Origin of the sequence: Chromobacterium sphagni (assembly GCF_001855575.1) — a bacterium.
Classification (GTDB): domain Bacteria; phylum Pseudomonadota; class Gammaproteobacteria; order Burkholderiales; family Chromobacteriaceae; genus Chromobacterium; species Chromobacterium sphagni.
Genome location: NZ_MKCS01000001.1, coordinates 2,920,810 through 2,978,480 on the forward strand (window position 1 = coordinate 2,920,810; position 57,671 = coordinate 2,978,480).

A 57,671-nucleotide genomic window follows, 5' to 3' on the forward strand; every position below is an offset into this window, starting at 1 on the left:
TTGTCGCTGGCGCAATGCCGCTTGCTGGGCGTGCTGGCGGCGCATGAGGGGGAGAAGCCGTTGTCGCAGGCGGAGCTGGCCGATCTGCTGGACCTCACACCTATGGGCGTGGCGACATTGTGCGACCGGATGCAGGCGGCCGGCTGGTTGCGCCGCGTGCCCAGTACCACCGACCGCCGCGTCAATGAAATCGAGTTGCTGGAGCCTGCCGTGGAGGCCTTGAAAGCGGCGATGGCGCTGGGCGACGAACTGCAAAAACAGGCGCAGCAAGGCTTGAGCCCGGAAGAGGACGTGCAGTTGCGCGCGCTGCTGGGCAAGGTGCATGGCAATCTGGTGGGTTTGCTGTCCAAATGAGCGCTGCTGCAGTCAATGCGCCGCACCGCGGCATGGTCACCATTTCCATCATGTTGGCCACCATCATGCAGGCGCTGGACACCACCATCGCCAATGTGGCCTTGACGCACATGCAAGGCAGCTTGCAAAGCTCGCAGGACCAGATCAGCTGGGTGTTCGTCCTATATCGTCGCCGCGGCCATCGCCACCCTGCTGACCGGCTGGCTGTGCGCGCAATGGGGGCGGCGCTGGGGGCCTATATCGACAACTTCAAAATGATGATGTGGCTGTCGCTGGCGGTGCTGCCTCTGTTGCTGCTCATCACGCGGCCGGCGGCCAGCGCGCATTGACAGGCGGCAGGCCCGGTTGCAGGCCTGGCACGCTACGTAATTACCCTTATTTTTATGTCGGAGTGCCCGGCTGCCGATCATGGCGGCTTGTAGCCGGAGTGGCTGGAGGCTATTCCTAATCATAGCCTCGGAGCATAAGGACCAGACCTGTCACCGGCGATGCGCATGCTTGGCTGGCGCTGAGTCGTATGCCGTTCCGGGCGCCCATCGTTTTATTCCGCATCGGTGCAACCGTAAAAGGAAGCCGGATGTTCAACGATCCGCCGCACGAGCAGGCCCGCATTCTCATCGTCGATGACATGGCGAGCAATATCCATGTGATCCGCGAGGCTGTCCGCGACCTGGGCGAGGTGCGCTTCGCCACCAGCGGCCAGGCGGCGCTGGAGATGGCGTTGCGGGTCGTTCCCGACCTGATCCTGCTGGATATCGAAATGCCAGGCATGGATGGCTACGCGGTGTGCCAGGCGATCAAGGCCACGCCGCAGCTGAGCGATGTACCGGTGATCTTCGTTACCTCTCACGATCAGGATGTCCACGAGCTGCATGCGCTCAATATCGGCGGAGTGGATTTCCTGCACAAGCCGTTGAACGTGCCGGTGGCGCGCGCGAGGATACAGACGCAGTTGGCCTTGCAGTCCAAAACCCGGCAACTGGCGGCCGCGCAGCGGGATCTGGCCGACGTGCTGCAGCGCCTGCCCGCCTTCGTCGCTTACTGGAACGCCGACCTATGCAACGAGTTCGCCAACGATGAGGCCGGACACTGGTTCGGCATCGACGCCGACGCCATGCGCGGCATGTCTGCGCGCGCGGTGCTGGGCGAGGCCAATTTTGCCGCGCTGGAGCCTCTGCTGCTCGATGCGCTGGGCGGCGACAGTCCATCGTTCGACCTGAGTCTGACCCGGCGCGACGGCTGCGTGCTGCACGGCCAGGTGGCGCTGGTGCATCGGCCGCAGCCCGGTGGGCGGCCCGGCTGCCTGATGCTGATCACCGACGTCACCGAGCGCAAGCGCGCCGAGCAGGCGCTGCGCGATGAGAAGGAACGCATCCGCATTACGCTCAATTCGATAGGCGACGCGGTCATCGCCACCGATCCGGCCGGTTGCGTCACTTTTCTGAACCCCATCGCCGAGGAAATGACCGGCTGGCTGGCGAAAGAGGCGATAGGCGAGCCTATCGAGAGGATCATGCCGCTGCAAGCCAGCGATTCCGGCCGGACGGTAGGCAATCCGGTGCGGCTGGTGTTGGCCGAGCGGCGCACCGTCGGCATGACGCTGGACCGCGCGCTGCTGCGCCGCGACGGCCGAGTGCTGGAGGTGGAGGATTCCGCCGCGCCTATCCTGGATCACGCCGGCCAGCTGACCGGCGCCATCATCGTGTTCCACGATGTCCGCGAAGCGCGCGCGCTGGCGGTCAAGATGATGCACCTGGCGCACCATGACGCACTGACCAATCTGCCCAACCGCACGCTGCTGCAGGACCGGACGCAGCAGGCGCTGCAGCAGGCCGAGAACAGCGGCGAGCGGCTGGGCCTGTTCATCCTGGACCTGGATTATTTCAAGGTGATCAATGATTCGGTCGGGCACTCCATCGGCGACCACCTGCTGCAGGAGGTGGCCAGGCGGCTGCAGCGGGCGGTGCGCTCCGGCGACACCATCAGCCGGCAGGGGGGCGACGAGTTCATCATCCTGATGCCGGACCCGGCCAGCATCGAACAACTGGGCGCTTTCGCCAACCGGCTGTTGAAGGCGGTTTCCGAACCGTACCAGCTGGCGGAAGGGCGCTTCGACCTGTCGGTCAGCATAGGCGTCAGCCTGTATCCGGACGACAGCAAGGATCAGGAGGAGCTGTACCGGCACGCCGATGCCGCGATGTACCAGGCCAAGGAGGATGGGCGCAACCGCTATCGCTTCTTCTCGGCCGAGATCGAGGAGGCGCTGCTGACGCGCCAAGCGCTGGAAAGGCACATCCGCATGGGTGCGGAGCAGGGCGGATTCCAGGCCTACTACCAGCCCAAGGTGGATGTGACGGGCGCGGCCGTGGTCGGGGTGGAGGCGCTGATGCGCTGGCGCGACGACAATGGCGATATCATCTCGCCCGGCCATTTCATTCCGCTGGCCGAGGAGACCGGGCTGATCGTGCCGCTGGGACGCTTCATCCTGCGCCAGGCCTGCCTCGACGGCAAGCGGTGGTATGACGCCGGCCGCCCTTTGCGCATCGCGGTCAATGTCTCGGCGGTGCAGATCGCCGACGGCGGCTTCAGCGATACGGTGCGCAGCGTGCTTGCCGAAACCGGCATCGCCCCGGAATTGCTGGAGCTGGAGATCACCGAGGGCGTGCTGGCGGCCAATGTCGCGCAGACCATGGAGGTCCTGACCGGGCTGCGCGGCCTGGGCGTTTCCATCGCCGTCGACGATTTCGGCACTGGCTATTCCAATCTGGCCTACCTCAAGCAATTTCCGATCGACGTGCTCAAGATAGACCAGAGCTTCGTCCGCGACATGATAGGCGACAAGAGCAACACCGCCATCATCTCCGCCATCATCAGCATGGCGAACGGACTGGGATTGCGGTTGGTGGCGGAGGGGGTGGAGACCGCGGAGCAGGAGCGGGAGCTGCTCAAGATGGGCTGCAGCGTAATGCAGGGCTTCCTGTATGGCAGGCCGATGCCGGTGGCGGAGATGGAGGGCTGGCTGCGGAACGACGTCCAGCATCTGGCGGGCGGGTCGCTCTGAGGGCTCCGGGCATGCCCGGGCGGCAGCTGTTTCTACGAGGGGGTCGTGCGGTGGATGGATATTCGGGTCTTCAGGCAAATCATCGCGGCCGGTTCTCGTCCGCGCTGGGCTGGTCCTTGCTGGTTCTGCTGGCTGGGGCGGCGTTGAGCGCTCTGGTGTGCTGGCGGCTTGCGCGCCATAACGCCGAGGATGTCCAAAATGGCGTGCGGGATGCGACCCAGCGCATGGCCAGGATGGTGGAGTCCCGCATCCAGCGCTACCAGTTCGGCCTGAAGGCGGTGCGCGGCGTGGTGATGACCGCAGGCGAAAATGGCCTCAGCCGCGAACTGTTCCGCAAATACAGCCAGGGCGGGGATATCGCCACCGAATTTCCCGGCGCGCAGGGCTTCGGTTTCGTCCGCCGGGTGCCGCCGCAGCAGATCGCCGAGTTCGAGCGGCAGGCCCGGCGCGACGGCATGCCCGATTTTCGCATCCGGCAACTGCAGCCGCACCAGGGCGAGCGCAATGTCATCCTATATATCGAACCGGAGCCGCGCAACCGGCGCGCGATCGGGCTGGACATTGCCTCCGAGGCCAACCGCCGCGAGGCTGCCGAGCTGGCATTGCGCAGCGGCCAGATCGTGATGAGCGCGCCTATCAGCCTGACGCAGCGGCCTGCCGCGAACGATCCGCTGTTCGTCATCCTGCTGGCGGTCTATCGCGACGGCGTCGTGCCGCCTACCGAGGCCGCCAGGCTGGTGCAGGGATTCGGCTGGGTGAACGCGCCACTGCACATGAAGGACGTGATGCAGGGACTGGAGCGGGAGCAGGGCGGCGTTAGGGTGGAGTTGAAGGATGTCACCAATCCGGCCGCCCCCGTCGCGGTGTACGACAGCGCGGCGCCGGCCGGCGGCGAGATCGCCGCCTATTCCGAATACCGGTCGGTGCTGGGGCGCCGCTGGCAGCTGACGCTGCGGGCCTATCCCGGCTTCGCCGCCCGGATGCAGCTGCCGCGGCCGGAGACTGCGGCCCTGGCTGGGATGTTCCTGAGCCTGGTCGGCGCCCTGCTGGCGTTTGTCTGGCTGCGCAGCTATCAGCGCCGCGGGCAACTGGCGGCGACGCAGGCGCGGCTGGCCACCATCGTGGAGGGGTCGGTCGACGCCATCATCAGCAAGACGCTGGATGGCGTGGTGACCAGCTGGAACCGCAGCGCGGAGCGGATGCTCGGCCATGCCGCGCTTGAGGCCGTCGGCCGGCCGCTGGAGCAACTGGTGGTGCCGGAGGATGAGCGGCCCAGGGTGCCGGATGTTCTGGGCAGTGTCGGGCGGGGCGAGTTGGTCGAGCATTTCGAGACGCGCTGGCGGCGCAAGGACGGCAGCCTGCTTGACGTATCGGTTTCCGTGTCCCCGATCTTCAACGCCGCCGGCAAGGTGATTGGCGCCTCGACGGTGGCGCGCGACATCAGCCGGCAGAAGCAGGTGGAGGCCCAACTGCATGGCTTGAACAGCCGCCTGGAGGAACTGGCGGCCGAGCGCGCCGCCGAGCTGGACCAGACCAAGCATACGCTGCGGGTGGTGCTGGACGCGGTGCCGTCGCTGATCGGCTACTGGGATTGCGAGCAGATCAACCGGGTGGCCAACCGCGCCTACCGGGACTGGTTCGGCGCCGCCGCCGACAAGCTGCCCGGCTGTTCATTGCTGGAGCTGCTCGGCGCCGAGCTGTATCAGACCAGTTTGCCTTTTGCCGAGGCGGCGCTGCGCGGAGAGCCGCAAACCTTCGAACGGCGGATTCGCGGGCCGGACGGCAGGATGCGCGATACCCTTACGCATTATCTGCCGGATATCGTCGACGACAAGGTGCGGGGCTTCTATTCTGTGGTGCACGATGTGTCCGAACTGGTGGAGAGCCGCAACCGCCAGGCGCGCGCGCGCCAGGAGATGGAGCTGTTGCTGAGCACCATCAACCGCCAGCTGCTGTATTCGGTGACCGATGCCGACGGCCGGCTGCTGGAGGTCAACGACCTGTTCTGCCGCAGCCACGGCTATCCGCGCGAGATGCTGTTGGGCCGGGAGCTGCAATGGCTGGACGGCGGCGCCGAGCCGCCCTCTTTCTGGCAGGAGCTGTGGCGGACGGTGCGCGGCGGCGAGGTCTGGCGCGGAGAGATATGCGCCCGCTCCCGCGCTGGCGGCCTGCGCTGGCTCGATACGGTGATCGCTCCGCAGATCGACGGCGATGGCCGGGTAGGGCGCTGCGTGGCGCTGAGCATAGATGCCACCGAGCGCCGGCGGGCCGACGCCGAGCTGGGCCGCGTCAATCTGCTGTTGCGCAATGTGCTGAGCGCCGCGTCGGAGGTTTCGATCATCGCCACCGATGTCAATGGCCTGATCACTCTGTTCAATAGCGGCGCCGAGCGCATGCTGGGTTACACGGCGGACGAAATGGTGGGCATCGGCACGCCGGAGCGTTTTCATCTGGCCGATGAGATCGCCGCCCACGGCCGGGTGCTGAGCGAACAGTACGGCCAACTGATAGAAGGCTTCCACATTTTCATCCACGAACCGGAAGTCGCCGGGATGGATCGCCGCGAGTGGACCTATGTGCGCAAGGACGGTTCGCACCTGAAGGTGTCGCTGGTGGTGACCGCCATGCGCGACGATGGGGGGCGGATCAACGGCTATCTGGGCATCGCCGTCGACATCACCGCCCAGCATCGGCAGCAGAGGGAGCTGATGGTGGCCCGCGACCAACTGCAAATGGCGGTGGAGGCGGCGCAGCTCGGTGTATGGAGCTGGTCGCCGGACGACGATCAGGTCAGCTGGAACCGCAAGATGTTCGAGATCTACGGGCAGCCGCAGGAACTGGAGCAACTGGGCTTGCGCTATCAGCACTGGCGCGACCGGGTCCATCCCGAGGATGTGCGGGACGTGGAGGCGAGCTTGAGAGCGGCGCTGGCCGGCGGCGGCGCATACGACGCCGTTTTCCGCGTGGTGCGCCCGAATGGCCAGATTCGCCAGGTGCAGGCGGATGCGCAGATAGAGCGCGACGACGAAGGGCGCGCGCTGAGGGTGACCGGCATCTGCCTGGATATCACCGAGCGCCAGGCGTACGAGACCAAGCTGCTGGAGACCAAGCGGCAGGCGGAGCAGGCCAGCATCGCCAAAAGCCAATTCCTGGCCAATATGAGCCATGAGATACGCACGCCGATGAACGCGGTGCTGGGCCTGCTGCAACTGATGCAGCGCACGCGGCTGGACATGCGCCAGCGCGACTACGTGGAGAAGACCCAGGCGGCGGCCAAATCCCTGTTGGGCCTGCTCAACGATATCCTGGACTTTTCCAAGATCGATGCCGGCAGGCTGCAACTGGATCCGCATCCCTTCGACCTGGAAAGCCTGATGCGCGACCTGGCGGTGGTGCTGTCTGGCAACCATGGCGAGAAGGACGTCGAAGTGTTGTTCCAGATCGACCCTAGCCTGCCTTCCATGCTGTATGGCGACCGGCTGCGGCTGCAGCAGATCCTGATCAATCTGGCCGGCAACGCGCTGAAGTTCACCGCGTCGGGCCAAGTGGTGGTCAGTTTGAGCGAGCTGCGGCGCGGCGCTGGGGATGTCACCCTCTGTTTCGAGGTCCGCGACACCGGCATCGGCATCAGCCGGGAACAGCTGGACCGCATCTTCGAAGGGTTCTCCCAGGCGGAGGCGTCCACCACCCGCCGCTTCGGCGGCACCGGCCTGGGGCTGGTGATCAGCAAACGGCTGATCGAACTGATGGGCGGCAGCCTGCGGGTGGAGAGCCGGCCGGGACGCGGCAGCCGTTTCTGGTTCGAGTTGACGTTCGGCCTGACCGGCGAGGCGCCGCTGGCGTCGGTCTCGCCGCATGCCGACATGCGGGTGCTGGTGGTGGACGACAATCCGCTGGCGGGGGAAATCCTGGTGGATTCCATTGTTATGGTGGGGTGGCGGGCCGACTACGTCAGCGGCGGCGAAGAGGCGATCGCCCGCGTGCGCGACGCCATCGACCGCGGCCAGCGCTACGATGTGGTGCTGATGGATTGGCGCATGCCCGGACTGGATGGCGTGGCGGTGGCGCGGCGGGTGCGGCAGGAAACCGCGCCGAGACATGCGCCGGTCATCGTGATGGTCACCGCGTTCGGCCGCGAGGTGCTGGCGGGCATCGCCCAGCAGCCGCAGGCGCCGTTCTGCGATGTGCTGACCAAGCCGGTCACGCCGCAGCAACTGGTGGATTCGATCTGCCGGGCGGTGGCCGGCGCGGACAACGACTGCTGCGAGGCGGCGCCGCGCTCGCAAGCCCAGCGGCTGAAGGGGATGCGGGTGCTGCTGGTGGAGGATAACGCGCTGAACCGGCAAGTGGCCGTCGAGCTGTTGCGCGAGGAGGGGGCGGAGGTGGCGCTGGCGGAGGGCGGTCTGCAGGGAGTGGCGCTGGCCAGCGCGGCCGAACCGGCCTACGACGTGGTGATCATGGATGTGCAGATGCCGGATATCGACGGACTGGAGGCGACGCGCCGCCTGCGCGCCGACCCGCGCTGCCAGGCGCAGCCCATCCTGGCGATGACGGCCAACGCGTCCAGGGCGGACCGCGAGGAATGCCTGGCCGCCGGTATGGACGATCATGTCGGCAAGCCGATAGACATCGACGAGCTGGTGGCCAAGCTGTTGGCTCTTGGCCGCCGGCCGGGTCCGGACGCGCAGGCGCCCGGGGCAAGCGAGGAGACCGAGGCGGAGGCGATGATCGAAGCGCTGCCTTCCCGGCTCAGGCGCTTTGGCAACAAGCCCAAGGTCTACCGCGCGGCGCTGGCGACGTTCCGTCCGGAGTGCGAACGGCTGCTGGCCGACATGGCCCGGCAGACCGAGGATGGCGCCTGGCAGGCGCTGCTGGCCAGCCTGCATGCGCTCAAGGGCATGGCGGCCACCATGGGGGCGGCGGCGCTGGGACGGCAGGTGGCGGAGATGTCGCAGCTGGTGCGCGCGGGCGGTCCCGAGCGGCTGTCGGACGGATGGCTGCGCGACCAGTTGCGGGGTTTGGCCCAGTTGGCCGACAGTAGCGCCAGCCAATTGGCGGGGTCGTTGCCGGAAGACTTTCCGACCGCGCCGGCGGCTGGCTCGGGCCGGATGGAGCGGGAGCGGTTGACGGACGTGCTGGCCTTGCTGGAGGACAACAACCTGGCGGTGATCGATCTGGTCGACGAATTGCTTGCCCTGGATCTGGGCGAGAGCGAGGCGCGGATGCGCCAGGTGGCCATCTGCGTGCAGCGCCTGCAGTTCGGCGACGCGATCGAGATTGTCCGGGGGCTGGTGGCGGCCGGCTGAGCGCCGGCCGCTTATCGGCGTCAGACGGCGGCGGCGCGCCGCAGCAGCACCGGCACCGATTTGGAGGTGGGGGTGTTGGAGATGTCGGCCACGCTGTCCAGCGGGATCAGCGGGTTGGTTTCCGGGAAGTAGGCGCCCAGGCAGCCGCGCGGGATGTCGTACTCCACCAGCAAGAAGCCGTCGGCGCGCCGCTCGATGCCGTCGTTCCACACCGTGAAGATGTCCACCCAGTCGCCGGCGGCGAAGCCTTGCAGCGCGAGGTCTTCGCGGTGGATGAACAGCACCCGGCGCTGGCCGTAGACGCCGCGGTAGCGGTCGTCCATCGCGTAGATGGTGGTGTTGTACTGGTCGTGCGAGCGGGCGGTCATCAGCACCATCAGCCGGTCGCCGTGCAGCGCGCGGGCGCGGCGGATGGGCGTGTCCTTCTCCAGCGGGTGGACGATGAACTGCGCCTTGCCGCTTGGCGTCAGCCAGCGGCGCTCGCGCGAGGCTGGGGTCAGGTGGAAGCCGCCGGGCTTGGCTACGCGGGCGTTGAAGTCGTGAAAGGCGTCCAGCACCTTGGCGATCTCGTCGCGGATACGCGCGTAGTCGTCGACATAAGCCAGCCAGTCCGTCCTCTCGCTGCCCAGCACGGCCTGTGCGATGCCGGCGACGATGGCGGTTTCCGACAGGAGCGCGCGGGAGGCCGGCGGATTGATACCGTAAGACAAGTGCACCATGCACATCGAGTCCTCCACCGTCACGCCTTGCGGACCGCTCTTCTGCATGTCTATCTCGGTGCGGCCCAGCGTCGGCAGGATCAGCGCTTCTTTGCCGTGTATCAGATGGCTGCGGTTGAGCTTGGTGGAAATCTGCACCGTCAGCGCGCAGTTTCGCAGCGCCTCGAAGGTCAGCGGGGTGTCCGGCGTGGCCATGGCGAAGTTGCCGCCCAGGCCGACGAACACCTTGACCCGGCCGTCGCGCATCGCGGCGATGGTGTCCACCGCGTCCAGGCCGTGCTTGCGAGGCGGCTCGAAGCCGTAGACGTCGCGCAGCCGGTCGAGGAAGGTCTGGCTGGGCTTGTCCTCGATGCCGACGGTGCGGTCGCCTTGCACATTGGAGTGGCCGCGGACCGGGCACAGGCCGGCGCCGCGCTTGCCGATGTTGCCGCGCATCATCATCAGGTTGGACAGCATCTGTATCGCCGCCACCGAATTCTTGTGCTGGGTCAGGCCCATGCCCCAGGTGGCGATCACCGCCTTGCCGCGCGCGTACGTCTGCGCCAGCGCGTCGATGTCGCTCCAGGGCACGCCGGAGTCCGCCGCCAGCGCCTGCCAGCTCTCGCCGCGCAGGTCGGCGGCGAAGGCGTCGAAGCCGCTGCAGTGCTCGGCCAGGAAGGCTGTGTCCAGCACCCGCTCCGCGCCGGCGGCGACGGCCGCGTCGTCCAGTTCCAGCACCCGCTTGGCTACGCCCTTGATCAGCGCGAAGTCGCCGCCCAGCGTCGGGCGGATGAACATCGAGCTGATGGCGACGCCGCCGCCCACCAGGTCCAGCGGGTGCTGCGGGCTGGCGAAGCGCTCCAGGCCGCGCTCCTTCAGCGGATTGATGGAGACGATGGCCGCGCCGCGCTTGGCGCATTCGCGCAGCTCGTTCAACATGCGCGGATGGTTGGTGGCCGGATTCTGGCCGAACACCAATACGGTGTCGGCGTGCTCGAAGTCGTCGAGGATCACCGTGGCCTTGCCCACGCCCACTGTCGCCGGCAAAGCGCGGCTGGTGGATTCGTGGCACAGGTTGGAGCAGTCCGGGAAGTTGTTGGTGCCGTACATGCGCACGAACAGCTGGAACAGGAAGGCGGTCTCGTTGCTGGTGCGGCCGGAAGTGTAGAACGAGGCTTGGTCCGGGTGCGGCAGCGCCCGCAGGTGGCGCGCGGTCAGCGCGAAGGCGTCGCTCCAGGAAATGGGCAGATAGCGGTCGCTGGCCCGATCGTATGCCAGTGGTTCGGTCAGCCGGCCGTGCTGCTCCAGTTCGTAGTCGGACTGCGCCAACAGCTCTGTCACCGTGTGGCGGGCGAAGAATTCGGCGCCTATCTTCTTGCCGGTGGCCTCCGCCGCCACCGCCTTGACGCCGTTTTCGCAGAATTCGAAGGTGGAGGTGTGCTCGCGGTCGGGCCAGGCGCAGCCGGGGCAGTCGAAGCCGTCCGGCTGGTTCTGGCGGAACAGCGTCTTGTAGCGGCTGCCCGGGACTTTTTCCTTGACCAGGCTGACGGTGGTGCTTTTCAGCGAGCCCAGGCCGCCAGCCGGCGGCGTGTAGGGTTCGATGCGTCCCTTGGTCTTGAAATGGTCCATGCTGAAACAGGCTCCTGGCGATTGGATGGGGAAGGCTGGGCAAGGCAGCGCCCGGCGTCGAGAAGAGCAAGGATAAAGCATGCGGCCGCTTGGCGGGAGTGTCCTGTAGGATGGTGGCTGGCGCCGCCGGCCGGCTGGGGGCGATAATGTCAGCCTTCGGCGCCGGCGTCCGGCGCGAACAACTGGCGGCACAAGACTAGGCCGTCGGCGCTGAGCCAGGCGCGGCCGCGACCGTCGCCATCCAGCTCCACGGCGGCCAACTCCAGCTCGATCAGCAGCGTCAAGCAGCGCCGCAGCGTGCTCATGCGCAGACCGGACTGCTTGCTCAAGCGCGGCAGCGACCAGGCTTGCGCGCCGGATTGGGCGGCGCGCCACAATTGCGCCAACAGGGCGGCGATGGCGGGATCGATCTGGTCGGGCTGGGGTGGGTTCATGGCGGTTTTCCGGTCCGGCAGTGGGGCGGGGCCGTGTAGTGTAGGCGGATTGCGGCGCGGCGTGAACGCCGGGAGCGTGGGGAGGACGGGATGCGGGAACAGGAAACGGATGGCCGGGCCGGCTTTATCCAGTGCGAGGTGACGCGCCACCGGGACGGCGCGCGCCGCGTCGACGCCGACCAGGTGGCGGAGGAGGTGCCGGTGGCGCTGGTGTTCAACGGCATCTCCCATGCGGTGATGATGGCCAGCCCTTGCGACCTGATGGCGCTGGCGGCGGGCTTCGCGCTGACTGAGGGCATCGTCGCGCGGCGCGGCGAGATTTTCGACATCGAGGCCGAATTCCACGGCAACGGCGCGGAGGTGCGGCTGGAAATCGCCCAGCCGGCGTTTCTGCGGCTGAAGGACAGGCGGCGCTCGCTGGAGGGACGCACCGGCTGCGGCGTTTGCGGCATTGAAAGCCTGGCGTTGCTGGACCTGGCGCCGGAACCCGTCGCGCCGGCGCGGCGGATGGCCGCCAGCGCCGACATCATCGCCCGCGCGGCGCGCGAGCTGGCGGACCATCAACGCCTGATGCAGGCCACCGGCGGCGTGCACGCGGCGGCGTGGTGTGGGCCGGACGGCGCAGTGCTGCAGGCATTTGAGGACGTGGGCCGCCATAATGCGATGGACAAGCTGATCGGCCATCTGGCCTTGCAAGGCGCGGCGATGGACGACGGCTTCGTCTTCATGTCCAGCCGCGCCAGCTACGAGCTGGTGCGCAAGGCGGCCAGGATGGGCATTCCGCTGCTGGCTACCATTTCGGCGCCCACCTCGCTGGCTATAGATATCGCGCGCCAGGCCGGTATGTCTCTGGCCAGCTTCTGCCGCGAGAACGGCTTTGTCGAATACACCGCCGGCTGAGGCCAGGCGACACTTTCAGGAGGGCCATCAAAATGAACGACGTACAGGCGGTTTCCTTGCGTTGCGCGGTGCTGACGGTAAGCGACCGCCGCACGCCCGACAACGACGGCACCGGCGACCTGCTGGCGGAAAAACTGCGGCAGGACGGCCATGTCTGCGCCCGGCGCGGCATCGTCGCCGACAATATCTATCAGATCCGCCGCGTGCTCAGCGAGTGGATCGCCGAGGACGAGGTGCAGGTGGTCCTCATCAACGGCGGCACCGGCTTTTCGCCGCGCAACTCGGTGCCGGAGGCGGTGATGCCGCTGCTGGACAAACAGATAGACGGCTTCGGCGAGCTGTACCGCCATGTGTCGCTGGCGCAGGTGGGCAGCTCGGCGCTGCAGTCGCGCGCGCTGGCCGGCATGGCCAACCGCACGCTGATCTTCTGCCTGCCCGGCGCCGAGCAGGCCTGCGAGCTGGCCTGGGACAAGATACTGCGCGAGCAGTTGGATAGCCGCTACCGCCCCTGCAACTTCGCCAGCGCCTTCCGCCGCAAGGAGGAGGGCTGATGCTGGATTTCGAAGACGCGCAGCGCTATCTGGCCGATTACGCGCAGCCCTTGGCGCATAGCGGGATGGTTCCGCTGGGCGAGGCGCCGGGACGGGTGTTGGCGCGGACGCTGACGGCGGAACTGGAAATGCCGCCGGCCGACAACAGCGCGATGGACGGCTATGCTCTGCGCTGCGCGGATGTCGCTCCGGGCGTCGCGCTGCCGGTGCAGCAGCGCTGCTATGCCGGTGAAGCGCCGCAGGCTTTGCTGCCGGGGCAGGCCATCCGCCTGTTCACCGGCAGCCTGCTGCCGGCCGGAGCGGATGCGGTGGCGATGCAGGAAGATGCCGATGAGGCTGGCGGTCGGGTGAGAATCAACCGCCAGCCGCTGCCTGGCCAGCATATCCGCCGCCGCGGCGAGGATGTGGCCGCAGGCTCGGTTCTGCTGGAGGCCGGCTGCGTGCTCGGCCCCGGTCATATCGCCCTGCTGGCTTCGCAAGGCCTGGCCGAAGCGCAGGTGTTCCAGCGCGTGAAGGTGGGAATCTTGACCACTGGCGACGAGTTGGCCGCGCCGGGCGGCGCGCGCGCGCCGCAGCAGATCTACAACAGCAACGGCGCGATGCTGGCGGCGCTGGCGGCCGGCATGGGCGCGCAGGTGGCGGCGTGCCGCCATGCGCGCGACGACGCGGACGATTTGCGCCGGGCTTTCGCCGAGCTGGGCCGCGACTGCGACCTGGTGCTGAGCGTGGGCGGGGTGTCGGTGGGCGAGCGCGATCTGGTCAAGCCGGCGCTGGCGTCGCTGGGCGCCGAGCTGGACCTGTGGAAGGTGAGGATGAAGCCGGGCAAGCCGGTGGCGCTGACCCGGCTGGGACGCACCCCGGTGGTGTGTTTGCCGGGCAATCCGGTGTCGGCCTATGTGGTGTTCGCCTTGCTGGTGACGCCGTTGATCCGCCGCCTGCAGGGGCGGAGCGAGTGCTTTCCGCCGGTGAGCCGGCTGCGGCTGGCAAGCGGCGCGCAGCGCAAGGACTGCGGCCGCGAGGATTTCCTGCGGGTGAGCCTGCAACTTGATGCGGACGGCGAAGCGCAGTTGACGCCGCACGGCCGCCAGGCTGCCGGCATCATCAGCGCGCTGCCGGGGTCGTCCGGGCTGGCCAGGCTGCCTGCGGAGCGCCAGGTGGCCGATGGCGAGCGGGTGGCCTATTACGACTGGCGCCACTGGCTGGCGTAAGCGACCGCGGCGGCCAGCTCGTCCGGGGTGTTGAGGTTGTGGAAGGCTTCCGGCGCATCGTGGAAACCCACTTCCAGCGCGCCGACGCCAGCTTGCCATTCCCTTACCTTGCGACCGCCGGCGCGCAGATAGGCGCGCAAATCGGCCAGCAATTCCACCGATAGCGCCATGCACGCCGGGTGCTGCCGTCCGGCGCAGCCGGCCGCGCTCAATTTCGCCTCTCCCCGCAACAGCGGCGCCAGCAGCCTTGCCGCCAGATCGTCCGGCAGGAAGGGCAGGTCGCACGGCGCCACCACCAGCCAGTCTGTGGCGCAGACCGACAGGCCGGCTTCAAGCCCCGCCAGCGGTCCGCAACCGGCAAACTCCGCCGCATCCGGCACGGTCCGGCCGAAAGCCGCGTAGCGCGGCAGGTTGCGGTTGGCGCTGATCAGCAACTCTCCCACCTGTGGCTGCAGCCGCGCACGCACCCGCACGATCAGCGGCAGGCCGGCCAACTCCAGCCAGCCCTTGTCCTGCCCGGCCATCCGCGAACCTTGGCCGCCGGCCAGGATCAGGCCGCTGATTTGGCTGGTATCGATGCATTGCTTCATCTGCTCAATTGCTTTCCGTTAAGTTGTGAGCCGGCGCGGGATGGGATGCCGGTTGGCCGCGCATTGCATGGACGGGTTTGGCTATAGGTGAATATCCATTTGGCAATGCTTCTCGGCGGATGGCCAGTCATATGAAATGGGTGCCGCGGCGACGATGTGATAATGACATGTTAGCCATCTTACTTTGGTTTCTCGCATTGATTTCAGGTTCTTGATCTGCCTGCTCCACGCGCCGGTCATGGGTTGAGATTGTGAATGAGCATTCAGGCTGCCGGCGCTTCGGTGGACGATGCGGCCTGCGGCGCCGCTCGCTCACTAGTCTTGGTGCATGGCACCAGCATCGATGCGCAGGGCAATTTAAGCCACGCGCGCAGCGTTTTGCCAATCGATGCACGGTGGTGATGTCCAATTATGGCGGTTGCGGCCATTCCACCATCCCGGATGGCGAACTGACGCTGGATATTCTGCTGGAGCAGATTGCCGCGGCCATCCGCCACGCGTTGGAAGCCTGACGAGCTGGTATCCCTGGTGCGGACGTTCTGCCTGGAGTCAGCGCGGCGGCAGCCGCGCGGGGCGGCGCAACTGAAAAACGGGCAGCCCGAATCGGGCTGCCCGTTGTTTTTGACCAAAAGCCGCTCAGTGGGTGTGCGGGCTTTCCAGCTTGGCCTCGCCGGCTTCTTCCGCGTGCGCGCGCTTGGAAGCCAGGAACATGTACATCGCCGGCACCACGAACAGGGTGAATAGCGTGCCGATGGACAGACCGGTGAAGATCACCAGGCCCATCGCGTAGCGGCCCGCGGCGCCGGCGCCGGAGGCGATCACCAACGGGATCACGCCGAACACCATCGCCGCGGTAGTCATCAGGATCGGACGCAGCCGGATGGACGCCGCTTGCTCGATGGCTTCGCGCTTGGACAGGCCGGTCTTGCGCAACTCGTTGGCTACTTCCACGATCAGGATGCCGTGCTTGCTGATCAGGCCCATCAGCGTCACCAGCCCCACTTCGGTGTAGATGTTGAGCGAAGAGAAGCCGAGGAAGATGAAGATCATCGCGCCGAACAGCGCCAGCGGCACCGACACCAGGATCACCACCGGGTCGCGGAAGCTTTCGAACAGCGCCGCCAGCGCCAGGAATACGATGATCACCGCGAACATCATGGTCAGCAGGAAGCCGCCGGACTCCTGCATGAACTGGCGCGACTGGCCGGAGTAGTCGACGGTGTAGCCGCTGGGCGCCACCTGTTGCACGGCTTCGCGCATGAACTGCAGCACTTCGCCCTGCGACACGCCGGCCACGCCGGAGATGGTCACCGAATTGAGCTGCTGGAAGCGATTGATCGATTCCGGCACCACGTCGTATTTCAGCTTGGCCACCGTGCTGACCGGGATCACGCCGTTGTTGGGCGTCTTGATGTAGTAGTCGAGCAGTTGCGACGGATTGAGGCGGTCAGTCTGCAGCACCTGCGGGATCACCTTGTAGGAGCGGCCCTCAATGGAGAAGTAGTTGACGTAGCCGCCGCCCAGCGCAGCGGACAGCGCGTTGCCGACGTCCTGCTGGGTCAGCCCCAGCGCGGTGATCTTATCGCGGTCCACGTCCACCGTCGCCTGCGGCTTATCGATCTTGAGGTCGGCGTCGATGAAGTAGAACTTGCCGGAGGCGCGCGCCTTGTCCATCACCTGTGCCGCCACCTGGTTGAGGTTTTCGAACGGCTCGGTGGTGGTGATCACGAACTGCACCGGCAGGCCGGAGGCGCCCGGCAGCGACGGAAACTGGAAGGCCGCCACCCGCGCGCCGGCGATCTTGTTCCAGCGCGCCTGCAGGTCCAGCTGGATTTCGTGCGCGTTGCGCTTGCGCTGGTCCCATTCCTTGAACAGCACGCCGCCTATGCCAGCATTGGTGGTGGGCACGCCGGTGATCTGGAACATCTGCTTGTATTCCGGCATGCTCTTGCCCACCTGGAACACCTGGTCGGCGTAGGTCTGCATCTGGTCGGCGGTGGCGGTGGGCGCGCCCACCACCTGCGACAGCACGATGCCCTGGTCTTCTTCCGGCGCCAATTCGGATTTGGACATCTTGAACATCAGCGCCAGCACCGCGATCAGGATCACGCCCATCACGATCAGAACCGGCCAGGTGTCGAGCAGGCCGTGCAGCATGCGCTGGTAGCGGTGGCGCACGCGTTCGAAGGTGTGGTCGATGGCCTGCACGAAGCGTCCGCTGTCCTGGTCGGGACGGAAGAAGCGCGAGCACATCATCGGCGACAGCGTCAGCGCCACCACGCCGGACACCGTGACCGCGGCCGCCAGCGTAAAGGCGAATTCGGTGAACAGCGCGCCGGTGAGGCCGCCCTGGAAGCCGATCGGCACGTACACCGCGACCAGCACCACCGTCATCGCCAGGATGGGGCCGCCCAGCTCGCGCGCGGCGGTGATGGCGGCCTGGAGTGGCGACATGCCTTCCCGCATGTGGCGGTCGACGTTCTCCACCACGATGATGGCGTCGTCCACCACCAGGCCGATGGCCAGCACCAGCGCCAGCAGGGTCAGGAGGTTGATGGAGTAGCCCAGCATCAGCATGATGAAGAAGGTGCCGATCAGCGACAGCGGCATCGCGATCACCGGCACCACCACCGCGCGGAAGCTGCCCAGGAACAGGAAGATCACCACGGTCACGATCACCAGCGCCTCCAGCAGCGTCTTCACCACCTCGTGGATGGAGGTGTTGATGAAGTCGGTGGAGTCATAGACGATCTGCCCGGTCAGGCCGGTGGGCAACTGCTGCTGGACGGACGGGAACACCGTGCGCACGCGGTCGGCCACATCGAGGATGTTGGCTTCCGGCGCCACCTTGATGCCGATGAACACCGAGCGCACGCCGCTGAAGGCAACGTTGAAGTCGTAGTTTTCCGAACCCAGCGTCACCGTGGCCACGTCCTCAAGCCGCACGATGGCGTCGCCGTTGTGCTTGACCGCCAGTTTCTTGAATTCGTCCACCGAATGCAGGTCGGTGCCGGCGGTGAGCGGGATGGTCACCATCTGTCCCTTGCTGGCGCCCAGCGCGGTCAGGGTGTTGTTGTTGGCCAGCGCGGCGCTGACGTCGGCCGCGGTGACGCCGTGCGCCGCCATCTTTGCCGAGTCCAGCCAGGCGCGCAGCGCGAACTGGCGCGCGCCGAGGATTTCGGCGGTCTGCACCCCCGGCACCGAATCCAGCTTGGGTTTGACCACCCGCACCAGATAGTCGGTGACGTTGTTGGTCGGCAGCGTGTCGCTGTAGAAACCCATATACATCGCGTCGGTGGTCTGGCCGGTCTGCACTGTCAGCACCGGCTGCTGCGCCTGCGCCGGCAACTGGTTCTTCACCGAGTTGACCTGAGTGTTGATCTCGGTCAGCGCGCGGTTGGCGTCGTAGTTCAGCCGCAGCGTGGCGGTGATGGTGGACACGCCGCTGGAACTGGTTGACGACAGGTAGTCGATTCCCTGCGCCTGGGCGATGGCGGATTCCAGCGGCTGGGTGATGAAGCCGGCCATGGTCTTGGCGTCGGCGCCGTAGTAGGCGGTGGAGATGGTCACCACCGCGTTCTGCGTGCGCGGATACTGGTTGACCGGCAGGCCGAACAGCGAGCGCAGGCCCAGCACCACGATGAGCAGGCTCACCGTGGTGGCCAGCACCGGCCGCCTGATGAAGATGTCGGTAAAGTTCATGTCTCGGCCTCAGTGTTCTTGCGGCGTCGGATTCGGGTCGTTGGCTGGCTGCACCGAGTTGTTGACGGTGACCGGGGTGCCGCTCTTCAGTTTCAGCTGGCCGCTGGTTACCACTTCCTGGCCTTCCTTCAGACCGGTGAGGATGGCTACCTGGTCGCCGCGGGTGTCGCCGGTGGTGACGAAGGCCTGCTGCGCCTCGGGTCCTTTCTTGCCCTGCTTGACGATGAAAACGGTCGAACCGTACGGGTTGTAGGTGATGGCGGTTTGCGGCAGCGTCAGGTGGCGTTGCTTGCTGCCTACGTCGATGGTGGTGTTGGCGAACATGCCCGGCAGCAGCTTGCGCTTGGGGTTGGCGATGGTGGCTTCCACCTGCACATTGCGGGTGGCCGGATCGATCTTGGGGCTGACGGCGTTGATCTTGCCGTGGAATACCTCGCTGCCGAAGGCGTCGCTGCGCAGGAACACGCTTTGACCGATCCGCACCTGGCCGATCTGGCGTTGCGGCAGGTTGAAGTCGACATAGACCGGATCAATCGTCTGCAAGGTGACGATCTTGTCGCCGGGGTTGAGGAACTGGCCCGGATTGACGGTGGTGATGCCCAGCCGCCCGGCGAACGGCGCGCGTATGGTCTTCTTGGCCACCAGCGCCGCCTGTTGCGCCACCAGGGCTTTCTTGCTCTTCAGGTCGGCCTCGTCGCCATCGACTTGGGCCTGGCTCACGCCTTGCACCGCCAGTTGCGCGCGGTCGCGCTTGAGGGTGACGGCCGCCAGGTCGGCAGCCGCCTGCAGCGAGTGCTGCTGGGCGATGTCGGAATCGGCGTTCAATTGCACCAGCACTTCGCCCGCCCTGACGTCCTGGCCGGATTTGAACGCTATGGTGCGCACCTGGCCGGCGACTTCGCTGCTGATGTCCACGCCGTGAACCGCGGTCAGGGTGCCGACCGAACTGAGCTGCGGCTGCCACTCCTGCGTCTTGGCGATGGTGGTGGACACGGTTTGCGGGCCCGGCTTGGGCGAGCTGGCGATCAGTTTCTGGATGTGGAGGAAAAAGCCCACGCCCAGCGCCGCAATCAGCAGCACTACGCAGCCCAGCATGATCAACATTCGCTTGGTCATGATTCGTCTTCTCTATGATGGCAATTCGGATTCTGTTGTCCTGAAGCCGCCGCGGCTTGCGGCGGCTTGCGCGATGTGTGTCTGTTGCGGCCGGTCAGCCTTCGGGCGTCTTGTCCTCGACGGCCGGATGGCGCCACCAGCCCCCTCCCAGCGCCAGGAACAGCGCCGCGGTATCGCTGTAGCGGGTGGCCTGGGCCTGGATCAGCCCGATGCGCGCCTGCTGATAGCTGCGCTGGGCGTCCAGCAGCGACAGGTAGCTGATGCCGCCGAGCCTGTACTGGCGGGTATGAACCTCCAGCGACTCGCGCGCCTGGGCTTCGGCGTCGGCCTGGGCTTTCAGCGCCGTCGCGTCCGCGTCTATCGCCCGCAAGCTGTCCGCCACGTTCTGGAAGGCCTTCAGCACCGTGGAGCGGTATTGTGCCTCCGCCTGTTGGTAGGCGGCTTCCGCCGCGCGGCGCTTGGCGCTGAGCGCGCCGCCGTTGAACAGCGGCTGGGTCAGGCCGGCGCTCAGGCCCCACAGCGTATTGCCTATGTCCATGCCCGGCAGCACGGTGTGCTGAGTGCCGTAGTTGCCGCTGAGGGTGATCTGCGGATACTGGTTGGCGGTGGCCACGCCCACGTTGGCGCTGGCCTGGTGCAGCAATGCCTCGCTGGCGCGGATGTCGGGCCGCTGGCGCGCCAGCGCCGACGGCAGGGAGATCGGCAGTTCGGCCGGCAGTTGCAGAGAGTCGAGCTGGAATTCCGGCAGGCCGGTTTCCCCTGGGAAGCGACCGACGAATACCGCCAGTTGGTGGCGGGTCTGCGCCAGCGCCTTGTCCAGCGGCGGCAGCTGGGCGCGGGTCTGCGCCACCAGCGTGCCCTGGGTCAGCGCCGCGGAGCGCGGCTGGGCGCCCAGCGTCACCTGCTTGTCCACGATGCGCAGCTGTTCCTCCTGCGCCTTGAGCAATTCCTGGGTGGCCTGCAGCTGGCCGCGCAGCGAGGCCTCCTGCACCGCGCTGGTCACCACGTTGGCGATCAGGGTCTGATAGGCGGCCTCGGTCTGGAAGCGCTGGTATTCCGCCGCAGCCATCAGGCTTTCCAGTTGGCGGCGCTCGCCGCCGAACAGGTCCAGTGTGTACGACACGTTGACGGTGGCGTTGTAGACATTGAATTCGTTGGGCGTGGTGCCGGTGAGGATGGCGCGCTGGCGACCGCCGCCCAGTTGGGCGTTAACGGCCGGATAATAGGTGGAGCCGGCGGCGGCGTTGTAGTTTTCCCGCGCCTGGGTCAACGCCGCCTGGGCGGCGTCCAGCGTGGGATTGTGCTGCAGCGCGGCGCGGATCAACCGGTCCAGCTGGTCGGAACGAAATAGTGTCCACCATTGCTCCGGCAACGGCTGGCCGCTTGCCAGGCGCTGGCTGGTCCCGGCCGGGCCGACATGCTCGCCGCGGGCCGATGCGGTGGCCGCCGGCAGCGGGGATTCGGTGTAGGGACCGTTGGCGGCTTGCGGCAGCGCCGGCGACTTGAAGTCGGGACCGACGGCGCAGCCGGCCAGCGCCAGCGTGATGGCGATTGTGGCCGCTCCGCGCCGTAAGGGAGCCTGCGATTTGCGATGCGGAACGGGACTATCCCCGCTGCTGGGACTCGATTTGCAATACACGGCGTGCTCCTGGATGTGCGGAACGTCGCCGGCCAGGAGGCGGGGTCGGCGGCTTTCCTGATTTCTTCCCCTGCGGCGGTGTCAATGAGCCGGCGCATGGGGCTGAACCCCGTATGCTCTATGGATTTGGGCTGTATGTCTACTGGGTTGATGGATGGGGCGGAATAATGTCGCTTTGTTGAATATTGTCGCGAGGGGAAAAGGCTGCGCCTTGCCGGCGAACATCAGGATGGCGGCTGCAGCCATTGCCGGGCGGCGTGGCGCGGCGCCAGGCCCCGGCGCGATACCAGATGGTCCAGCCAGGTTAGGGTCCGGTTGCCCAGCCGCAGGGCGTGCAGCTCGGCGGCGGCCGAGGCGGGCAGGCGTTCCTGCGCGGCTTTGCGGATCAACAGCGTCGCCTCGTCCTTGCCGCGCAACAGGCCGGCGGGATCGGCCAGCTCGCGGATATCGTGCTGCCAGTGCAGGAACTGGGGTTGCCACAGCGGCACCACTAGCCAGTCGCGTTGTGCCGCCGCGTTTTTCGAAGGCGCGCGCGCAGTCTTCCTGGCTGCCGTTTTCGAAGTGGTAGCCGGCTTGTTCCAGGCCGTAATGGGCGATGATTTCGCGCGAAAAGCGGCTGATGCCGGCGCCTGGGTTGATGCCCTGTATCTTCTTCAGCATGCGCGCGGCGACCTCCGGTTTTTTCAGGTCGGCGATTTCCGCCACCGACTCCGCCGGCACGTAGCCGGGCACGGCCCATAGTGCGTACGGGGTGTAGAGGACGGCCAGTTTTTCCACTTCATCCGCCATCGGCGCCAGGTAGCGGCCATGGCTGCCCGGCAGCCAGGCGCAGCACAGCAGGTCGCCTTCGCCGCTGGCCAGCAGCTCGAACGCCCGCTCGTGCGGCACGCGCCATTCGCTGACGGCCACGCCGTGTTTTTCCAGCATGGCCGCCACTGCGGCGGCGCTGGCGTGATGGAAGGACAGGTCTATCGTGATCAGGGTCAGGTGAGGGGAGGTCATCCGGTTTCCATTCGGGACAGAAAAAACCGCAGCCGACTGCGGTTTGCGGCGTAGCTTGCGGTTTGCCTCGGCTCAGAAACCGCTGAGCACGATCTTGCCCTTGGCGGCGTTACTTTCCAGCAGCGCGTGGGCGCGCTTGAGATTGGCGGCGTTGATGGCGCCGAAGCGTTCCGCCGCGGTGCTGCGGACGATGCCGGCGTCCACCAGGCGCGCCAGCTCGGTCAGCAACTTGTGCTGTTCGATCTGGTCGTCGGTGGCGAACATCGAGCGGGTGTACATGAATTCCCAGTGCAGCGAGATGCTCTTGCGCTTGAGCTGGGAGACGTCCAGCGCGGCCGGGTCGTCGATCAGCGCCAGCTTGCCCTGCGGCGCGAGGGCGGCGACGATCTCGGCGAAGTGGGCGTCGGTCTGATTCAGGCTGGCGACGTAGTCCACCTCGGCCATGCCGATGCGCTTCAGCTCCTGGCTCAGCGGCTGGCGATGGTCTATCACCTGGTGCGCGCCCAGATCCTTCACCCAGGCCTGGGTTTCCGGCCGCGAGGCGGTGGCTATCACCGTGAGGCCGGTCAGTTGGCGCGCCAGTTGCAGCATGATGGAGCCGACGCCGCCGGCGGCGCCGACGATCAGCAGCTTCTTGCCGCTGGGCGCGCCGTTGGCCAGCACCTGCAAGCGGTCGAACAATAGTTCCCAGGCGGTGATGGTGGTCAGCGGCAAGGCGGCGGCGCTTTCGAAGTCCAGGCTGTCCGGCATGCGGCCGACTATGCGCTCGTCCACCGCGTGCAGCTCGCTGTTGGCTCCGGGGCGGTGCAGGGCGCCGGCGTACCAGACGCGGTCGCCCACCTGGAACAGGCTGGCCTTGGCGCCCACAGCCTTCACCACGCCGGCCGCGTCCCAGCCCAGCACCTTGGCCTGGCCGGCCTCCGGCGCCATGTTGGCGCGCACTTTGACATCCACTGGATTGACAGAGACGGCTTTGACTTCCACCAGCAGGTCGCGCTCGCCGATGACGGGTTCCGGCAAATGCACGTCTTGCAGCGCTTCCGGATGGCTGATCGGCAGGCTTTGGTAGTAGGCGATGGCTTTCATGGCGTTTCCTTCATCTAGGATCTATCTGGACCGGGCTGCCGGGATGGCGGCCTCGGTATGGACTACATGCTATTCCAATTTTCATTTATGAAAATCCAGCTAAAATTCGAATCAGTTTCAAAAAAATATTGATAAAAATGGTCAGAATCGACGATTTGCAGGTATTCATCCGCGCGGCGGACAACGGCAGCCTGTCGGCTGCGGCGCGCCAGCTGGACTTGAGCCCGGCGGTGGCCAGCGCGGCGTTGAAGCGGCTGGAGGCGGCGGTGGGCGCGCAACTGCTGGCGCGCTCCACCCGCAGCCTGCGCTTGACGGTGGCGGGGGAGCGTTATCTGGAACACGCCCGCGCCGCGCTGGACGCGCTGCAGTCTGGCAGCGTGGCCTTGGCGCAGGACCGCCAGGCGCTGTCAGGCAGCCTGTCGCTGTCGATGCCGTCCGATCTGGGGCGCAATCTGCTGCGGCCGTGGCTGGATGCCTTTCTGCAACAGCATCCCGGCCTGAGCCTGCAATTGCAGATCAGCGACCGGGTGGCCGACCTCTATCGCCAGCCGGTGGATGTGGCCTTGCGCTATGGCGTGCCGGAGGATTCGGCGCTGGTGGCCTTGCCGCTGGCGCCCGACAACCGCCGGGTATTGTGCGCGTCGCCGGATTATCTGGCGCGGCACGGCGCGCCCGCCGCGCCGCAGGACCTGCGCCGCCATTCATGCCTGCGTTTTATCCTGGGTGCGGCGGTACATGAGCGCTGGAGCTTTCTCCGCAACGGCGAGAGGCAGGTGGTGACGGTGGATGGGCGCTGGCACAGCGACGACGGCGAGATCGTCCGCAACTGGGCGCTGACAGGCTTGGGCATCGCCTACAAGTCCAGGCTGGACGTGCTGGCCGATTTGCGCGCCGGACGCTTGCAGCCGCTGCTGGAAGGCTATGATACGGAGCAGACCCCGCTCTATCTGGTGACGCCGCACCGCTTGATGCTGTCGCCGGCGGCGGTGGCGTTGCGCGCGCATCTGCAGCAATGTCTGGATGCTTATTTGGCAGGGCCGCGCGCAGGCGAAGGGCGGAATGACAGTTGCGATTAAAACAAGTTGCGGCGCAGGAGGGCGGGGATGTGTATTTTCCGTAAAGAATCGGGCTATAATCGCGGCCTTGAATCCCTAATCTTGCGAATCCAGCATTCCAAGTCACAATCTTCCACATGATCCGCAAGCTAATCCGAAAAGTACTGGACCTGCCGGCCGGCATGAGCAAACGCCGTAACAAGCCGCGCGTCTTTCCGCTGCCCCAGCACGGCGTCCGCCGCGACCAGTTGAGCCAGGCGGCGCTGCGCGTCACCTCCCGGCTGCAGGAGGCCGGCTTCGCCGCCTATGTGGTGGGCGGCGCGGTGCGCGACCTGATGCTGGGCGTTTCACCCAAGGATTTCGACGTGGCCACCAACGCCACGCCCGAGCAGGTGCACCACTTGTTCCGCCGTTCCCGCATCATCGGCCGCCGTTTCCGCATCGTCCACGTGATGATGGGCCCGGAAACCATCGAGGTGACCACCTTCCGCGGCGGCAATGTCGACGACACCAATGAAACCGGCCGCATCATGGCCGACAACAGCTTCGGCAGCCAGGAGGAGGACGCGCACCGCCGCGACTTCACCGTCAACGCGCTGTTTTATGATCCGTCCGATGAAACCGTCATCGACTACCACAATGGCGTCAAGGACCTGCACGCCAAACGACTGGTGATGATAGGTCAGCCGGCGCGGCGCTATCAGGAAGACCCGGTGCGGATGCTGCGCGCGGTGCGCCTGGCGGCCAAGCTGGGCTTCGAGATCGACGAAGACACCAGGAAGCCGATCCGCGCCCACGCGCATTTGCTGAAGAAGGAGCCGGCGGCGCGTCTGTTCGACGAGATGCTCAAGCTGTTGATGTCCGGCCAGGCCTACGCCTGCCTGAAGAAGCTGCGTGACGAGGGTCTGGCGCGCGGCGTGTTCCCGCTGCTGGACGCGGTGATGGACGACAAGGGCAACGACGACGCCTTCCTGCGCCTCAGCCTGGAGAGCACCGACGCCCGCTTGCGCGCCGACAAGCCGATTTCGGTCGGCTTCCTGCTGGCTACGTTGCTGTGGCGCCAGGTGAACCAGTGCTGGCAGCAACGCATCGCCGCTGGCGAGAAGAGCCTGCCGGCATTGCTGTCTGCCATTGCCGATGTCGAAGCCGAACAGGACAACGATTTCGCCATCCCGCGCCGCTTCGGCGTGACCATGCGCGAGATCTGGACGCTGCAGGCGCGTTTCGACAGCCGCAGCGGCGCCCGTCCCTACCGCTTCCTGGAGCAGCCGCGCTTCCGCGCCGCCTACGACTTCCTGGCGCTGCGCAGCGAGGCTGGCGAAGTCACGCCGCAGCTGGTGAGCTGGTGGGAGCGCTTCCAGCGCGCCGATGCCGCCGAGTGCGAGCGGCTGATCGCCGAGGCCAAGGAGCAGGGTGGGGACGCCGAGCCGGCCAAGAAGCGCCGCCGCCGGCGCAGCAGCAGTCGCAAGGGGGACGCTGGCGGCGGGGAGAGCGCCCAGTGACGCTGGCCTACGTGGCTCTGGGCAGCAATCTGGAGCAACCGGCGGAACAGGTCAGGGCCGCGCTCGCGGCCCTTGGCCATTTGGCCGGCACCTCCTTGTTGCGCCATTCCTCGCTGTATCGCACGGCGCCGGTCGGCTATGCCGATCAGCCCGACTTCATCAACGCGGTGGCGTTGCTGGACACCCGGTTGCCGCCGCTGGACTTGTTGGACCAGCTGTTCGCCATAGAACAGCGCTTTGGCCGCGAACGCAGCTTCCGCAACGCGCCAAGGGTGCTGGATCTTGATCTTTTGTATTATGATGATGTCATCATGGGAGGGCCGCAGCTGACGCTGCCTCATCCGCGCATGCGCGAACGCGCTTTCGTGATGGTGCCGCTGGCCGAAATCGCGCCCGGTATGCTGCCCGGCGTCGGCGACGTGGCCGCGCTGGCGGTCGGCCTGGACTGCGCCGGCGTGGAGCGGCTGGATGACGGCGGCGAACCCCAAGAAAAACAGGAATAACATGAGTCAATTGCGATACGTGGTGGTGGAGGGGCCGATAGGCTCGGGGAAATCCTCGCTGGCCGCCCGGCTGGCGCAGTACTGGGGGGTGCAGCTGAAAGCGGAAGACCCGGCGGCCAATCCTTTCCTGCCGCGCTTCTATCGCAATATGCCGGCCCACGCGCTGTCCACCCAACTGAGCTTCCTGATGCAGCGCGCCGACATGGCGCGCAACATGCTGCAGGGCGAGCGGATGGCCGCGCCGCTGGTGTCGGACTTCTTGTTCGAGAAGGACGCGCTGTTCGCGCGGCTGAATCTGGACGAGCACGAGCTGGCGCTGTACCAGCGGCTGGCGCGGCAGTCGTTGCCGGAGTATCCGGTGCCGGATCTGGTGATCTATCTGCAGGCATCCGAAGACACGCTGCTGCAAAGGGTGGCGGCGCGGGCGGTGGAGTACGAGGTAAACTTTCCCGAAGGCTATCTCAAGCGCGTGCATGCCGGCTACAGCGAGTTTTTCCATCAGTACGAGGCGTCGCCGCTGCTGATCGTCAACACCGATCACCTCAACCTGGTGGACGGCGACGAGGATTTCGATCTATTGATCCGCTGCATTGCAGAAATGCGCGGCCAGCGCAGTTATTTCAACAAGAGCGTCTGACCGGGGCCCGGTTGCATCGTCCCCCTGGACGCCGCAGATGGAACACGAGGAAGTCGAGAAATGAAAATAACCGTCAATACCTTGCACAAGCTGGCTGCGGAAGGCCAGAAGATCACCATGCTGACCTGTTACGACGCCAGTTTCGCCAGCCTGCTGGACGAGGCTGGGGTCGAGATCCTGCTGGTGGGGGATTCACTGGGTCCGGTGATGCAAGGCATAGAGTCCACGTTGCCGGTCAGTGAGGACGAAATGGCCTACCATATCCGCTGCGTGGCGCGCGGCGCCAAAAATGCGCTGATTCTCGGCGACATGACTTTCGGCGCCTATCAGCAAAGCCCGCAACAGGCCTTCGCCCACGCTTCGCGCCTGTTGCAGGCCGGCGCCCACATGGTGAAGCTGGAGGGCGGCGCCTACATGGCCGAGACCACCCGCTTCCTGGTGGAGCGCGGCGTGCCGGTGTGCTCGCACATCGGCCTGACGCCGCAGTTCGTCAACGCTTTCGGCGGCTACCGCGTGCAGGGCAAGAGCGAGGCCGATGCGCAGCGCATTCTGAACGACGCCAAGGCGCTGGCGGAGGCCGGCGCCAGCCTGATCGTGATGGAGTGCGTGCCGGCGGCGCTGGCGCGCCAGATCACCGAAACCGTCAATGCGCCCACCATAGGCATAGGCGCGGGCGTGGACGTGTCCGGCCAGGTGCTGGTGCTGCACGACATGCTGGGCGTGTATCCGGGCAAGAAGGCGCGTTTCGTCAAGAATTTCATGCACGAAGCCGGCAGCATCCAGGGCGCTGTCGAAGCCTACGTCAAGGCGGTGAAGGCCAAGACCTTCCCGTCCGAAGAACACACCTACTAAGCCCGGGAGACGACAAGCGATGGAAATCATCCGTACCGTGGCCGAGATGCGCGCCTGGCGCAAGCTGGCCGGCAAGCTGGCTTTCGTGCCCACCATGGGCAATCTGCACGAGGGCCACCTGGCGCTGGTGACGGCCGCCCGCGGCCAGGCGGACAAGGTGGCGGTCAGCATCTTTGTCAACCGGCTGCAGTTTGGCCAGGGCGAAGACTTCGACGCCTATCCGCGCACTTTCGACGCCGATTGCGACAAGTTGCGCGCCGCCGGCGTGGACGCGCTGTTCTTCCCCAACGAGCGCGAGCTGTACCCGCGCGTGAAGCAGGACTTCAACGTCGAGCCGCCCCACATCCAGGACGAGCTGTGCGGCGCTTTCCGTCCCGGCCACTTCCGCGGCGTGGCCACGGTGGTGACCAAGCTGTTCAACATCGTGCAGCCGGACGTCGCCTGCTTCGGCAAGAAGGACTTCCAGCAACTGCATGTGATCAAGGCGATGGTCGACGACCTCAATTCGCCGATTGAAATCCTGCCGGTGGACACCGGCCGCGCCGAAGACGGCCTGGCGCTGTCCTCGCGCAATGGCTATCTCTGCGCGGAAGAGCGCGCCGAGGCGCCGCGCCTGTACCGCAATCTGTGCGCGCTGCGCGACAGCCTGCTGGCAGGCAGCCACGACTACGCCGGTTTGGAGGCTGCCGCCAGCGCGGATCTGGCCGCCGCCGGCTGGGTGGTGGACTATGTGGAAGTGCGTCAGGCTGACACGCTGGAAATCGCCCATGCCGGCGAGAAGCGGCTGGTGGTGCTGGCGGCTGCGCGCCTGGGCCGCACCCGCCTGATCGACAATATCGAAGTGTTCCGTTGAAACGGGACGACAAGGAAACCGTCATGCAACGCAATATGCTCAAGTCCAAGCTCCACCGTGTGACCACCACGCACGCCGAGCTGCATTACATCGGCTCCTGCGCCATCGACGAGAACCTGCTGGAAGCGGCGGATATCCTCGAATACGAAGAAGTGCAGATCTGGAACGTCACCAACGGTGAGCGTTTCGCCACCTACGCGATCAAGGCCGAACGCGGCTCCGGCGTGATTTCGGTCAATGGCTCCGCCGCGCGCCGCGCCGCGCCGGGCGACTTGCTGATCATCGCGTCGTTCGCCCAGTACGAAGACGCCGAGCTGAAGAACCATTCGCCCAAGCTGGTATTCGTCGATGGCGACAACCGTCTGACCGAAGTCAAGGGCGCCACGCCCACCCAGCCTGCCTGACGAGAGTTTCTTCCGACATTGGGCCGCTTGCTGAAATCAGCAGGCGGCTTTTTTATTGCCCGCATGATCGGCGAGTGTGAGCGGCCGGATTGATCGCGAATGGTTTATTGAGCGGAGAATCCGTATTTTTGTTTTTCGGTTTTGGTCATGGAATGGCCCGAGTGATTGTCTGGCAGTCGGGTGAATGGATTGTTTTCAGCCTTTAGCGCTGTGCGTCGGGGCGGTTTTTTCTTTGCGTTGAAATAAATAAATAATATCCGATGGGGGAATAGCAAACGCAAAGCCAATAAAATCCCGCCAGGGCGATTCAGGCCCGATGAAAACAAGAGAGGTATGTGATGAATAAGAGCAATATCGCCGCGGCTGGGCTGGCAGGCCTGCTGCTGGCCGGCTGTTCGAGCGGCAGCGCGCCGTCCGGCAGGCCTGCAGAAGGCACCACCGTCAATGTGGCGCTGCTGGAAACCACCGATATCCACCAGAACGTCCTCAGCTACGACTACTACAAGCTGGCCGCCAATCCCTCTTTTGGCCTGGAGCGGGCGGCCACGCTGATCCGGCAGGCGCGCAGCCAGTACCCCAACAATCTGTTGCTGGACGACGGCGATCTGATCCAGGGCACCGCGCTGGGCGATTATCAGGCGGCGGTGAATCCGCTGAAATGCGCGGATACCCTGGCGGTGCACAAGGTGATGAATTACCTGAAGTACGACGCCGGAACCATAGGCAACCACGAATTCAATTTCGGCCTGCCTTTTCTGTCGCAGGTCACCAATACCAATTTCCGCCTGGCCAATATCGCCCAGCCGTCCGGCTGCGGCTCGCCTGCCTATCCGCAGGTATTGGCGAATGTGGCCAATCTGGCCGACAGCAAGCCCATTTTCCAGCCCTACGCCATATTGAAGCGCACCTTCGCCGCCACCGCGCCGGATGGCCGCAGCGTGCAGGTGCCGGTGAATATCGGCGTGATCGGCTTTACGCCGCCCACCGTCATGGATTGGGACAAGAAAAACCTGAACGGCCAGGTCTACACCAACGGCGTGGTGGAAACCGCCAATAGCTATATCCCGCAGATGCGCCAGGCCGGCGCCGACCTGGTGGTGGCGCTGTCGCACGGCGGGCTGGATCCGTCCAGCTACAGCCCGACCATGGAGAATGGCAGCTGGCATCTGGCCAAGACCGGCATAGACGCGCTGATGATAGGCCATTCGCACGACATCTTCCCCAATCCGGGCGTCGCCGGCTCGCAGTTCAACACTATGCCGGGCGTGGACAACAGCAAGGGCTTCGTCAATGGCGTGCCCACGGTAATGGCCGGCAACTGGGGCAACCGTCTGGGCGTGATCAGGCTGACGCTGAAGTACAGCGGCGGCAAATGGGTGGTGCAGGGCGGACAAACTGCGGTGGATACTCGTTCGATCAAGAACGCCGACGGCAGCTATGTGGCGGCCGATCCCAATGTCGCGCAACTGGTGGCCAGCGAGCACCAGGCCACCATCAACTACGTCAAGACGGCGATAGGCAGCACCGACTTCCGCATGAACACCTACTTCGCGCTGCTGGGCGACGTCAGCGCCATTCAGATCGTCAACATGGCGCAGCAGGACTACGTCAAGAAATACGTGCAGGCCAATCTGCCGCAATACGCGTCCCTGCCGGTGTTGTCGGTGTCGGCGCCGTTCAAGGCCGGCCGCAACGGCGCCAGCGACTACACCGACGTGGCGCAGGGGCCGATCGCCATCAACAACGCGGCCGACCTCTACCTCTACCCCAACACGCTGCAGGCAGTGAAGGTGAGCGGGACGGATGTCAAGAACTGGCTGGAGCGCGCGGCGCAGATGTTCAACACCATCGATCCAAGCGCCACGGCGCCGCAGGAGCTGGTCAACGCCAACTTCCAGGTGTTCAACTTCGACGTGATGTATGGGGTGCGGTACCAGATCGACGTCAGCCAGCCAGTGGGTAGCCGCATCGTCAATCTGAGCTATAACGGCGCGGCCATCGATCCGGCGCAGCAGTTCATCGTGGCCACCAACAACTACCGCGCCAGCGGCGGCGGCAACTTCCCGGGTATCGACGGCACCAAGACCATCATCCAGGCGCCAGACGCCAACCGCGACGTGCTGATTGCTTACATCAAGGCCAACGGCGACCTGGGCCGGACCCAGTACGGCAGCGCCCGGCCGTGGAGCTTCGTCAAGATCAACGCCAAGGTCCAGTTCAAGAGCATCGCCAAGCAACTGGCGGCGGCCAGCCTGGCCGGCATCAACGGCGTCAGCCAGGGGGCGGACAACGGCGACGGCACCTGGACTTATCTGGTGGATTTGAGCCAGTAATCCCGACTTGAGGCAGAAAGGAAAGAGGCGGTCCGATCCGCGCGCAGCGACTGGCGCGCAGGCGCGGCCGGTCCCTTGGCGTCTATGAAACCGATCAGGAAACGACTTGCCGCCTTGGCGGCTGCGCTGCCCTTGCTGGCCGGCTGCGCAGGCAAGCCCAGCCAGGCCGAGCTGGACGATGCGCGCCAGCATGCTGTGTTCGTCCATGACGCCGCTGCCTGGCAGCGGCTGGAGGAATGGGCCGGGGATGACGATCCGGCGGCGCAGCGCACGCTGGCCGAGGCCTTGTCCAGCGCGGGCGGCATTGAGGGTTGGCGCAAGGCGCGGCCCTGGTATGAAAAGGCCGCGGCCGGCGGCGACGCGTGGTCGGCGTTCCGCCTGGCCCGCATCTACGCCAAGGGCCTTGGCGTGGCGGTGGATGCCGGCGAGTCCGGCCGCTGGCTGACATTGGCCGCGCAGCGCCGGCAACCTGACGCCGCCTGCATGCTGGGCCTGCGCGCCAAGGATGGCGGCGATGCGCGAGCCGCCTGGCAGTGGTTCGAGCTGGCGGCGCAGCAGGGCAGTGCGGAGGCGATGTTCCAACTGGGCATCGCCTACCAGGAGGGACTGGGCGTGGCGGTGGATCTGCCGCGCGCACGCGGCTGGTATGAAAAGGCGGCCAGGCTGGAAATGCCGGCCGCGCTGCAGACGCTGGCGATGGCCTATGAGGGAGGCGATCTGGGTTTGACGAAAGACCCGGCCAAGGCGTCCGAGCTGTTCAACTTGGCGGCGCACGCCGTCCACGACTTCGAGTCGGCGCTGTTCTGAGGAGGCCGGCCTCAGCGGGGCACGTACTGGTTCAGCAGCTTGTCCAGTTGGCCGGAGGACTGCATCTGCTGCAGTTCCTCGTCTACCAGCTGTTGCAGCTGCGCGCCCCTGGGATTCTTGCGGGTGAATATCATGTGGAAGGCGTTGCCCGGCATGCCGGGCAACGGCATGCGGCCGATATTGGGGTCGCTGATGATATGGGCGCTGCCCAGTTTGTCGAGGCCGACCATCACCTCGTAATCCTCGGCGAACAGGTCGAAGCGGTCGGCCAGCAGCATCTTGCCCAGTGTCGGATAGTCGACGGTGCGCACCATGGCGTCCTTGTTGACCGCGGTAAGCGCGGAGTAGGCATAGCCCTTGATGCCGCCCAGCCGGTAGCGGCCCAGGTCGGTCTGGCCGGCGACGTTCACGCCGTCCGGATACTTGGCCTTGGAATAGAACACATAGTAGTGGGTCTGGTAATACGGCGTGGAGAACAGAAACTGTTTTTCCCGTTCCGGATTCTTGCTGGCGCTCAGCGCCATCAGATACTGTTCGCCGCTGTCTATCGACGACAGGCAGCGTTTCCACGGCAGCAGGTCGATCTGGAACGGGATGTGGTGCTTGTCGAGGATCCGGCGGATCACATCCACCGAGTAGCCAGTCAGGTCGGCGGTGGGTTGGTGGTTGTAGCGCAGGTAGTAGGTGTAGGGCGGCCACTCGTCGCCATCGTCGCAGATGTGCAGCAATGAGCGGTCCAGGTCTTGCGCCAGGCTCAGCGCGGGCAGGAATAGCAGGGCGATCAGGGGGCGTAGGGATAGCATGGCGAATACCGCCTAGGGGAAATACCTATATTTGCCAGTATAGAGTGTAGAAAAATAACTGCCGGAGTTTGCGCCGAAGCGGCGGCGAGGCGGTTTTTTTGCACTTGCAGCATCGCTCAGGCATAGTGAAACAAATGGATTGCGGCGATGCCGGACAGCAAGGCTGGCCGGGGTGGCGGGCGCCGCATCGCGATTCACTGGGAGAGCCGTCATGACCATAGGCCTGACCGGCGGTTGCCTGTGCGGCGCGGTACGTTACCGGCTGCGCGGCACGCCTTTCCATATCACCCACTGTCATTGCCGCAGTTGCCGGCGCGCCAGCGGGGCGGCTTTTGTCACTTGGTTCACCATGCGGGTGCACGAACTGGAATGGCGCGGCGAAAAGCCGGTGCAGTACCACTCCTCCGCCGCGGTATCGCGCGGCTTCTGCCCGCATTGCGGCTCGACGCTGACCTACTTCCACGAATCCGATCCCGAAGAAATCGACATCACCGCGGCATCGCTGGACAATCCCGAGGTGCTGGTGCCGGAGCACCACACCTGGTGGGAGCAGCGGCTGGAGTGGGGTACCGCCAACGCCCAGGGCGCGTTGCCGGTGCATCAGCGCGGGGGAGGGATGTAGCGGGTTAGACCAGCTGCCGCGGGCTGACGACGATGCCGTCTGCGTCGGCGTACAGCCAGTGGCCCGGCGTTATCGCGCAACCGGTGATGCGGATGTCCAATTGTTTTTGCCCAGTCCCCAGTTTCACCGATTTGCGCGGATAGGCGGCCAGCGCCCTGACGCCCAGCGGCAGTCGCGCCAGCGCTGCGCTGTCGCGCACGCAGCCGTCTATCACCAGGCCCGTCCAGCCGTTTTTCACCGCCAACTCGCCCAGCATGTCCCCCACGAGCGCGCAACGGCGCGATCCGCCGCCATCCACCACCAGCACCCGGCCTTGGCCGTCCTCTCCCAGCAGCTCGCGCACCAGGCTGTTGTCTTCAAACAGTTTCAGGGTGGCGACGCGGCCCGAGAAGCGCGTTTGCCCGCCAAAGGATTGGAAAATGGGGTCCAGCACGCTGATTTCCTGCTCGAATTCGTCGCAGAGGTCTGTCGTGGCGAAAGTCATGGTCTGCTCCTGGTTCAGAATGGAAAATGCCGCCCTCCGGTGAAGGTGGGCGGCATCGCCCGCGGGATACGCGGACTTTTGGGTGCGCCGCTTGTGGCGGCTTAGTGGAACTGTTCTTCTTCGGTGGAGCCGGTCAGCGCGGTGACGCTGGAGGTGCCGCCCTGGATCACCGTGGTGACGTCGTCGAAGTAGCCGGTGCCCACTTCCTGCTGGTGCGAGACGAAGGTGTAGCCGCGGTCGCGCGCGGCGAACTCCGGTTCCTGCACTTTTTCGACATAGGCGGACATGCCGCGGGCGACATAGTCCTGCGCTAGGTCGTACATGTTGAACCACATACTGTGGATGCCGGCCAGGGTGATGAACTGGTACTTGTATCCCATCGCGCCCAGCTCGCGCTGGAACTTGGCGATGGTGGCGTCGTCCAGGTTTTTTCTCCAGTTGAACGACGGCGAACAGTTGTAGGCCAGCAGTTTGCCCGGGTGTTTGGCGTGCACGGCTTCGGCGAACTTGCGGGCGAACTCCAAGTCCGGCGTGCCGGTTTCGCACCATACCAGGTCGGCGTAGTCGGCGTAGGCCACCGCGCGGCTGATGGCTTGCTCCAGGCCCTTCTTGGTTTTGTAGAAGCCTTCGGCGGTGCGTTCGCCGGTGAGGAAGGGCTCGTCGTTGGGATCGACGTCGCCGGTCAAGAGATCCGCCGCTTCGGCGTCGGTGCGGGCGATCACCAGGGTGGGCACGCCGTAGACGTCGGCCGCCAGGCGGGCGGCGATCAGCTTCTGGACCGCTTCCTGAGTCGGCACCAACACCTTGCCGCCCATGTGGCCGCACTTTTTCACCGAGGCCAGCTGGTCTTCGAAGTGCACGCCGGCGGCGCCGGCGCGGATCATCGCCTTCATCAGCTCGTAGGCGTTGAGCACGCCGCCGAAGCCGGCTTCGGCATCGGCCACGATGGGGGCGAAATAGTCGATATGGCCCTTGTCGCCTTTTTCCAGGCCCTTGGCGTGCTGGATTTCATCGGCGCGGCAGAAGGCGTTGTTGATGCGCTCCACCACCTTGGGCACCGAGTCCACCGGGTACAGCGATTGGTCCGGATACATCGCCGAATATTCGTTGTTGTCAGCCGCCACCTGCCAGCCCGACAGGTAGATGGCCTTGACGCCCGCCTTCACCTGCTGCATCGCCTGACCGCCGGTGAGGGCGCCCAGACAGTTGATGTAAGGCTCGGTATTCACCAGCTTCCACAGTTTTTCCGCGCCGTGGCGGGCCAGGCTGTGCTCCACCGGCAGCGAGCCGCGCAGGCGTTCCACGTCGGCGGCGGTGTAGCCGCGCTTGATGCCTTTCCAGCGCGGATTTTCATCCCAGTCTTTCTGGATGGCTGCAATGCGTTGTTCGCGAGTCGTCATGTTAGAACCCTTCTCGAAGCGTTTCTCTGCTCGCCGGGCAGGCCCGGCGTCCTCAATAGCATGATGGCGTATCCGGTGTTCCGGACTTTTTTGTCAAACCAGGCCGGATCGGCGTGATTTTTTTCTCCGTGCGCGGCAGCGATTTTGCGCCATGCCACAACGGCGTTTTCCTTACGGTGCGGCCATTATAAGCACAAAAAAAATCGCTTGTGTGCAGTGCAGCACAGAAAAAAATCTTGTGTTTTCATAAGCTAACAAAGTGTTCACATAAACGAACCATTCACCGGATTGTAGTGTTGCCAATGCGAAAAAATGACAGTTGAAATTTGCGTATCTTCGTTTTTCGTCTTCGTTGCGAGAAGCGCCATCGAGGGCTTGAAATCGCTGCAAAAGGCCCTACCTTGGGTCTGGACATCAAATTTAGCCGGTGCATTCCAAGGAAACGTCATGCAAGAAAATCAAAACCTGGCGGCCGATGCGGCCGACAACCAAGACACTGACATCGCCGCCGAGGCGCATACCGAGCTGGAGCAGACTCCTGAGCAGCATATCGCCGGTCTGGAGGCCGAAATCGCCGAACTGAACGACACCCTGCTGCGCGCCCGCGCCGAGCTGGACAACCAGCGCCGCCGCGCCCAGGAGGAAGTGGCCGCCGCGCACAAATATGCGATCGGCAAGTTCGCCGCCGAGCTGGTGACGGTGAAGGACTATCTGGAAATGGCGCTGTTGGACCAGAGCGGCCAGATCGACACGCTGAAGATGGGCGTGGACCTAACCTTGAAACAGCTGGTGTCGGCCTTCGACAAGGCGCAGATCAAGGACATCCAGCCCAAGGCCGGCGACAAGCTGGATCCGCACCAGCACCAGGCGATGAGCGCCGAAGAGTCGGACGCCGAGCCGAACACCGTGGTGCGCGTAATGCAGAAGGGTTACCTGCTGGCCGACCGCGTGCTGCGCCCGGCCATGGTGGTGGTAGCCAAGGTCAAGGCATAAAAAAGGCTGTCGACAGCCTCTTGAAAAGATCGGCATAGCCAATATTTATTGAGACAACAGGCGCTGACTATTAGTCGACGCCGGAACGAATCGAGAAAAGGAATACATCATGGGTAAAATCATCGGTATCGACCTGGGCACCACCAACTCCTGCGTGGCAGTGATCGAAGGCGGCAATCCGAAAGTCATCGAGAACGCCGAAGGCACTCGCACCACCCCGTCCATCATCGCTTACGTCGAGGACGGCGAAATTCTGGTGGGCGCGCCGGCCAAGCGCCAGGCGGTGACCAACCCGAAGAACACCATCTACGCCGCCAAGCGGCTGATCGGCCGCCGCTTCGAAGACAAGGAAGTGCAGAAGGACATCGACCTGATGCCTTTCGAAATCCTGAAGGCCAAGAACGGCGACGCCTGGGTGAAAGTGCGCGACCAGGAACTGGCTCCGCCGCAAATCTCCGCCGAAGTGCTGCGCAAGATGAAGAAGGCCGCCGAAGACTACCTGGGCGAAGAAGTGACCGAAGCCGTGATCACCGTGCCGGCCTACTTCAACGACAGCCAGCGCCAAGCCACCAAGGACGCCGGCCGCATCGCCGGCCTGGAAGTGAAGCGCATCATCAACGAGCCGACCGCGGCCGCGCTGGCCTTCGGCCTGGCCAAGCAGGAAGGCGACCGCAAGATCGCGGTTTACGACCTGGGCGGCGGCACCTTCGACGTGTCCATCATTGAAATCGCCGATGTGGACGGCGAGCACCAGTTCGAAGTGCTGTCGACCAACGGCGACACCTTCCTGGGCGGCGAAGACTTCGACCAGCGTCTGATCGACTACATCGTCACCGAGTTCAAGAAGGAACAGGGCGTCGACCTGAAGAAGGACGTGATGGCGCTGCAACGCCTGAAGGAAGCCGCGGAAAAGGCCAAGATCGAGCTGTCTTCCGCCACCCAGACCGAGGTAAACCTGCCTTACATCACCATGGACGCCACCGGTCCCAAGCACCTGGCGATGAAGATTACCCGCGCCAAGTTCGAAAGCCTGGTGGACGATCTGATCACCCGCTCGATCGAACCGTGCCGCGTGGCGCTGAAGGACGCCGGCGTGTCGCTGTCCGACATCACCGACGTGATCCTGGTCGGCGGCCAGACCCGCATGCCGAAAGTGCAGGATGCGGTCAAGGAATTCTTCGGCAAGGAACCGCGCAAGGACGTAAACCCGGACGAAGCCGTGGCCGTCGGCGCCGCGATCCAGGGTTCGGTATTGTCCGGCGACCGCAAGGACGTGCTGCTGCTGGACGTGACCCCGCTGAGCCTGGGCATTGAAACCCTGGGCGGCGTGATGACCAAGCTGATCCAGAAGAACACCACCATCCCGACCAAGGCGTCGCAAACCTTCTCCACCGCCGACGACAACCAGACCGCGGTGACCATCCACGTGCTGCAGGGCGAGCGCGAGAAGGCGGCCGCCAACAAGTCGCTGGGCCAGTTCAATCTGGGCGACATCCCGCCGGCGCCGCGCGGCATTCCGCAGATCGAGGTCGAGTTCAACATCGACGCCAACGGCATCCTGCACGTGTCGGCCAAGGACAAGGCTTCCGGCAAGCAGGCCAACATCACCATCCAGGCGTCTTCCGGCCTGTCGGAAGCCGAGATCGAGCGCATGGTGAAGGACGCCGAAGCCAACGCCGAGGAAGACAAGAAGCTGCACGAGCTGGTGACCGCGCGCAACCACGCCGAAGGCCTGATCCACAGCATCAAGAAATCGCTGTCCGAACATGGCGACAAGATCGACGCCGCTGAAAAGGCCAAGATCGAAGACGCCGTCAAGGCGGCCGAGGAAGTGGTGAAGGGCGACGATAAGGAAGCCATCGAAGCCAAGGCCGAAGAACTGGCCAAGGCCAGCCAGAAGCTGGGCGAAATCATGTACGCCCAGGCCGCCCAGGCTGAGGGCGCCGCCGCCGACGGCGCGCAAGCCCCCGGCGACAAGCAGGACGACGGCAACGTGGTGGACGCCGAGTTCGAAGAAGTGAAAGACAAGAAGTAATCGTCGCATCACGCTGAACGAGGCACAGGGAATGGCGGAGAAGGTCTCCACCGGCCTCTGTGCCTTTGCCGCATCAAGACGATAGGGCTGGCCCGCCGGGCCGGCCGGAGAGTGAAAGACAATGTCGAAAAAAGATTTCTACGATGTGCTGGGCGTTAACCGCGATGCGTCCGACGACGATATCAAGAAGGCATATCGCAAGCTGGCGATGAAGTATCACCCGGACCGCAATCCGGACAGCAAGGAAGCCGAAGACAAGTTCAAGGAGGCGAAGGAAGCCTACGAGATTCTGTCCGACAGCCAGAAACGCAGCGCCTACGACCAGTTCGGCCATGCCGGAGTGGACCCGCAGGCGGGAGCCGGCGGCGGCCAGGGTTTTGGCGGCTTCGGCGATTTCGCCGATATCTTCAGCGACATCTTCGGCGGCGGCCAGCGCGGCGGCGGCGGTGGCGGGCGTTCCAACGTTTATCGCGGCGCCGACCTGCGCTACAACATGGAAATCTCGCTGGAAGAGGCGGCGCGCGGCTGCGAGAAGCAGATCCGCATCCCGTCGCACGAGTCCTGCTCCACCTGCAACGGCAGCGGCGCCAAGCCGGGCACCTCGCCCAAAACCTGCTCCACCTGCGGTGGCCACGGCCAGGTGCGGATGAGCCAGGGCTTCTTCTCCATCCAGCAGACCTGCCCCACCTGCCACGGCACCGGCAAGCAGATCACCGATCCGTGCGCCAGCTGCCACGGCGCCGGCCAGAAGAAGACCACCAAGACGCTGAACGTCAAGATCCCTGCCGGCGTGGACGAGGGCGACCGCATCCGCCTGGGCGGCGAGGGCGAGCCTGGCCAGAACGGCGGCCCGGCGGGTGACCTGTACGTGGTCACCCACATCAAGCAGCACGCGGTGTTCCAGCGCGACGGCATGGACCTGCACTGCGAGATGCCGATCTCCTTCTCCACCGCGGCGCTGGGCGGCGAAGTGGAAATCCCGACGCTGGACGGCATGGCCAAGGTTAAGATCGCCGCCGAAACCCAGAGCGGCCGCGTCTACCGGCTGCGGGGCAAGGGCGTGAAAGCGGTGCGCGGCGCCGAGTACGGCGACCTGCACTGCCATGTGATCGTGGAAACGCCGGTCAAGCTGACCGAACGCCAGAAAGAGCTGCTGCGCGAGTTCGAAGCCATCAGCCAGGGCGATGTGGCCACCCATAATCCGCGCTCCAAATCGTTTATGGACAAGCTGCGCGATTTCTTCGAATAAGCGCCGCGTTTGCCACGCCAAAGCCAGTCCGTTGCGGGCTGGCTTTTTTATTGATTTCGCCTCAAGCACAACAGCCACCCCAGGGGTGGCTGTCTGCACATTCGAAAACCGGGATGACTTCGCTTAGAAGTTGTGCTTCATCATGGCCCAGGCCAGGGTGGACTTCTCTTGGGAGAATTTGTAGACGGTTTGAGCGTCCTTGTTGTCCTTGCGTTCGCCATAACCCACTTGCACCAGGGTGTTCTTGCTCAAGGTGTAGTCCAGAGCCGCGGCCCACTGGCTGGCGCCCAGGCTGTAGCGCGTGCCGTCGATCTTGGCGTCGCCGCGCTTGGAGTAGACCACAGACGGCTTGAAGTTGCCGATGGTGTAGGCGGCGTTGATGGCCCAGGTGGTGTTTTCTACTTTATTGCCTCCCGCTATGGGGGCTGGAGTTAAGCCCAGTGTGCTAGCGTCGCCATAAGTGTTCAGCCACTGGTAGCTGGCGGCCAGGTACAGATTGTTGGCGCTGTAGCCGCCTTCCAGGCGGTTGGTGGCGCTGTTGCTGCCGCCCTTGGTGTTCAGCACGCCGGCGTAGGCCCAAGCGCCGAAGAAGCCCGAGTTCTGGTAAGCCAGGCGCAGGCCGTATTGCTCGCCTTGCTTCATCTGGCCTGCCGGGCGGTTTTCGCCGGCGCCATATTGCAGCGTGGCGTTAAAGCCGTTCCAGCTTGGGGAGTCGTAGCGCACGCTGTTCTTGTAACGGGCGTCGCCGTAGGAGAACAGGTCGGTGGCTTCGTACAGCGGGAAGTTGGTGCCCATGCCGTCGCGGCGCGGACCGTACAGGTTATCGGTGGATTCGGTGTCGGCCAACACGTCGGTCAGGTAGCCGACGCGCAGCTTGCCATAGGCGCCATCCAGGCCGACATAGCTTTCGCGGTTGGCGAAGGTGCCGGAAGCGGTGCCGCCGCCAGCCACGCCGTCCATGGCGAAGCCGGTTTCCACCTGCCAGATGGTCTTCAGACCATTGCCCAGGTCTTCGCTGCCCTTGAAGCCGATGCGGCTGCCGAAGTCATCCACGCCGAAGGTGGAGTTGTAGTTGTTGGCGCTGTTCTTGGTTACGGACACGCCGGCGCGCAGCGATCCGTACAGGTTGACATCAGCTTGTGCGAGCGCAGGGATGGTCGCGGCAATGGCCGCGACAAGGATGGTTCTCTTCATTTTCTCTAAAACCCTTTGTTTAAACTTGCCGCATGGGCAGCTGGCAAGGCGGTGCTTTTTTTATTCCGCCGTTGTGAAGGGCCAGTGTGTCTTGGCGAAAAGTTCCCCGTCAAGAAACATTTATTAACAATCAGAATTATTTCTCTTGAAATGATAAATGCATTTATAGACGGTTGTTTGACATTTCCCAGCAATTTTATTGATATCAATGGCTTGCTGGCGCATTTTTCCATTCCGAATGGCGGTTTGTTTTTAATATGCTAAATGAAATTCAGTTAATCATTTTTAACATGTCATTTTTTGTTGCATTTATGCAAATTTCTGCACCAGCAACTTTGCATGCCAAATGAGTTTATCGGCGGTGCTACGGGGTGGTATGGCTGAATATTGGGTAGGTTATGAGAAAATTGCATTCTTTATTGTTATTGAATGATTGTTAGACCAAGTATGGCGAGCCATTATTAGGTTAATTTTATTGCCACATGTCACATTTTAATCTGCTGTCGGCTTGATTGGTTGCATGAGTAATATGCATGGATAGCGCTGCAGCCGGGTAAGCGACGGGTTGTTCCCTAGCTTATGTTGCCGCCGTTTTGGTGTTGAATATTATGGCAAGTAAATTGCCATTTTTGCGAGATGTCGCGTAGCGACAGTTTAAGAGGGCGATGGGCCTGGTCACGGTCGATCTGATATGGATGTCATGGCTAGTGGAGCCATGGTTAAAAGCGCCGACGGCTGGCTGCCGTGTGTGGTGGTGTTACCAACCGCTGTTGCGCTTTGCTTACTTTTTGAAATTTAATTTCATGATTTTTCACAATTGAGTGAATGGTTTCCGGCAGGGCTGTTTTCTTTCAATATCATGTCCTTGTGTAGTTTATAAGTATTTTTACCTAAAAAATATTCCTACAACTTTGTTTACAATACGGCATCATTATTTGTTAACAATAATTAAGCCGTAATGAACAGAATCTTCCAGGCCGCCTTGTCGGGCGGCCTGTTGCTGCCTACCGTCTGCCTCGCCGCCGCGTCATCCTCCCTGCCCCAGCAGACCGACCAACTGCTGCGTCAGCAACAGCAACAAATCGAACAGCAACGTCAGTCGTTGCAACAGCGCCCCGATGTGTTCCTGCCCGCGTCGGAGGACACTGCAAGGCTGCCCGCGGCCCAGACGGCAACCCCGTCGGCCGCCTGCTTCGCCATCCGGTCGGTGCGGCTGGACGGTGCGCCGGCGGACTGGCTGGGCTGGCTGCAGACCCAGCCGCTGCTGGGCGGCTGCGCCGGCTTGGCGGATCTGAATCGACTGGTCGCCGCCCTGACCAATGCGCTGGTGGCGCGCGGCTTCGTCACCAGCCGGGTCTATCTGCCGGAGCAGAACCTGCGCAGCGGCGAGCTGCGGCTGGTGGTGGTGCCGGGGCGCATCCACGCCATCCGGCTGAAGGAAGGTGGCAGCGACGCCGGCCTGCGCACGGCGTTTCCCACCGGTCCGGGCGAAATCCTCAATGTGCGCGACCTGGAGCAGGGCCTGGAGCAGCTGGGCCGGCTGCCCGGCCAGCAGGCCACCATGGAAATGGTGCCGGCAGACGCGCCGGGCGACAGCGATGTGGTGGTGACGCGGCAAGGCGGCCGCCCGCTATCCGGCGCGCTGACGCTGGACGATTCCGGCCAGGACGCCACCGGACGCTTGCAAAGCACCGCCAGCCTCAATTTGGCCGGCCTCACCGGCCTGAACGACGTTCTGTCGCTGTCGTGGAGCCAGGACGCCGAGCATCCGGCATCCCCGTTGAGCCAGTCGGCCTCCGTTTCCTGGCTGCTGCCGCTGGGCGACTGGACCGGCTTTGTCAGCTATAGCGCCTTTTCCTACCACCAGACCGTGCAAGGCGTGAACCAGGACTTCACCTCCAGCGGCCACAGCCGCAACACCCTGCTGTCGCTGTCGCGGCTGCTGCATCGCGACCAGAACAGCAAGACCGAATTGAAAGCCAGCCTGACGCGCAAGGCGTCGCGCAGCTTCATAGAGGATGCCGAGGTGGTGCAGCAGCGGCGCGACCTCACCATCGCCGGCCTGGAACTGAGCCACCGCCGCTATCTAGGCGAAGCGGTGCTGGATGCCAGCGTGGGCTACCAGCGCGGCATCGGCGCCTGGGGCGCCCAGCCCGACACGCTGGCGGCGCAAGGCGGTCCCACCGCCCGTCACGAGCTGTATCAAGGCCGGCTCAGCCTGCAACTGCCGCTGCATGCCGCCAGCCAGGTCCTGCGTTGGAGCAGCGAGCTGCGCGGCCAGTACAGCCCGGACCTGTTGATGTCCACCGAACAGTTCTCCATCGGCGGCCGCAGCACCGTGCGCGGCTTCAATACCAGTTCGCTGGTGGGGCAGAGCGGTTACTACCTGCGCAATGAACTGAGCTGGCCGCTGCCGCCGCGCCAGGGCTGGGCCTTCGAGCCGTACCTCGGGCTGGATGCCGGGCAGATCGCCCGTCCGGCGTATGACAGCGGCTCCGACCGCACCCTGTCCGGCTGGGCGGCCGGGCTGCGCCTGAGCCTGGGCAGCCACCTGTCCGCCGAGCTGACCCACGAGCGCGCCTTGCACCAGCCCCCAGGCTGGGATCGGCCCGCCATCACCCATTTCTCGATCACCGCGCAGTGGTAAGCCCGCTGCCCCGTTCCGCTTAGCAGACCTCACATCATGAACAAGAAACTCTACCGGATCATATTCAATCAAGCCCGTGGCCAGTTGATGGTGGTGCAGGAAGACGCCTGCGGACAAGGCAAGGGCAACGGCGCCGAAGGCATCGGCGCCACGCTGGCGGCCAGCAGCCGCGCCTTCAGCCTGCGGTTGAGCGTGCTGCTGATCGGTCTGGGGCTGGGCAGCAGCGCCTGGGCGGCCGACATCGCCGCCGACCCGCACGCGCCGGCCGGCAAGCAGCCCGGCGTGATCCAGTCCGCCAACGGCCTGCCCATCGTGCAGATCGCGGCGCCCACCGCCGCCGGCGTCTCGCACAACCAGTACCAGCAGTTCAACGTCGGTCCCAATGGCGCGCTGCTCAACAACAGCGCCGTCAACGTCAGCACCCAGCTGGCCGGCTACATCAGCGGCAACCCCAATCTGAAGAACGGCAGCGCCCGCATCATCCTCAACGAAGTGACGCAGCCCAACCCGTCGCAACTGCGCGGCTACCTGGAAGTGGCCGGCCAGCGCGCCCAGGTGGTGATCGCCAACCCCTGGGGCATTAGCTGCAGCGGCTGCGGCTTCATCAACACCCCGCAGGCCACGCTGACCACCGGCGTGCCGCAGCTGAACAGCCTGGGCGCGCTGACCGGCTACCGGGTGGCCGGCGGCCGCGTCAGCATCGACGGCGCCGGCCTCAACGCCGCCAACCTCGACAGTTTCGCCATTATCAGCCGCGCGGTGGCGATCAATGCCGGGTTGTATGCGCAAAAACTGGATTTGGTGCTGGGCCGCAACCAGGTGGACGCGGCCACCCTGAAGGCGCAGCCGCTGGAAGCCAGCGCCGCCGACGCCCCCGCCTTCGCGCTCGATGTGGCGCAACTGGGCGGCATGTACGCCAACGCCATCACCTTGGTTGGCACCGAGAAGGGCGTAGGGGTCAACCAGCTGGGCACCCTGGCCGCCCAGGCCGGCGACCTGCAACTGACCAGCGCCGGCGACCTGATCCTGCGCGGCAAGACCTACAGCCAGGGCAAACTGACGCTGCATGCCGACGGCCAACTGCGGCACGACGGCATTACCCGCGCCGACGGCGACGCCGTGGTGCAGGTGGCTGGCCAGACCACGCTGCAGCAGACGCTGAGCGCCGGAGGCGACCTCAGGCTGGACACAGGCTCCTATCAGGGCGCGGGCGTGCTGGCGGCCGGCTCCCAGGCCGACGGCAAACTCAGCGACCATGGCCGGCTGGCGCTAAGCAGCCAGGGAGGACTGCAAGGCGGCGGCCAATTGCTGGCCGGCGGCGATGTCAGCCTGCGGGCCGACCATGGCAGCCTGGCCGGCGCCACCGTCAGCGCCAGCCATGGCGCGCTGGACATCCATGCGCGCGGCGATCTGAACGCCCAAAACGCGCAACTGAGCGCCGCCGCCGGCGCCCGCCTGACCGTGGATGGCGCCCTCGACAACCGCCAGGGCCAGCTGTCCGCCGCCCAGATCGACCTGCAACTGGGCGCCTTGGACAACCGCCAGGGCCAGATCGTGCAGAGCGGCGCCGCGCAGTCCGCCTGGCACATCGATGGCGCCGTCGACAACCGCAACGGCCTCTTGGCCAGCGCCGGCGCGCAACTGACGCTGCACGCCGCCAGCCTGGACAACCGCCAGGGCCAGATCGCCCATGGCGGCAACGGCACGCTGAACCTGACGACCGGCGCGCTGGACAATAGCCAACACGGCCGCCTGGCCAGCGATGGCCAGCTCAGCCTGCAAGCCGCCTCGCTCGACAACCGCGCCGGCAGCCTGATCGGCAACCAGGGCGCCGCCGTCACCGTGGCGGGGCAACTCAGCAACGACAGCGGCGTGCTGGGCAGCGACGGCCAGCTCAGCCTCGCCGCCGGTGCGCTCGACAACGCGACCGGTCTGATCCAGGCTGGCAAAGACCTGCAGCTCTCCGCGCAAAGCCTCAGCAACGCCGACAAGGGTCAAATCCTGGCGCTGGGCAAGGATGCGACGAGCACGCTGACCATCGCCAACGACCTGCATAACCAAGGCAAGATCGCCGGCAACGGCCAGCTCGACGTCAATGCCGCCACCGTCGACAACGCCAAGGGCACCTTGCAAGCGGCCGGCGCGCTCAACCTGACCAAGCAAACGAGCCTGATCAATGACGGCGGCCACCTGGCGGCGCAAAGCCTGAACCTCAACGCCGACAAGCTGAGCAACCAGGCAGGCGAAATCTACGCCCAGCAACAGCTGACCAGCCGCCTCAAGACCCTGGACAACAGCCAGGGCAGCCTGATCGGTGGGCAGGGCGTCGATTTGACTGTAAGCGACAAATTGCACAACGACGGCACCCTGGGCAGTGACGGCCAAGTCAAACTGAACGCGGGCCAACTTGACAATGCGACCGGCACCATCCAATCCGGCAAAGACCTGCAGCTGACCACTAACAGTCTAACCAACGCCGACAAAGGCCAAATCCTGGCGCTGGGCAAGGATGCGACGAGCACGCTGACCATCGCCAACGACCTGCATAACCAAGGCAAGATCGCCGGCAATGCACAGTTGGACGTCAGTGCGGCCACCGTCGACAACAGCCACGGCACCTTGCAAGCGGCCGGCGCGTTGAACTTGACCAAGCAAACGAGCCTGATCAATGACGGCGGCCACCTGGCGGCGCAAAGCCTGAACCTCAACGCCGACAAGCTGAGCAACCAGGCAGGTGAAATCTACGCGCAAGGTCAATTGACCAGCCAGTTGAAGACCTTGGACAACACGCAGGGCAGCCTGATCGGTGGGCAGGGCGTCGATTTGACAGTAAGCGACAAGCTGCACAACGATGGTACGCTGGGCAGTGACGGCCAGGTCAAGTTGAGTGCCGGGGCATTGGAGAATGCCCAAGGCACCATCCAGTCTGGCAAGGACCTGCAGCTGACCGCCGCTTCTCTCTCCAGTGCTGACAAAGGGCAGATTCTGGCCCTCGGCAAGGATGCCGCCAGCATCGTCGACGTGGACGGCGAGCTGCATAACCAGGGCAAGTTGGCGGGTAATGCCGACCTGACCGTCAACGCGGCGACCGTCGACAACAGTAAGGGCACGCTGCAGGCGGCGGGCCATCTGGAACTGTCCAAGCAAAGCGGCCTGACCAACGATGGTGGTCATATCGCCGGCCAGAGTTTGAAGCTGAACGCCGACAGCCTGAGCAACCAGGCCGGTGAGATCTACGCGCAACAGCAGCTGACCAGCCAGTTGAAGACCCTCGACAACAGCAAAGGCAGCCTGATCGGCGGCCAGGGCGTCGACCTTACTGTCAGCATCCAACTGCACAACGACGGCGTGCTCGGAAGTGACGGCCAAGTCAAGCTAACCGCCGGCAAGCTGGAAAACGCCGCCGGCACGATTCAATCGGGCAAGGATCTGCAACTGACCGCCGCCTCGCTTACCAATGCCGACAAGGGCCAGATCCTGGCGTTGGGCAAGGACGCGGCGAGCCAAGTCGATATCAGCGGCGAGCTGCACAACCAGAGCAAGCTGGCCGGCAACGCCGATCTGACCGTCAACGCGGCCAGCATCGATAACAGCAAGGGCACCTTGCAGGCGGCCGGCCATCTGGAACTGTCGAAACAATCCAGTCTGACCAACGACGGCGGCCATATCGCCGCCCAAGGCCTGAATCTGAAGACCGACACCCTCAGCAACCAGTCCGGGGATATCCGCCAGATCGGCGCGGGCGAGGCCAATCTGCAGATTGGCCAGTCCTTCAACAACCAGCAGGGCAATTTGCTGAGCAACGGCGGGCTGACGCTGGATGCCGGCCAGCTCGACAACCGTCAGGGCGCGCTGGGCAGCCAGGGCGCGCAAGCATTGACCGTGCGGCAAGGCCTGAATAACCAGGGCGGCACGCTGGCCAGCGGCCAGTCGCTCAATCTGACCTTGCAGGGCGCGCTGGACAATCAGAAGGGGACATTGCAAGGCGACAGCCTGCAGCTGGACGCCGCCAGCCTGGACAACCGCGGCGGCGGCATCAAGGCGCTGGGCGCCGGCGACAGCCGGATCCAGCTGGATGGCAAGCTGGACAACTCCGCAGCCGGCGCACTGGCCGCCAACGGCAACCTGACGCTGACCGCCAATCAACTAGATAACAGCGGTAGCGTGCTGCAAAGCGCCGCCACGCTGGATGTCCAGCTGAAGCAGGACGCGCAAAACGGCGGCGGCACGCTGCAGGCCGGCCAGCTGAAACTCAGCGCCGGCAGCCTGGGCAACCAGCATGGCCAGATCGGCCAGGCCGGAGAGGGGCAGGCTACGTTGGCCATCAGCGGCCAGATCGACAACAGCAAGCAGGGCAAGATCACCTCCGGTGGCCAACTGCAAGTGACCGCAGGCGACCTCAACAACAACCAGGGCGTACTCAGCAGCCAGGGCGACCTGACCTTGAGCAGCAAGGCGCTGAACAACCAGCAGGGCACGTTGGGCAGCAACGGCGCGTTGACGCTGAACGCCGGCAGCCTGGACAACAGCGGCGGCCTGCTGCAAGCCGGCCAGACGCTGCAACTGGACAGCGGGAGCCTGCGCAACGCCGGCGGCAAAGTACTGGCGCTGGGCACCGGCGACAGCCGGCTGACTGTGACCGGCCAACTGGTCAACGGCGGCCAGATCGCCGGCAACGGCAACTGGCAGCTGAAAGCGCAGGGCCTGGATAACGGCGGCGGCAGCGTCTACGGCCAGCGCAACCTAGCCATCGACACCGTGTCGCTGGCCAATGCCGGCAGCCTGCTGGCGGGGCAAGACCTGTCGCTGAAGCTGCAGGGCGACTTCGTCAACGCCGCCGGCACCCAGCTGCAGGCCAACCGCAACCTCAGCGTCAGCGCCAGCGGCAACCTGGTCAACAACGGCCAGCTGCAAAGCAGCGGCAACCTCAGCCTGAGCGGCGTTAACTGGACCAACAGCGGCAGCGTCAATATCGGTGGCACGCTGAGCACCCAGCTCAGCCAGAGCCTGGTCAATGCCGGCAGCCTGGGGGCCGGCGCGCTGGACATTCATGCCGCCAGCCTCAGCAATACCGCCTCCATCACCGCCGGCGACATCGCCATCCAGGCCGGCAGCCTGGACAACAGCGGCGGCAAGGCGCTGCTGGCCTCGGCCGGGGGCATGGCGCTGAATATCGGCGGCACGCTGAACAACCACGACGGCGCCTGGCTGTACAGCCAGGGCGATATGCGCATCGGCCAGGCCGGCGCGAAAACCGGGCAGGTGGTGAATCACGTCGCGACTTTGCAGTCGGATGGGAATATGTTTATTGAGGCAGGGCGGGTGAGCAATGAGTCGAATCCAATTCAAGTAAGCCAAGCTGTTGAAACTAGGCAGGAAGTTCGGGACCTAATGAAAGGGAGTGCAAATGTTATTTCCCTTAGCTTTGTGTCTGGAACGAATGTTCAGATGAGTGTTTCCTCTGAGGAGGACCCAGGCTATAGATTTGGCGGGCATCAGAGGCCTGTTTACAATTATATAAAAAGGGAAATTACATCTGTTGATCTCAATAATAAATTTATTGATGTATTAACTTATACTGCTTCAAGTCCATGGCAGGAGACGGCCTCTCCTCGTTGGAATGAGTTTTTTGGGATGAAATTTCCCCCAAAAAGTGAAAGAATTTATTTCTTTAATAAGTCAGGCGATACATATCAGGCTATTTTGGGGTACGATCCAAATAGTCAATTGCTGCCATCTGGCAATGCGCAGCTGCAAGCGCTTGCGATTGATGGTCGGGATTATATTGCGGGCGCAACCGAAGGGCGCAGGGCTTCGACAGTTGTAGTGAATGTTGATCGGGCAAGTGGTCAAGTTAATCCGGCAAAGATTTTAGTAGGTGGAGGGCTTGTAGGAAATATCGGTACTTTTGCCAATCAATATAGTGCAGTGATGGTTGGCGGGAGTGTGAGTGCTTCGGTTAGTTCCATGCAGAATGTTGGGCAACAGCTTAAAAGAACTACCACAATTACTTCGGTGATGAATCCGAATTTAATCATGGCAGATGCAGATAATATGTGGGTCAAATTCTGCAAGCTAGGGGTGCTTGAGGGATGTCAGCCAGTTCCTCTTCCTGTAATTACTAAAACGGAAGTAATTGGCTCCCTCGACGCCACCGTCGCCACCAACCAGCACCTAAGTCTGCAAGCCCCCACCATCGTCAATGGCAAAGACGCGGCGCGGGTGAATGTGTCCACTGTGGCCGGCAATGCCGTCAATAACCAGTCGGCGGTGAGTCAGGCGCAAGGGCAGGCGATCAGCGGCGCCGGCCAGCAGGCCGCGACAGCTGGTCAAACTTTGCAAGGCAGCGTGGGTGAGGCGCAGGGCGCGCAGTTGAATGGCGCGCTGTCCGGCGCGGATGGCCAGAAACTGAAGAACGGTGGGGTCGATGTCGCCGCCGGCGGCCCGTTGGCCAAGACCTATCCACCGGCGCCGGCAAACCAGCAGATCATCCTGCAGGCCGGCGGTACCAAGGCGGGCAATCCGGTGGCGGGCGGCTACGCGGTGCCCGACAACGGCATGTTCCACGCCAAGCCGGCGCCGCAACAGCCGTATCTGGTGGAAACCAATCCGCAGTTCACCCAGTACAGCAAGTTCATCTCGTCCGACTATCTGCTGAAGCAGCTGAATTACGACCCGAGCAGGGTAGAAAAGCGCCTGGGCGACGGCTTCTACGAACAGCAGATGGTGAGCAAGGCCATCACCGACATGACCGGCAAGCGCTTCCTGTCCGGCTACGGCAACGCCATGCAGCAGTACCAACAGCTGATGAGCAATGGCGCGCAGTACGCCAAGGCCTTCCAGCTGACGCCGGGCGTGGCCCTGTCCGCGGAGCAGATGGCCAAGCTGACCTCAGACATGGTGTGGCTGGTGAAGCAGAACGTGGGCGGCCAGGACGTGCTGGTGCCCATGGTGTACCTGGCCCATGCCGACCAGCAGTCCCTGCGCGGCCAAGGCGCGGTGTTGGCCGGCAGCAGCATGACGCTGCTGGCCGATGGCGACCTGGTCAACAATGGCACCCTGAAGAGCGACAGCACGCTGCTGGCGCAGGCGGGCAATATCCGCATCGAGGGCGGCAAGGTGCAAGCCGGCGGCGACCTGGGCCTGAGCGCCAGGCAGAACCTAGTGGTCACCGACGACGCCATCCACAGCCAGGCCGGCAGCAGCATACAGGCCGGCGGCGATTTGCAGCTGCAGGCCGGCAACGACCTGAAGCTGCAGGCGGCGGAGGTGCAAGCCGGCGGCAACGCCAGCCTGCAGGCCGGTCACGACCTGGACATCGCCAGCCGCGAAACCCGCTACAACCTGGGCGATAGCAATCGCTACGGCAGCTTCCAGTACCAGCAGGTGGACCACGCGGGCAGCCAGCTGAACATCGGCGGCAATCTGGCGCTCACCGCCGGCAACGACTTGACGCTGTCCGGCAGCGGCGTCAAGGCGGGCGGCAGCGTATTGGCTCTGGCTGGCAACAACCTGACGTTGGAGTCCACCCAGGACAGCAAACACGGCGCAGCCAACTGGTGGGGCGGCGGCTACGACACCTTGAGCCAGAGCCACGACGCCTCGCTGCTGCAAGGCGGCGGCGATGTGCTGCTGAAAGCCGGCGGCGACCTCGGCTTTGTTGGCTCGTCGGTTCAGGCCGGAGGCAGCCTGGCCGCCCTGGCCGGCAAGCAGCTGACCGTGCAAAGCGAGGTCAATACCCATCACGACATCGGCTACAACTGGGGCAACAGCCACAACTGGCAAACCGACAGCCTGACCGTGGCCGGCCTCTCCAGCAAAGGCAGCTTGCAGGCCAGTGCCGGCGGCGACGCGCTGTTGAACGGCGCCAGCCTGTCCAGCGGCGGCAAGCTCGCCCTGTCCGCCGGCAACGACATCCAGCTGGGCGCGGTGGCGACGGAAAGCCGCAGCGACAATACCTGGGGCGACACCGTTCGCAACAACTACGACCTGACCCGGCATGGCACATCGGTGCAAGGCGAAAGCGGCCTTGCGCTGCAAGCCAAGCGCGACATCGCCACCCAGGCCGCCAGCCTCAGCAGCAACGGCGCAGCCTTGCTGGCAGCTGGCCGCGACATCAACCTGGGCACCGCCGCCGATGCCCACAGCGACTACAGCAAGACCGTGCGCTCGTCCGGCGGCTTCTTCAAGCATAAAACCACCACCGACATCAGCGCCCATCAGAGCACTACCCAAGTGGGCACCAACCTGTCCGCCGACACCATTCGCGTCCAGTCCGGCCACGACCTGAACATCGTCGGCAGCCAAATGGCCGGCAGCGGCGATGTCGACCTGCAGGCTGCCAACAACGTCAACATCCTGGCCGGCACCAATGCCAGCCAGAGTTTCCAGTACCACCACGAAAAAACCTCCGGCCTGTTCGGCCTGGGCGGCGCCGGTTTCATGGTGGGCAGCAAGGAGTTGACCGACGCGCTCAACGCCAACGGCGTCACCCAAAGCCAGAGCAAAAGCCTGGTGGGCAGTCTGAAGGGCGACTTGTCGGTACAGGCCGGGCAGAACCTGCAACTGCAGGGCAGCAGCCTGAGCGCGCTCAGCGGCAATGTGGATGTCGGCGCCAAGAGCGTCACCGTGGCCGAAGGCCGCGACATCATGGTGGTGGACCACGATCATGTCGAGAAGCAGCGCGGCTTCAGCGTCACAGAAGTCAACACGCTACGGAATACCTTCGACAACCTGAAAGACATCGTCCACACTCAGCGCGGCTTCGGCCTGCTCAAGGGGCTGAGCAACGAGATCGCCGCCAGCACCTCGTCCCAGCAAGGTGTTGACATCGCCTATTCCACCAGCGAGCAGGGCAGCCATGAACACAGCCGCGCCATCAGCAGCGTCGGCAGCGCCATCCTGGCTGGCGGCGACATCCGCTTGCAGGCCAGCGGCAAACCGGCCTATGGGTCCGGCAGCGGCGATCTGACCGTAGCCGGCTCCAGCTTGCAGGGCGGAGGCAAGGTGGACCTGTTCGCCAGCGGCAACGTCAACCTGCTGGCCGGAGTCAACCAGCGCCAGGACGACAGCAGCAGCTACAGCCGCGCCACGCGGGTATCGCTGTACAACCAGCAGATGGGCGACGTGATCCGCGCGCTGGAGGGCGGCCCCAACCACAGCGGCACCTCGTTGTCGCCGTACAACCAATTGCGCGCCGACAGCGTCGGCAGCCGCCTCGATCAGCAACTGCAATCCAGCCAGATCCGCGGCGACCAGATCCGCGTGGTCAGCCTGGGCGGCGACGTCAATGTGGTGGGCGCCGCGTTGCAAGGCGTGCGCGACGTCACCGTGGCCGCCAGCCAGGGCAGTGTCCACGTGTTGAGCGGCACCGAGGTTTACCAGAGCAGCCAGGACAGCCATGGCTTCACCGTAGGCAATCTCGGCGGCGGCAATCACAGCGCCACCGTCGGCGTGCAGCACACCCAGGACCAGCTGGCTGCCAAGGGCAGCGTGCAAAGCGGCGGCTTCAGCCAGATCGAAAGCCAGCAGGGCAATGTCACGCTCAGCGCCGCCGACGCTGTCACGGTGGCGGGCGCTCGGCTGGCGGCGGGGCAGGACCTGTCGCTGATCGGCAAATCGCTGCGGATCGATCCCGGCGTGGACCAGGACCAGCACAGCGAAACCCACCACATGAACCAGCGCGGCATCACCGGCACCGTCAGCAGCCCCATCCTGGCCGCCGCCGACGCCGTCACCAATATGACCGAGGTGGCCAGCAACAAGAATACCGACGCCCGCACCCGCGCGCTGGCGGCCGGTACCGCCACCCTGGCCGCCTATAACGGTTATCAGGCGGTCAAGTCCGCCGCCGATGGCCAGCTTATTTCCGGCAGCCTCACTTTCGGCGCCAGCAAGAGCGACAGCCGGCAGGAAGGCAAATCGGTGGCCAATGCCGAAACCAGCCTGGCGGCGGGCCGCGACCTGATCCTGCAGGCCAGCGGCGGCGGCAAGGACTCCAATATCGACATCGCCGGCAGCCAGTTGCAGGCTGGCCGCAATGCTACGCTGCAGGCCGACAACCAGATCAATCTGCTGTCGGCGCAGGACAGCAGCAGCCTGCGCGGCGAAAACAACAGCTCCGGCTGGGGAGTGGGCATCGGCGCCTCCTTCGGCAAGGGCGGCTTCAGCTTCGGCGTCACCGCCAACGCCAATCACGCCTTCGGCAAGGAAAGCGGCAACACCGTCGACCAGCGCGACACCACGGTCACCGCCGGCAACACCCTGACGCTGCAATCCGGCGGCGACACCACCCTCAAGGGCGCCGAAGCGCGTGGCCAGACCATCGCCGCCAATATCGGCGGCAATCTCGGCATCGAAAGCCTGCAAGACCAGCACCAGTACCAAAGCAGCAGCAAGAGCATGGGCGGCAGCGTCACCATCGGCTACGGCTTCAGCGCCAGCGCCAACTACAGCCAGCAGAAGATGGACAACGACTACGCCAGCGTGCAGCGGCAGTCCGGACTCAAAGCCGGCGACGGCGGCTACCAGGTGGCGGTCAAGGGCAACACCAATCTGGTGGGCGGCGTCATCGCCAGCAGCGACCAGGCGGTGGCCGACGGCAAGAACAGCCTGAGCACCGGCACGCTCACCACCAGCGACGTCCACAACCACGCCAAGTCCTCCGGCAGCAGCATCGGCCTGGCCGTCAGCGGCAGCATGGGCGGCGGGGGCGACAAAGGCGGAGACGGCAAGGGCGCCGACTCCGGCGGCGCGGCAAGCGCCAACGGCAATGCTGCGGATGCCGGCAACGGCTCGGCCGCCAATCAGCCGTCCGGCGGCAACTACAGCGGCGCTCACGTGCAGCAGTTCGGCAACGGCGCCAGCGCCGGCCCGTCCGGCGTGATGGCCGCGAGCCAAAGCGCCGACAGCGTCACCCGAGCCGGCATCAGCGGCGGCAAGCTCGCCATCGCCGATGACGCCGGCCAGCAGGCCCTCACCGGCCAAAGCGCCGCCCAGGCCGCGGCGGCGGTGAACCGCGACGTCAGCAGCGACAAGGGCGGCGCCAATGCCTTGCAGGACAAGTTCGACAAGCAGCAACTGCAAACCGCCTTCACCGTAGTGCAGACGCTGACCGACCAGGTCAGCACCTTCACCGCCACCAAGGCGGCCGAAGCCAAGGCGGCGAAAGACCTTGTCGACAAGGCCAAAGCCGACCCATCGCTGAGCGCCGAGCAGAAAGGCCAGCTGCAAGCCCAGGCCGACGAAGCGGCCAAGTGGGCGCCGGGCGGCAGCTACAGCCAGATTCTCGCCGCGGTGACGGCGGGGATAAGCGGCAATGTCGGCAACAGCCTGAACGGCATGGCGCAAAATGCCGGCATCGCCTACCTGCAGGGTCTGGGAGCCCAGCAGATCAAGCAGATGGCGGATCAGCTGGAGAAGGGCGACAAGACGGTGGGAGGCGAAACCGTCCGCGCGGTATTGCACGCCGCGCTGGCCTGCGCGGGGGCGGAGGCCAGCAGCCAGAGCTGCGCGGCGGGCGCAGTTGGTGGAGCAGCCAGCGTGGCGCTCAACAACGCGCTGGACAAGTTGCAGGGCACCAACGCCGACAAGATGACAGCGGAACAGAAGCTGCAGCGCGAGAATCTGGTCAGCGGCCTGCTGGCGGGTGTTGCGGCCGGTACGGGCGGCGCTTCTACGGCCGCGACCGTGGTAGACGCGGCAAAGACGGAGATGGAGAATAATTTCCTAGGCAAGAAAGCGACCAAGACGCGTGATAAAGCACTGGATGTGCTCAAAGATAACCAAGGTTTGATCGGATGGCTGAAAGGAAAGGGTGATCCCAACCATGCGGCAGAGGTTGTACTGTCGGCGAATGACCTAGATCAGCGTAGTGACTATCTACTACAGAAATATAGGAACAATCCAAATTCGCTCAGTGCGGGTGAAACGCAGGAGCTTGCCGTATATCTAGGCGACTATCGGCTATCATATGGCGATGTTGCGGTAGCGAGCTTAGTAAAGAATGGCTCTGGTCCGCGATTAGACCGTGGTGATTTGGCTGAATTGACTGGTTATGCTCAAGGCCTAGTGAGCTTGAAGGATCAGCATGACTGGCAAGCCTTAGTAGGCACGCCTGCGCTTTTCACTCTTCCAGGCGGGATTGGTGTGGCGGCCAGGTCTATTGCTGCTGCGCAATCTGCGACTGAGTTTGGTGAAGGCGTCAAGCAACTGACAACTGGAGATGCCGATGGATTGTATAAGCTTGGGATGCCAATCCTTAATGCTGCTGCTGAAGGAGCGTACGGGTTATTAAACTCCCAGAGGGCAGGGGGTGGGTCTTATAATGTGAGACCAATGTCTGGAGTGTCAGATAAGGTTGGGGAGGTTGTTGATGCCATTCAACAGGGCAGGGGGGCTGCAAAAACTCCGTCGGTGGCCGCTGAGTCTGCAAACTCTGCTGTTACATCTGGAGGCATGGCAAACGCGGCTTCTGCTGCAGGGCTGAAAATGGACTTGCAAACTACGCAGGCTGCAAACGAGGTCGTTGATAGCTTGCGCGCGACAGGACAATTGCCAAGTAATTATGTAACCAAAGCTGAAGCAGTTCAGAATGGCTGGATGCCTGGTAAAGCATTGGGGAATACAAATCCTGGGGCGCAACTTGGCGGGGATGTTTTTAATAATAGCCCACCTATTGCAGGCTTGCCTCAAGCTGCCGGGAGGACGTGGCAGGAGGTTGACATTGGACTAAGCAATGCAATGTCAAGAAGCAATCAACCTGGAACGCGCTTGCTTTATTCAAATGATGGTCTGTTATATATCACCACTGACCATTACAATACAGTCACATCTATTGGGAGGTGGAAATAATATGAAGTTATTTTTTGATGGCGCCAAGGTGCAAACTGTTAGTGAATTTCATTGTGCATTTTCAAAGCTGCTTGGCATTGAAGATTATTACGGCAAAAATTTTCATGCGCTTCGAGATGTGCTAAGTACAGGGGTTGAAAGACCATGCCATCTCGTATGGGAAAATTCAGAAGCCTCAAAGATTGGTTTAGGTAATGACTTTAATTTAATCATTCAAATATTTGAAGAAGCAAGGCAGCAGGATGAACGATATGGCTGGGTGGATAGATTTACATATGAATTGAAGTAGCTAAAAAGCCTCGCACTGTCGAGGCTTTTTATTAAGCAGGAGCTTCTGCAAACTCCGGATTGAAAGTCAGTGCTGGCGCAGAAAATGCAGCGACTGCCCCGTTGCTGAATCAGCAATTGTCGAATGAGTCTTTGGTTGCTGCGGGCACCAACATGAACAATGTCAAAGTAACAGCGCAGGTAAATGTTAATGGACAGGTTTACGTTGATACGAACCAAACGGCCAGAGCGGCAAATGCGGCGGATTCGAATGCGAGCACACTGATTTCTGACAATGTGGTGAGTAAGCCCCGCAGAGCGATGGCTCGCCATATCCGAATGCAAATATGGCTGATGCGCATGCTGAGGTTGGTGCTATACAGCAAGCATACAAAGCTAGACAAACTATTGGGAAGGATATGTCAATGAGCGTTAACGGGGCTCCAGTTTGTACGTACTGCATGAAAGATATTGCAACTGCCGCACAAAATGCACAGCTCAACTCACTAACAATTAATGCTGTTGATAAGTATGGAAACCCAATAGCATATGTTTGGCAGCCCGGCATGACTTCTATCAAAGTTAAAAAGTGAGATTTATTATGAAGATTGGTGGTTTTTATTTTCAGAATGGTAAGGAAAAATATTTGCCGCTAACGGTTGATGGTTGCGAAAAAGATGTGATTGATGCTATTCAATTGCTCGCTAAATGTGATGATATTTTTTCCGTTGCAGAAGTGCGAGATGATGATTATTTAAAAAGAAATTTCTGTTTATTTTTCTCGTGGAATGTATTTGCCATTTTTAACTGATGGCGAGGATGGGAATGCAAATTATTTTACTTTAAGCAGCAATGAGTTTCATGGTGGTTATGTGATTGATTTTACTGGAGAGTCTTTTCCTG

The 57,671-nt window shown here is 64.0% G+C and carries 39 protein-coding genes and 1 pseudogene (2 of these 40 only partly in view); 28 read left to right on the forward strand and 12 right to left on the reverse strand.

The genetic code is table 11. From position 1 onward, the window contains the following. The 4 genes from BI347_RS13655 to BI347_RS13670 all read left to right on the forward strand — a co-directional run. On the forward strand, positions 1-354 hold the 3' portion of the coding sequence (locus tag BI347_RS13655) for a MarR family winged helix-turn-helix transcriptional regulator (protein WP_071113228.1). Its footprint begins 99 nt before the window's first position; the window shows 354 of its 453 coding nt (coding positions 100-453); its start codon lies off the left edge, out of view; its stop codon occupies positions 352-354. After that, positions 351-683, forward strand: coding sequence for a hypothetical protein (locus BI347_RS13660; protein WP_071116090.1), 333 nt, complete (start codon positions 351-353; stop codon positions 681-683). Before BI347_RS13655 ends, BI347_RS13660 begins: the two co-directional genes overlap by 4 nt. Positions 684-931: 248 nt before the next feature. Continuing rightward, the gene (locus BI347_RS13665) at positions 932-3,415 is read left to right on the forward strand and encodes a two-component system response regulator (protein ID WP_071116091.1); all 2,484 of its coding nucleotides are present in this window, start codon (positions 932-934) and stop codon (positions 3,413-3,415) included. Between the two features lie 116 nt (positions 3,416-3,531). Next, entirely contained in the window at positions 3,532-8,721 is a 5,190-nt protein-coding gene (locus tag BI347_RS13670; protein WP_071116092.1) for a PAS domain S-box protein, read from the forward strand. Between the two features lie 20 nt (positions 8,722-8,741). Here the strand turns inward: BI347_RS13670 and BI347_RS13675 are convergent, their stop codons facing one another. Beyond that, entirely contained in the window at positions 8,742-11,048 is a 2,307-nt protein-coding gene (locus BI347_RS13675) for an FdhF/YdeP family oxidoreductase (protein ID WP_071116093.1), read from the reverse strand. 149 nt (positions 11,049-11,197) lie between these two features. Beyond that, positions 11,198-11,482 (reverse strand): hypothetical protein, encoded by a 285-nt coding sequence (locus BI347_RS13680; protein ID WP_071116094.1) that lies wholly within the window; start codon positions 11,480-11,482, stop codon positions 11,198-11,200. Between the two features lie 90 nt (positions 11,483-11,572). On the opposite strand from BI347_RS13680, the gene fdhD reads away from it, so the two are divergent. The 3 genes from fdhD to BI347_RS13695 are packed head-to-tail and all read left to right on the forward strand — an operon-like array spanning position 11,573 to position 14,141. Further along, positions 11,573-12,382, forward strand: coding sequence for a formate dehydrogenase accessory sulfurtransferase FdhD (gene fdhD / locus BI347_RS13685; protein ID WP_071116095.1), 810 nt, complete (start codon positions 11,573-11,575; stop codon positions 12,380-12,382). 32 nt (positions 12,383-12,414) lie between these two features. Beyond that, the gene (moaB, locus tag BI347_RS13690) at positions 12,415-12,933 is read left to right on the forward strand and encodes a molybdenum cofactor biosynthesis protein B (protein ID WP_071116096.1); all 519 of its coding nucleotides are present in this window, start codon (positions 12,415-12,417) and stop codon (positions 12,931-12,933) included. Then, positions 12,933-14,141 carry a molybdopterin molybdotransferase MoeA gene (locus tag BI347_RS13695; protein ID WP_071116097.1) on the forward strand — a complete coding sequence of 403 codons (1,209 nt, stop codon included), beginning with the start codon at positions 12,933-12,935 and terminating at the stop codon, positions 14,139-14,141. The genes moaB and BI347_RS13695 overlap by 1 nt, the downstream gene beginning before the upstream one ends. Here BI347_RS13695 and mobA read toward each other — a convergent pair. Then, positions 14,114-14,731, reverse strand: coding sequence for a molybdenum cofactor guanylyltransferase MobA (mobA, locus tag BI347_RS13700; RefSeq protein WP_071116098.1), 618 nt, complete (start codon positions 14,729-14,731; stop codon positions 14,114-14,116). The genes BI347_RS13695 and mobA overlap by 28 nt on opposite strands. A gap of 255 nt (positions 14,732-14,986) precedes the next feature. On the opposite strand from mobA, the gene BI347_RS23985 reads away from it, so the two are divergent. Then, positions 14,987-15,133, forward strand: a complete 147-nt coding sequence (locus BI347_RS23985) for a hypothetical protein (RefSeq protein WP_158020791.1) — start codon at positions 14,987-14,989, stop codon at positions 15,131-15,133. Positions 15,134-15,367: 234 nt separating this feature from the next. Here BI347_RS23985 and BI347_RS13705 read toward each other — a convergent pair whose 3' ends face one another. The 5 genes from BI347_RS13705 to BI347_RS13725 all read right to left on the reverse strand — a co-directional run bounded on the left by BI347_RS13705 (position 15,368) and on the right by BI347_RS13725 (position 23,276). Next, entirely contained in the window at positions 15,368-18,433 is a 3,066-nt protein-coding gene (locus BI347_RS13705) for an efflux RND transporter permease subunit (protein WP_071116099.1), read from the reverse strand. 9 nt (positions 18,434-18,442) lie between these two features. Continuing rightward, positions 18,443-19,549 (reverse strand): efflux RND transporter periplasmic adaptor subunit, encoded by a 1,107-nt coding sequence (locus BI347_RS13710; RefSeq protein WP_071116100.1) that lies wholly within the window; start codon positions 19,547-19,549, stop codon positions 18,443-18,445. Positions 19,550-19,643: 94 nt separating this feature from the next. Next, complete coding sequence (locus tag BI347_RS13715) at positions 19,644-21,188, reverse strand: efflux transporter outer membrane subunit (protein ID WP_083338872.1); 1,545 nt, start codon at positions 21,186-21,188, stop codon at positions 19,644-19,646. 81 nt (positions 21,189-21,269) lie between these two features. Further along, complete coding sequence (locus BI347_RS25100; protein ID WP_204378043.1) at positions 21,270-22,190, reverse strand: glycine betaine ABC transporter substrate-binding protein; 921 nt, start codon at positions 22,188-22,190, stop codon at positions 21,270-21,272. A 72-nt stretch (positions 22,191-22,262) separates the two neighbouring features. Further along, a complete protein-coding gene (locus BI347_RS13725; protein ID WP_071116101.1) occupies positions 22,263-23,276 on the reverse strand; it encodes a zinc-binding alcohol dehydrogenase family protein in 1,014 nt (337 codons plus the stop codon). A 137-nt stretch (positions 23,277-23,413) separates the two neighbouring features. Here BI347_RS13725 and BI347_RS13730 point away from each other — a divergent pair, with 137 nt between their 5' ends. The 9 genes from BI347_RS13730 to BI347_RS13770 all read left to right on the forward strand — a co-directional run bounded on the left by BI347_RS13730 (position 23,414) and on the right by BI347_RS13770 (position 32,222). Further along, positions 23,414-24,352: a LysR family transcriptional regulator gene (locus BI347_RS13730; protein ID WP_071116102.1), complete on the forward strand. Its 939-nt coding sequence runs from the start codon at positions 23,414-23,416 to the stop codon at positions 24,350-24,352. Positions 24,353-24,468: 116 nt separating this feature from the next. Beyond that, complete coding sequence (gene pcnB / locus BI347_RS13735; protein WP_071116103.1) at positions 24,469-25,833, forward strand: polynucleotide adenylyltransferase PcnB; 1,365 nt, start codon at positions 24,469-24,471, stop codon at positions 25,831-25,833. After that, the gene (gene folK, locus BI347_RS13740) at positions 25,830-26,336 is read left to right on the forward strand and encodes a 2-amino-4-hydroxy-6-hydroxymethyldihydropteridine diphosphokinase (RefSeq protein WP_071116104.1); all 507 of its coding nucleotides are present in this window, start codon (positions 25,830-25,832) and stop codon (positions 26,334-26,336) included. Before pcnB ends, folK begins: the two co-directional genes overlap by 4 nt. A 1-nt stretch (position 26,337) precedes the next feature. Further along, positions 26,338-26,973, forward strand: a complete 636-nt coding sequence (locus tag BI347_RS13745) for a deoxynucleoside kinase (RefSeq protein ID WP_071116105.1) — start codon at positions 26,338-26,340, stop codon at positions 26,971-26,973. A gap of 60 nt (positions 26,974-27,033) precedes the next feature. Beyond that, complete coding sequence (gene panB, locus BI347_RS13750) at positions 27,034-27,825, forward strand: 3-methyl-2-oxobutanoate hydroxymethyltransferase (protein ID WP_071112998.1); 792 nt, start codon at positions 27,034-27,036, stop codon at positions 27,823-27,825. Positions 27,826-27,844: 19 nt separating this feature from the next. Continuing rightward, positions 27,845-28,678, forward strand: a complete 834-nt coding sequence (panC, locus tag BI347_RS13755; RefSeq protein ID WP_071112997.1) for a pantoate--beta-alanine ligase — start codon at positions 27,845-27,847, stop codon at positions 28,676-28,678. A 23-nt stretch (positions 28,679-28,701) separates the two neighbouring features. Beyond that, a complete protein-coding gene (gene panD / locus BI347_RS13760) occupies positions 28,702-29,082 on the forward strand; it encodes an aspartate 1-decarboxylase (protein WP_043573938.1) in 381 nt (126 codons plus the stop codon). A 338-nt stretch (positions 29,083-29,420) separates the two neighbouring features. After that, on the forward strand, positions 29,421-31,415 hold the full coding sequence (locus tag BI347_RS13765; RefSeq protein WP_071116106.1) for a bifunctional 2',3'-cyclic-nucleotide 2'-phosphodiesterase/3'-nucleotidase: 1,995 nt from the start codon (positions 29,421-29,423) through the stop codon (positions 31,413-31,415). Positions 31,416-31,499: 84 nt separating this feature from the next. After that, positions 31,500-32,222: a tetratricopeptide repeat protein gene (locus tag BI347_RS13770; protein WP_083338873.1), complete on the forward strand. Its 723-nt coding sequence runs from the start codon at positions 31,500-31,502 to the stop codon at positions 32,220-32,222. Positions 32,223-32,233: 11 nt separating this feature from the next. Here BI347_RS13770 and BI347_RS13775 read toward each other — a convergent pair whose 3' ends face one another. Beyond that, the gene (locus BI347_RS13775; RefSeq protein WP_071116108.1) at positions 32,234-33,025 is read right to left on the reverse strand and encodes a substrate-binding periplasmic protein; all 792 of its coding nucleotides are present in this window, start codon (positions 33,023-33,025) and stop codon (positions 32,234-32,236) included. Between the two features lie 211 nt (positions 33,026-33,236). Between BI347_RS13775 and BI347_RS13780 the strand changes: the two genes are divergently transcribed. Next, positions 33,237-33,647 (forward strand): GFA family protein, encoded by a 411-nt coding sequence (locus BI347_RS13780; RefSeq protein ID WP_071112993.1) that lies wholly within the window; start codon positions 33,237-33,239, stop codon positions 33,645-33,647. A 4-nt stretch (positions 33,648-33,651) separates the two neighbouring features. Here the strand turns inward: BI347_RS13780 and rraA are convergent, their stop codons facing one another. Both rraA and aceA read right to left on the reverse strand, forming a co-directional pair. Then, positions 33,652-34,131 (reverse strand): ribonuclease E activity regulator RraA, encoded by a 480-nt coding sequence (gene rraA, locus BI347_RS13785; protein ID WP_071116109.1) that lies wholly within the window; start codon positions 34,129-34,131, stop codon positions 33,652-33,654. Between the two features lie 101 nt (positions 34,132-34,232). Continuing rightward, positions 34,233-35,531 carry an isocitrate lyase gene (aceA, locus tag BI347_RS13790; protein ID WP_071112991.1) on the reverse strand — a complete coding sequence of 433 codons (1,299 nt, stop codon included), beginning with the start codon at positions 35,529-35,531 and terminating at the stop codon, positions 34,233-34,235. 447 nt (positions 35,532-35,978) lie between these two features. Here aceA and grpE point away from each other — a divergent pair, with 447 nt between their 5' ends. The 3 genes from grpE to dnaJ all read left to right on the forward strand — a co-directional run bounded on the left by grpE (position 35,979) and on the right by dnaJ (position 39,808). Continuing rightward, a complete protein-coding gene (gene grpE / locus BI347_RS13795) occupies positions 35,979-36,524 on the forward strand; it encodes a nucleotide exchange factor GrpE (protein WP_071116110.1) in 546 nt (181 codons plus the stop codon). Between the two features lie 109 nt (positions 36,525-36,633). Next, positions 36,634-38,559: a molecular chaperone DnaK gene (gene dnaK, locus BI347_RS13800; RefSeq protein ID WP_071116111.1), complete on the forward strand. Its 1,926-nt coding sequence runs from the start codon at positions 36,634-36,636 to the stop codon at positions 38,557-38,559. A 121-nt stretch (positions 38,560-38,680) separates the two neighbouring features. After that, on the forward strand, positions 38,681-39,808 hold the full coding sequence (gene dnaJ / locus BI347_RS13805; RefSeq protein ID WP_071112988.1) for a molecular chaperone DnaJ: 1,128 nt from the start codon (positions 38,681-38,683) through the stop codon (positions 39,806-39,808). A gap of 123 nt (positions 39,809-39,931) precedes the next feature. Here dnaJ and BI347_RS13810 read toward each other — a convergent pair whose 3' ends face one another. Then, positions 39,932-41,002 (reverse strand): porin, encoded by a 1,071-nt coding sequence (locus BI347_RS13810; RefSeq protein WP_071116112.1) that lies wholly within the window; start codon positions 41,000-41,002, stop codon positions 39,932-39,934. A 958-nt stretch (positions 41,003-41,960) separates the two neighbouring features. On the opposite strand from BI347_RS13810, the gene BI347_RS13815 reads away from it, so the two are divergent. From BI347_RS13815 to BI347_RS23620, 7 genes and pseudogenes are all read left to right on the forward strand, one after another. Then, positions 41,961-43,649, forward strand: a complete 1,689-nt coding sequence (locus BI347_RS13815) for a ShlB/FhaC/HecB family hemolysin secretion/activation protein (protein WP_071116113.1) — start codon at positions 41,961-41,963, stop codon at positions 43,647-43,649. A gap of 36 nt (positions 43,650-43,685) precedes the next feature. Then, a complete protein-coding gene (locus tag BI347_RS23285) occupies positions 43,686-56,501 on the forward strand; it encodes a hemagglutinin repeat-containing protein (protein WP_071116114.1) in 12,816 nt (4,271 codons plus the stop codon). A gap of 1 nt (position 56,502) precedes the next feature. After that, a complete protein-coding gene (locus BI347_RS22790; protein ID WP_083338874.1) occupies positions 56,503-56,790 on the forward strand; it encodes a barstar family protein in 288 nt (95 codons plus the stop codon). A gap of 152 nt (positions 56,791-56,942) precedes the next feature. Beyond that, a complete protein-coding gene (locus tag BI347_RS24995) occupies positions 56,943-57,197 on the forward strand; it encodes a cytidine deaminase-like fold-containing protein (protein ID WP_420837178.1) in 255 nt (84 codons plus the stop codon). Continuing rightward, positions 57,095-57,361 (forward strand): annotated as a pseudogene (locus BI347_RS22795) (cytidine deaminase-like fold-containing protein); the annotation flags it as partial. The gene BI347_RS24995 and the pseudogene BI347_RS22795, both read left to right, overlap by 103 nt. An 8-nt stretch (positions 57,362-57,369) precedes the next feature. Then, a complete protein-coding gene (locus tag BI347_RS23615; protein WP_139167221.1) occupies positions 57,370-57,579 on the forward strand; it encodes a hypothetical protein in 210 nt (69 codons plus the stop codon). Beyond that, positions 57,563-57,671: the 5' portion of a hypothetical protein gene (locus BI347_RS23620; RefSeq protein WP_139167057.1), read on the forward strand. 98 nt of this gene lie beyond the right edge of the window; 109 of the gene's 207 nt are visible here — the first part of the coding sequence; its start codon is at positions 57,563-57,565; its stop codon lies off the right edge, out of view. Before BI347_RS23615 ends, BI347_RS23620 begins: the two co-directional genes overlap by 17 nt.

Coding starts and splice junctions, on each gene's coding strand:
- BI347_RS13660 (WP_071116090.1), top strand. CDS start 351: ATGAGCGCTGCTGCAGTCAATGCGCCGCACCGCGGCATGGTCACCATT.
- BI347_RS13665 (WP_071116091.1), top strand. CDS start 932: ATGTTCAACGATCCGCCGCACGAGCAGGCCCGCATTCTCATCGTCGAT.
- BI347_RS13675 (WP_071116093.1), bottom strand. CDS start 11,048: ATGGACCATTTCAAGACCAAGGGACGCATCGAACCCTACACGCCGCCG.
- BI347_RS13680 (WP_071116094.1), bottom strand. CDS start 11,482: ATGAACCCACCCCAGCCCGACCAGATCGATCCCGCCATCGCCGCCCTG.
- fdhD (WP_071116095.1), top strand. CDS start 11,573: ATGCGGGAACAGGAAACGGATGGCCGGGCCGGCTTTATCCAGTGCGAG.
- moaB (WP_071116096.1), top strand. CDS start 12,415: ATGAACGACGTACAGGCGGTTTCCTTGCGTTGCGCGGTGCTGACGGTA.
- BI347_RS13695 (WP_071116097.1), top strand. CDS start 12,933: ATGCTGGATTTCGAAGACGCGCAGCGCTATCTGGCCGATTACGCGCAG.
- mobA (WP_071116098.1), bottom strand. CDS start 14,731: ATGAAGCAATGCATCGATACCAGCCAAATCAGCGGCCTGATCCTGGCC.
- BI347_RS23985 (WP_158020791.1), top strand. CDS start 14,987: ATGAGCATTCAGGCTGCCGGCGCTTCGGTGGACGATGCGGCCTGCGGC.
- BI347_RS13705 (WP_071116099.1), bottom strand. CDS start 18,433: ATGAACTTTACCGACATCTTCATCAGGCGGCCGGTGCTGGCCACCACG.
- BI347_RS13710 (WP_071116100.1), bottom strand. CDS start 19,549: ATGACCAAGCGAATGTTGATCATGCTGGGCTGCGTAGTGCTGCTGATT.
- BI347_RS25100 (WP_204378043.1), bottom strand. CDS start 22,190: ATGACCTCCCCTCACCTGACCCTGATCACGATAGACCTGTCCTTCCAT.
- BI347_RS13725 (WP_071116101.1), bottom strand. CDS start 23,276: ATGAAAGCCATCGCCTACTACCAAAGCCTGCCGATCAGCCATCCGGAA.
- BI347_RS13730 (WP_071116102.1), top strand. CDS start 23,414: ATGGTCAGAATCGACGATTTGCAGGTATTCATCCGCGCGGCGGACAAC.
- pcnB (WP_071116103.1), top strand. CDS start 24,469: ATGATCCGCAAGCTAATCCGAAAAGTACTGGACCTGCCGGCCGGCATG.
- BI347_RS13745 (WP_071116105.1), top strand. CDS start 26,338: ATGAGTCAATTGCGATACGTGGTGGTGGAGGGGCCGATAGGCTCGGGG.
- panB (WP_071112998.1), top strand. CDS start 27,034: ATGAAAATAACCGTCAATACCTTGCACAAGCTGGCTGCGGAAGGCCAG.
- panC (WP_071112997.1), top strand. CDS start 27,845: ATGGAAATCATCCGTACCGTGGCCGAGATGCGCGCCTGGCGCAAGCTG.
- panD (WP_043573938.1), top strand. CDS start 28,702: ATGCAACGCAATATGCTCAAGTCCAAGCTCCACCGTGTGACCACCACG.
- BI347_RS13765 (WP_071116106.1), top strand. CDS start 29,421: ATGAATAAGAGCAATATCGCCGCGGCTGGGCTGGCAGGCCTGCTGCTG.
- BI347_RS13770 (WP_083338873.1), top strand. CDS start 31,500: ATGAAACCGATCAGGAAACGACTTGCCGCCTTGGCGGCTGCGCTGCCC.
- BI347_RS13775 (WP_071116108.1), bottom strand. CDS start 33,025: ATGCTATCCCTACGCCCCCTGATCGCCCTGCTATTCCTGCCCGCGCTG.
- BI347_RS13780 (WP_071112993.1), top strand. CDS start 33,237: ATGACCATAGGCCTGACCGGCGGTTGCCTGTGCGGCGCGGTACGTTAC.
- rraA (WP_071116109.1), bottom strand. CDS start 34,131: ATGACTTTCGCCACGACAGACCTCTGCGACGAATTCGAGCAGGAAATC.
- aceA (WP_071112991.1), bottom strand. CDS start 35,531: ATGACGACTCGCGAACAACGCATTGCAGCCATCCAGAAAGACTGGGAT.
- grpE (WP_071116110.1), top strand. CDS start 35,979: ATGCAAGAAAATCAAAACCTGGCGGCCGATGCGGCCGACAACCAAGAC.
- dnaK (WP_071116111.1), top strand. CDS start 36,634: ATGGGTAAAATCATCGGTATCGACCTGGGCACCACCAACTCCTGCGTG.
- dnaJ (WP_071112988.1), top strand. CDS start 38,681: ATGTCGAAAAAAGATTTCTACGATGTGCTGGGCGTTAACCGCGATGCG.
- BI347_RS13810 (WP_071116112.1), bottom strand. CDS start 41,002: ATGAAGAGAACCATCCTTGTCGCGGCCATTGCCGCGACCATCCCTGCG.
- BI347_RS13815 (WP_071116113.1), top strand. CDS start 41,961: ATGAACAGAATCTTCCAGGCCGCCTTGTCGGGCGGCCTGTTGCTGCCT.
- BI347_RS23285 (WP_071116114.1), top strand. CDS start 43,686: ATGAACAAGAAACTCTACCGGATCATATTCAATCAAGCCCGTGGCCAG.
- BI347_RS22790 (WP_083338874.1), top strand. CDS start 56,503: ATGAAGTTATTTTTTGATGGCGCCAAGGTGCAAACTGTTAGTGAATTT.
- BI347_RS24995 (WP_420837178.1), top strand. CDS start 56,943: ATGAACAATGTCAAAGTAACAGCGCAGGTAAATGTTAATGGACAGGTT.
- BI347_RS23615 (WP_139167221.1), top strand. CDS start 57,370: ATGAAGATTGGTGGTTTTTATTTTCAGAATGGTAAGGAAAAATATTTG.